The organism is Bradyrhizobium archetypum, assembly GCF_013114835.1.
GTDB lineage: Bacteria > Pseudomonadota > Alphaproteobacteria > Rhizobiales > Xanthobacteraceae > Bradyrhizobium > Bradyrhizobium archetypum.
Map to the genome: position 1 here is coordinate 566,424 of NZ_JAAVLW010000003.1, position 55,788 is coordinate 622,211.

General features: G+C 63.5%; 53 protein-coding genes, 1 other RNA gene and 1 pseudogene (2 of these 55 running past the window's edge). 27 read left to right on the forward strand and 28 right to left on the reverse strand.

The features are described from left to right. Together HCN50_RS11270 and HCN50_RS11275 are read left to right on the forward strand one after the other, a co-directional pair. Positions 1 to 175: the end of a DUF3734 domain-containing protein gene (locus HCN50_RS11270; protein ID WP_171709710.1), read on the forward strand. Its footprint begins 1,001 nt before the window's first position; the window shows 175 of its 1,176 coding nt (coding positions 1,002-1,176); its start codon lies off the left edge, out of view; its stop codon occupies positions 173 to 175. Positions 176 to 180: 5 nt separating this feature from the next. Next, complete coding sequence (locus HCN50_RS11275; protein WP_171709711.1) at positions 181 to 969, forward strand: 3-hydroxybutyrate dehydrogenase; 789 nt, start codon at positions 181 to 183, stop codon at positions 967 to 969. Positions 970 to 993: 24 nt separating this feature from the next. On the opposite strand, the gene HCN50_RS11280 is transcribed toward HCN50_RS11275, so the two are convergent. Then, the gene (locus HCN50_RS11280) at positions 994 to 1,824 is read right to left on the reverse strand and encodes a sulfite exporter TauE/SafE family protein (RefSeq protein ID WP_171709712.1); all 831 of its coding nucleotides are present in this window, start codon (positions 1,822 to 1,824) and stop codon (positions 994 to 996) included. Between the two features lie 258 nt (positions 1,825 to 2,082). Continuing rightward, positions 2,083 to 3,450, reverse strand: coding sequence for an oligosaccharide flippase family protein (locus tag HCN50_RS11285; RefSeq protein WP_171709713.1), 1,368 nt, complete (start codon positions 3,448 to 3,450; stop codon positions 2,083 to 2,085). A gap of 307 nt (positions 3,451 to 3,757) precedes the next feature. Here HCN50_RS11285 and HCN50_RS33070 point away from each other — a divergent pair, with 307 nt between their 5' ends. Together HCN50_RS33070 and HCN50_RS11290 are read left to right on the forward strand one after the other, a co-directional pair. Next, on the forward strand, positions 3,758 to 3,910 hold the full coding sequence (locus tag HCN50_RS33070; RefSeq protein ID WP_210264871.1) for a hypothetical protein: 153 nt from the start codon (positions 3,758 to 3,760) through the stop codon (positions 3,908 to 3,910). Positions 3,911 to 4,012: 102 nt separating this feature from the next. Continuing rightward, entirely contained in the window at positions 4,013 to 4,270 is a 258-nt protein-coding gene (locus tag HCN50_RS11290; protein ID WP_171709714.1) for a hypothetical protein, read from the forward strand. A 131-nt stretch (positions 4,271 to 4,401) separates the two neighbouring features. Here the strand turns inward: HCN50_RS11290 and HCN50_RS11295 are convergent, their stop codons facing one another. Next, positions 4,402 to 5,238 (reverse strand): protein-disulfide reductase DsbD domain-containing protein, encoded by an 837-nt coding sequence (locus HCN50_RS11295; protein ID WP_171709715.1) that lies wholly within the window; start codon positions 5,236 to 5,238, stop codon positions 4,402 to 4,404. Between the two features lie 137 nt (positions 5,239 to 5,375). Here HCN50_RS11295 and HCN50_RS11300 point away from each other — a divergent pair, with 137 nt between their 5' ends. Next, the gene (locus HCN50_RS11300; RefSeq protein WP_171709716.1) at positions 5,376 to 6,026 is read left to right on the forward strand and encodes a YqgE/AlgH family protein; all 651 of its coding nucleotides are present in this window, start codon (positions 5,376 to 5,378) and stop codon (positions 6,024 to 6,026) included. Between the two features lie 109 nt (positions 6,027 to 6,135). Here HCN50_RS11300 and HCN50_RS11305 read toward each other — a convergent pair whose 3' ends face one another. Next, entirely contained in the window at positions 6,136 to 7,023 is an 888-nt protein-coding gene (locus HCN50_RS11305) for a TauD/TfdA dioxygenase family protein (RefSeq protein ID WP_171709717.1), read from the reverse strand. A 204-nt stretch (positions 7,024 to 7,227) separates the two neighbouring features. Further along, positions 7,228 to 8,007, reverse strand: coding sequence for an SDR family NAD(P)-dependent oxidoreductase (locus HCN50_RS11310; protein ID WP_171709718.1), 780 nt, complete (start codon positions 8,005 to 8,007; stop codon positions 7,228 to 7,230). 367 nt (positions 8,008 to 8,374) lie between these two features. Here HCN50_RS11310 and HCN50_RS33595 point away from each other — a divergent pair. The 3 genes and pseudogenes from HCN50_RS33595 to HCN50_RS11325 all read left to right on the forward strand — a co-directional run. Beyond that, a pseudogene (locus HCN50_RS33595) lies at positions 8,375 to 8,527 on the forward strand (GNAT family N-acetyltransferase); the annotation flags it as partial. 123 nt (positions 8,528 to 8,650) lie between these two features. Continuing rightward, positions 8,651 to 9,385 carry an SDR family NAD(P)-dependent oxidoreductase gene (locus HCN50_RS11320; protein ID WP_171709987.1) on the forward strand — a complete coding sequence of 245 codons (735 nt, stop codon included), beginning with the start codon at positions 8,651 to 8,653 and terminating at the stop codon, positions 9,383 to 9,385. Positions 9,386 to 9,477: 92 nt separating this feature from the next. Further along, a complete protein-coding gene (locus HCN50_RS11325; protein WP_171709719.1) occupies positions 9,478 to 9,852 on the forward strand; it encodes a CsbD family protein in 375 nt (124 codons plus the stop codon). 12 nt (positions 9,853 to 9,864) lie between these two features. On the opposite strand, the gene HCN50_RS11330 is transcribed toward HCN50_RS11325, so the two are convergent. Then, positions 9,865 to 11,598 carry an SGNH/GDSL hydrolase family protein gene (locus HCN50_RS11330; protein ID WP_171709720.1) on the reverse strand — a complete coding sequence of 578 codons (1,734 nt, stop codon included), beginning with the start codon at positions 11,596 to 11,598 and terminating at the stop codon, positions 9,865 to 9,867. A 159-nt stretch (positions 11,599 to 11,757) separates the two neighbouring features. Next, the gene (locus tag HCN50_RS11335) at positions 11,758 to 13,137 is read right to left on the reverse strand and encodes a lytic murein transglycosylase (protein ID WP_171709721.1); all 1,380 of its coding nucleotides are present in this window, start codon (positions 13,135 to 13,137) and stop codon (positions 11,758 to 11,760) included. A gap of 240 nt (positions 13,138 to 13,377) precedes the next feature. Between HCN50_RS11335 and galU the strand changes: the two genes are divergently transcribed. Then, on the forward strand, positions 13,378 to 14,256 hold the full coding sequence (gene galU, locus HCN50_RS11340; RefSeq protein WP_171709722.1) for a UTP--glucose-1-phosphate uridylyltransferase GalU: 879 nt from the start codon (positions 13,378 to 13,380) through the stop codon (positions 14,254 to 14,256). 146 nt (positions 14,257 to 14,402) lie between these two features. Here the strand turns inward: galU and HCN50_RS11345 are convergent, their stop codons facing one another. After that, positions 14,403 to 15,905: a sensor domain-containing diguanylate cyclase gene (locus HCN50_RS11345; protein WP_235976889.1), complete on the reverse strand. Its 1,503-nt coding sequence runs from the start codon at positions 15,903 to 15,905 to the stop codon at positions 14,403 to 14,405. 165 nt (positions 15,906 to 16,070) lie between these two features. Between HCN50_RS11345 and HCN50_RS11350 the strand changes: the two genes are divergently transcribed. From HCN50_RS11350 to HCN50_RS11370, 5 genes are all read left to right on the forward strand, one after another. Next, a complete protein-coding gene (locus tag HCN50_RS11350; protein WP_171709724.1) occupies positions 16,071 to 16,328 on the forward strand; it encodes a DUF7662 domain-containing protein in 258 nt (85 codons plus the stop codon). A 246-nt stretch (positions 16,329 to 16,574) separates the two neighbouring features. Continuing rightward, positions 16,575 to 17,078 carry a copper chaperone PCu(A)C gene (locus tag HCN50_RS11355; protein WP_171709725.1) on the forward strand — a complete coding sequence of 168 codons (504 nt, stop codon included), beginning with the start codon at positions 16,575 to 16,577 and terminating at the stop codon, positions 17,076 to 17,078. A 155-nt stretch (positions 17,079 to 17,233) separates the two neighbouring features. After that, complete coding sequence (locus tag HCN50_RS11360; RefSeq protein ID WP_235976890.1) at positions 17,234 to 18,988, forward strand: PQQ-dependent dehydrogenase, methanol/ethanol family; 1,755 nt, start codon at positions 17,234 to 17,236, stop codon at positions 18,986 to 18,988. A 133-nt stretch (positions 18,989 to 19,121) separates the two neighbouring features. Then, a complete protein-coding gene (locus HCN50_RS11365; RefSeq protein ID WP_171709989.1) occupies positions 19,122 to 19,622 on the forward strand; it encodes a c-type cytochrome in 501 nt (166 codons plus the stop codon). Then, positions 19,622 to 20,269 (forward strand): hypothetical protein, encoded by a 648-nt coding sequence (locus tag HCN50_RS11370; RefSeq protein ID WP_235976891.1) that lies wholly within the window; start codon positions 19,622 to 19,624, stop codon positions 20,267 to 20,269. The genes HCN50_RS11365 and HCN50_RS11370 overlap by 1 nt, the downstream gene beginning before the upstream one ends. 29 nt (positions 20,270 to 20,298) lie before the next feature. Here the strand turns inward: HCN50_RS11370 and HCN50_RS11375 are convergent, their stop codons facing one another. Together HCN50_RS11375 and HCN50_RS11380 are read right to left on the reverse strand one after the other, a co-directional pair. Further along, the gene (locus HCN50_RS11375; protein ID WP_171709726.1) at positions 20,299 to 23,175 is read right to left on the reverse strand and encodes an EAL domain-containing protein; all 2,877 of its coding nucleotides are present in this window, start codon (positions 23,173 to 23,175) and stop codon (positions 20,299 to 20,301) included. Positions 23,176 to 23,295: 120 nt separating this feature from the next. Continuing rightward, a complete protein-coding gene (locus tag HCN50_RS11380) occupies positions 23,296 to 24,294 on the reverse strand; it encodes an NAD(P)H-quinone oxidoreductase (RefSeq protein WP_171709727.1) in 999 nt (332 codons plus the stop codon). A gap of 120 nt (positions 24,295 to 24,414) precedes the next feature. Here HCN50_RS11380 and HCN50_RS11385 point away from each other — a divergent pair, with 120 nt between their 5' ends. Beyond that, positions 24,415 to 24,606, forward strand: coding sequence for a DUF1192 domain-containing protein (locus HCN50_RS11385; RefSeq protein ID WP_171709728.1), 192 nt, complete (start codon positions 24,415 to 24,417; stop codon positions 24,604 to 24,606). A 560-nt stretch (positions 24,607 to 25,166) separates the two neighbouring features. Then, positions 25,167 to 25,679, forward strand: coding sequence for a protease adaptor protein RcdA (gene rcdA / locus HCN50_RS11390; protein WP_171709729.1), 513 nt, complete (start codon positions 25,167 to 25,169; stop codon positions 25,677 to 25,679). 199 nt (positions 25,680 to 25,878) lie between these two features. Here rcdA and rpmE read toward each other — a convergent pair whose 3' ends face one another. Next, positions 25,879 to 26,106, reverse strand: coding sequence for a 50S ribosomal protein L31 (rpmE, locus tag HCN50_RS11395; protein WP_057833964.1), 228 nt, complete (start codon positions 26,104 to 26,106; stop codon positions 25,879 to 25,881). Positions 26,107 to 26,286: 180 nt separating this feature from the next. Between rpmE and HCN50_RS11400 the strand changes: the two genes are divergently transcribed. Together HCN50_RS11400 and HCN50_RS11405 are read left to right on the forward strand one after the other, a co-directional pair. Continuing rightward, positions 26,287 to 28,140, forward strand: a complete 1,854-nt coding sequence (locus HCN50_RS11400) for an ABC transporter ATP-binding protein/permease (RefSeq protein WP_171709730.1) — start codon at positions 26,287 to 26,289, stop codon at positions 28,138 to 28,140. Positions 28,141 to 28,219: 79 nt separating this feature from the next. After that, positions 28,220 to 28,420 (forward strand): hypothetical protein, encoded by a 201-nt coding sequence (locus HCN50_RS11405; protein ID WP_171709731.1) that lies wholly within the window; start codon positions 28,220 to 28,222, stop codon positions 28,418 to 28,420. A 27-nt stretch (positions 28,421 to 28,447) separates the two neighbouring features. Here the strand turns inward: HCN50_RS11405 and HCN50_RS11410 are convergent, their stop codons facing one another. Beyond that, a complete protein-coding gene (locus HCN50_RS11410; RefSeq protein ID WP_171709732.1) occupies positions 28,448 to 28,894 on the reverse strand; it encodes a GNAT family N-acetyltransferase in 447 nt (148 codons plus the stop codon). A gap of 103 nt (positions 28,895 to 28,997) precedes the next feature. After that, positions 28,998 to 30,026, reverse strand: a complete 1,029-nt coding sequence (locus HCN50_RS11415) for a peptidoglycan -binding protein (protein ID WP_171709733.1) — start codon at positions 30,024 to 30,026, stop codon at positions 28,998 to 29,000. Between HCN50_RS11415 and HCN50_RS34765 the strand changes: the two genes are divergently transcribed. Then, on the forward strand, positions 29,986 to 30,153 hold the full coding sequence (locus HCN50_RS34765; protein ID WP_171709734.1) for a (2Fe-2S)-binding protein: 168 nt from the start codon (positions 29,986 to 29,988) through the stop codon (positions 30,151 to 30,153). The genes HCN50_RS11415 and HCN50_RS34765 overlap by 41 nt on opposite strands. Before the next feature lie 45 nt (positions 30,154 to 30,198). Here the strand turns inward: HCN50_RS34765 and HCN50_RS11425 are convergent, their stop codons facing one another. Then, entirely contained in the window at positions 30,199 to 31,203 is a 1,005-nt protein-coding gene (locus HCN50_RS11425) for a flagellar motor protein MotA (protein ID WP_171709735.1), read from the reverse strand. 526 nt (positions 31,204 to 31,729) lie between these two features. On the opposite strand from HCN50_RS11425, the gene HCN50_RS11430 reads away from it, so the two are divergent. Then, a complete protein-coding gene (locus HCN50_RS11430) occupies positions 31,730 to 32,932 on the forward strand; it encodes an efflux RND transporter periplasmic adaptor subunit (protein ID WP_171709736.1) in 1,203 nt (400 codons plus the stop codon). Between the two features lie 9 nt (positions 32,933 to 32,941). After that, positions 32,942 to 36,124 (forward strand): multidrug efflux RND transporter permease subunit, encoded by a 3,183-nt coding sequence (locus HCN50_RS11435; protein ID WP_235976892.1) that lies wholly within the window; start codon positions 32,942 to 32,944, stop codon positions 36,122 to 36,124. Between the two features lie 108 nt (positions 36,125 to 36,232). On the opposite strand, the gene HCN50_RS11440 is transcribed toward HCN50_RS11435, so the two are convergent. From HCN50_RS11440 to tkt, 8 genes are all read right to left on the reverse strand, one after another. Further along, a complete protein-coding gene (locus HCN50_RS11440; RefSeq protein ID WP_171709737.1) occupies positions 36,233 to 37,024 on the reverse strand; it encodes an inositol monophosphatase family protein in 792 nt (263 codons plus the stop codon). 90 nt (positions 37,025 to 37,114) lie between these two features. Further along, complete coding sequence (locus HCN50_RS11445; protein ID WP_171709738.1) at positions 37,115 to 38,209, reverse strand: tetratricopeptide repeat protein; 1,095 nt, start codon at positions 38,207 to 38,209, stop codon at positions 37,115 to 37,117. 9 nt (positions 38,210 to 38,218) lie between these two features. After that, positions 38,219 to 38,929 (reverse strand): thiamine phosphate synthase, encoded by a 711-nt coding sequence (locus HCN50_RS11450; protein WP_171709739.1) that lies wholly within the window; start codon positions 38,927 to 38,929, stop codon positions 38,219 to 38,221. 2 nt (positions 38,930 to 38,931) lie between these two features. Next, a complete protein-coding gene (locus HCN50_RS11455) occupies positions 38,932 to 39,957 on the reverse strand; it encodes a class I fructose-bisphosphate aldolase (protein ID WP_171709740.1) in 1,026 nt (341 codons plus the stop codon). A gap of 111 nt (positions 39,958 to 40,068) precedes the next feature. Then, positions 40,069 to 41,136, reverse strand: a complete 1,068-nt coding sequence (fba, locus tag HCN50_RS11460; protein WP_171709741.1) for a class II fructose-bisphosphate aldolase — start codon at positions 41,134 to 41,136, stop codon at positions 40,069 to 40,071. 50 nt (positions 41,137 to 41,186) lie between these two features. Further along, entirely contained in the window at positions 41,187 to 42,383 is a 1,197-nt protein-coding gene (locus HCN50_RS11465; protein ID WP_171709742.1) for a phosphoglycerate kinase, read from the reverse strand. A 133-nt stretch (positions 42,384 to 42,516) separates the two neighbouring features. After that, positions 42,517 to 43,524 (reverse strand): type I glyceraldehyde-3-phosphate dehydrogenase, encoded by a 1,008-nt coding sequence (gene gap, locus HCN50_RS11470; RefSeq protein WP_171709743.1) that lies wholly within the window; start codon positions 43,522 to 43,524, stop codon positions 42,517 to 42,519. A 309-nt stretch (positions 43,525 to 43,833) separates the two neighbouring features. Next, positions 43,834 to 45,816 (reverse strand): transketolase, encoded by a 1,983-nt coding sequence (gene tkt / locus HCN50_RS11475; RefSeq protein ID WP_171709744.1) that lies wholly within the window; start codon positions 45,814 to 45,816, stop codon positions 43,834 to 43,836. Positions 45,817 to 46,101: 285 nt separating this feature from the next. Between tkt and HCN50_RS11480 the strand changes: the two genes are divergently transcribed. Together HCN50_RS11480 and HCN50_RS11485 are read left to right on the forward strand one after the other, a co-directional pair. Beyond that, the gene (locus HCN50_RS11480) at positions 46,102 to 46,428 is read left to right on the forward strand and encodes a DUF4164 domain-containing protein (protein WP_171709745.1); all 327 of its coding nucleotides are present in this window, start codon (positions 46,102 to 46,104) and stop codon (positions 46,426 to 46,428) included. Next, on the forward strand, positions 46,425 to 46,808 hold the full coding sequence (locus tag HCN50_RS11485; RefSeq protein WP_171709746.1) for a cell division protein ZapA: 384 nt from the start codon (positions 46,425 to 46,427) through the stop codon (positions 46,806 to 46,808). Before HCN50_RS11480 ends, HCN50_RS11485 begins: the two co-directional genes overlap by 4 nt. 73 nt (positions 46,809 to 46,881) lie before the next feature. Here the strand turns inward: HCN50_RS11485 and HCN50_RS33600 are convergent, their stop codons facing one another. Together HCN50_RS33600 and HCN50_RS11490 are read right to left on the reverse strand one after the other, a co-directional pair. After that, on the reverse strand, positions 46,882 to 47,004 hold the full coding sequence (locus tag HCN50_RS33600) for a hypothetical protein (RefSeq protein WP_311968039.1): 123 nt from the start codon (positions 47,002 to 47,004) through the stop codon (positions 46,882 to 46,884). Continuing rightward, positions 46,959 to 47,276, reverse strand: coding sequence for an endonuclease domain-containing protein (locus tag HCN50_RS11490; RefSeq protein WP_235976893.1), 318 nt, complete (start codon positions 47,274 to 47,276; stop codon positions 46,959 to 46,961). Before HCN50_RS11490 ends, HCN50_RS33600 begins: the two co-directional genes overlap by 46 nt. Before the next feature lie 239 nt (positions 47,277 to 47,515). Here HCN50_RS11490 and ssrS point away from each other — a divergent pair. The 3 genes from ssrS (at position 47,516) to HCN50_RS11505 (ending at position 49,272) form a co-directional block, all read left to right on the forward strand. Next, positions 47,516 to 47,676, forward strand: a non-coding RNA gene (ssrS, locus tag HCN50_RS11495) — 6S RNA. A 195-nt stretch (positions 47,677 to 47,871) separates the two neighbouring features. Beyond that, entirely contained in the window at positions 47,872 to 48,447 is a 576-nt protein-coding gene (locus HCN50_RS11500; protein ID WP_171709747.1) for a 5-formyltetrahydrofolate cyclo-ligase, read from the forward strand. Positions 48,448 to 48,450: 3 nt separating this feature from the next. Beyond that, on the forward strand, positions 48,451 to 49,272 hold the full coding sequence (locus tag HCN50_RS11505) for a TIGR00282 family metallophosphoesterase (protein ID WP_171709748.1): 822 nt from the start codon (positions 48,451 to 48,453) through the stop codon (positions 49,270 to 49,272). A 34-nt stretch (positions 49,273 to 49,306) separates the two neighbouring features. Here the strand turns inward: HCN50_RS11505 and HCN50_RS11510 are convergent, their stop codons facing one another. The 4 genes from HCN50_RS11510 to HCN50_RS11525 form a co-directional block, all read right to left on the reverse strand. Next, complete coding sequence (locus tag HCN50_RS11510; RefSeq protein WP_171709991.1) at positions 49,307 to 51,514, reverse strand: xanthine dehydrogenase family protein molybdopterin-binding subunit; 2,208 nt, start codon at positions 51,512 to 51,514, stop codon at positions 49,307 to 49,309. A gap of 5 nt (positions 51,515 to 51,519) precedes the next feature. Next, positions 51,520 to 52,536 carry an FAD binding domain-containing protein gene (locus tag HCN50_RS11515; protein ID WP_171709749.1) on the reverse strand — a complete coding sequence of 339 codons (1,017 nt, stop codon included), beginning with the start codon at positions 52,534 to 52,536 and terminating at the stop codon, positions 51,520 to 51,522. Next, a complete protein-coding gene (locus tag HCN50_RS11520) occupies positions 52,533 to 53,048 on the reverse strand; it encodes a (2Fe-2S)-binding protein (RefSeq protein ID WP_171709750.1) in 516 nt (171 codons plus the stop codon). Before HCN50_RS11520 ends, HCN50_RS11515 begins: the two co-directional genes overlap by 4 nt. A gap of 302 nt (positions 53,049 to 53,350) precedes the next feature. Next, a complete protein-coding gene (locus HCN50_RS11525) occupies positions 53,351 to 55,105 on the reverse strand; it encodes a methyl-accepting chemotaxis protein (protein WP_171709751.1) in 1,755 nt (584 codons plus the stop codon). A gap of 198 nt (positions 55,106 to 55,303) precedes the next feature. Between HCN50_RS11525 and HCN50_RS11530 the strand changes: the two genes are divergently transcribed. Continuing rightward, positions 55,304 to 55,788, forward strand: partial view of a YebC/PmpR family DNA-binding transcriptional regulator gene (locus HCN50_RS11530; RefSeq protein ID WP_171709752.1) — the 5' portion only. 262 nt of this gene lie beyond the right edge of the window; 485 of the gene's 747 nt are visible here — the first part of the coding sequence; the start codon lies at positions 55,304 to 55,306; its stop codon lies off the right edge, out of view.

Here is a 55,788-nt window from a genome sequence, read left to right on the forward strand (position 1 = left end):
GGATTACGACTTTTCGCATGTCGCCATGGTGGAGCACTGGAACGCGGGGGTCCGCGACGTTCACCTGTCGATGCGTCACAAGGATGTGCTGGAGCGTCCGCAGCCTGGCGAGACCATGATGGCCTACGATATGACCGGGGATGTTTCAAAACCCCCCGCAGGCAAGCAGGAGTGAATGGAATGGGTACCTTAAAAGGCAAGACCGCTGTTGTGACCGGCTCGACCAGCGGCATCGGATTGGCCTATGCGCGCGCCTTTGCCGCCGCCGGCGCCAATGTCGTTCTCAACGGCATGGGCGTGCCGGCCGATATCGAGCGCGAGCGTTCCGGCATCGAGACCGACTTCAAGGTTCGCGCCGTGCATTCGCCCGCCGACATGACGAAACCCGCCGAAATCGCCGAAATGATCGCACTCGGCGAGAAGACGTTTGGTTCGGTCGATATTCTTGTCAACAATGCCGGCATCCAGTTCGTGTCTCCGATCGAGGATTTTCCGCCGGAGAAGTGGGAAGCCATCATCGCCATCAACCTGTCGTCGGCGTTCTACGGCATCCGCGCCGCGGTGCCCGGCATGAAGAAGCGCGGTTGGGGCCGCATCATCAACACGGCTTCCGCGCATTCGCTGGTCGCTTCGCCGTTCAAGGCGGCCTACGTCTCGGCCAAGCACGGCATTGCCGGCCTCACCAAGACGGTGGCGCTGGAGCTTGCGACCTTCAAGATCACCTGCAACTGCATTAGTCCCGGTTACGTCTGGACGCCTTTGGTGGAGAAGCAAATTCCCGACACGATGAAGGCGCGCAACCTGACCAAGGAGCAGGTCATCAATGACGTGCTGCTGCAGGCGCAACCGACCAAGGAATTCGTCACCTCGGAACAGGTCGCGGCGCTGGCGCTGTTCCTGTGCAGCGACGATGCCGCCCAGATCACCGGCGCCAATCTGTCGATCGACGGCGGTTGGACCGCGGCATAGCAACTGCGAACAGCACCGGAAGCGCTAGTGGGCGACGCTTCCGGTGACCGCTGCGACACTCGCTTGCGAAAAGTGCAGCTCATTGAAGCCGAGCTTGCCGGCGACCACAATCAGAACTGAGGCCAGCACCAGCCTCAGCACCGTCTCCGGCACGCGAACCGCGCAGTAGCTGCCGATCACGATGCCGGGCAAGGATCCGATCAACAACACGCCCATCAGCGGCCAATCCACCGAACCCAGCGCCCAGTGGCCGATGCCGGCGACTAGCGTCAGCGGTACGGCGTGCGCGATGTCGGAGCCGACGATATTCGCCATCGGCAGGCGCGGATAGAGCAGCAGGAGCGCGGTGACGCCAACCGCGCCGGCGCCCACGGAGGAAATCGAGACCAGCACACCGAGCGCCACACCGACGACCACGGTCGCGCGGCCGGTCGTCGCAGCATCGAACCCTTCCATGCGCCGGCGGTATCGTTCCATGATCGCTCGGCGGAAGATCAACGAAGTCGAAGTGAGGATGAGCGCAAAGCACAGCACCAGATTGACCAGGCTGCGCGCGGCATCTCCCTTGAGCTCGAGTTGCCACAGCACGAGCAAGGTAACGACGCTCGCGGGGATGCTGCCGCTGGCAAGGCGTATCACCGCCGGCCAGTGAATGCTGCGTGCAAAGCCATGCACCAGGCTGCCGCCCGTCTTGGTCGCCGCGGCGTAAAGAAGGTCAGTACCGACGGCGGTCGTGGGGTGGATACCGAATAGCAGGATCAGCAACGGCGTCATCAGCGACCCGCCACCGACGCCCGTCATCCCCACCAGTAGGCCGACGCCAAATCCCGAAGCAACGTAAAGTGGATCGATCATCCCGGAATCAAATCGTAGTTTAGCACTGTATTATATAACAGGCCGGCACCCGACGTCCCGTCTCGGCTGCGACCGGGACGAAATAAGAATGTTTCATGCGTGCAGGAGAACTGGACGGACATATTCCCCTACGACGTCAGCGATCAGTGGTGGCGACCTCTTGTCCCCTCTTCAAATGAGGCGGCAGCGTGGCATGTTGAAACCGAGAGGAGCATGGGGGCTTGGAACTATTCGCCTTAAGCTGCTCGATGAAGCAAGTCAGCCTTTACCGAACGCCAGCACGTGGAGGCCGAGCCGCCGGCGCACGATCCAGAACAGCAGTACCGTCTCGAACGCCAGCGAGATCGAGGTCGCGGCCGCCGCACCGTGACCGCCGAAGGGCGGCACCAGGATTACGCAGAGCACGACGTTCATGACGAAGGCAAGCGCGTAGGCCAGCGCGCAGATATGCTGGTGGCCGAGCATGTTGAGCAACCGTTCGACCGGGCCGATCGCGGAACGCACCAACAGTCCGGCAGCGGCTATGAACATGATGTCATAGCCAACCACGAACTGCGGTCCGAACAGCCGCAACAGCGGTTTGCCGAGCGCGAGCAGCAGAATGGTCGCGGCCAGCGATGGCCAGAATGTCCACTGGATCGCATGCGCCACATAGGCCGACAGCCGCGGCTTGTCACCCTGGGCATGAAACTCGGCAAAGCGATGCGCCGTCGTCGCCGCCATCGCGTAGTGAATGAAGGACACCAGCGCCAGCGTCTTCACGACGGCGAAATAGATGCCGACCTCTTCTGAAGAGCGGAACTGCTGCAGCACCAGCACGTCCGTGTAGGACAGCAGCAAATAGAAGCCCTCGACCATCAAGATCGGCAGCGAGACGGCGAGCCAGCCACGGAAATCATAGGCCGTGGGACCGGGCTCGACATGGCTGCCGAGTTTGCGGTTGAGCACGATCATTTGGCCGATCATCGCGATCCACACCGCCGCGGCGCTGGCCCACATCGCGGCGGTGGCGCCGAGATTGAAGCCGAGCGCAAAGGCGCCGGCGGTAAAGCCGATGATCAGCGACTGCCGCACGATGAATTGCGGCATCAGGCCGAGCCGCATCCAGTCATGCGAACGGGCGATGCCGTCCTGGGTGTTGGCGACGACAAACGCCGGCAGCGTCAGGCAGCCGATATAGAGCGGAGTGATCGCATTGGCGTCCATCCACGGCGACAATCCCTTCACTGTGCCGACCAGCAGCAGCGAGACGATGGAGGAGACGGCGAACGTGATCCAGCGGCTGCCGGAAAGGAAGCCGCGCAGCAGGGCATGCTCGCCGCGGGTTCGATACTCCGGAATGATCTTCTGCGCGGATGCCGAAATACCGAAATCCATCATGCTGCCGAGCAGCAGCACCCAGGTCCAGACATAGACATAGACGCCGTAATCCGACCCGCCCATCCAGCGCGCCAGCAGGATCTGCGATAAATAGGCGAGCGCGGCACTGAGCACGCGGATGATGAAGATCGTGCCGGCGAGCCGTCGCGTAACGGAGGCTTCATGCGATCCGCCCAGCAGCGCGCGCAGCCGCGCGATCGCGCCGGCAGGCGAAGCGGTTGCGGATTGCGTATCCATCACGGCCACGAGGGTACATCCCCGAACTACGCCGCGAGGCTGCGGCGATGGTCGGATGTATCAACCATTCGTTAAGATTCGGTTGGGTGGACCCCTGTCCGGCGTCGCTTACGGGGTCATATGTGATCCGCAGGAACAAAGTCGCCGAGCCGTCGTTTGATGCCGCGGAGCCATCGCCCGCCGTTCAGAACGGCGCATGTCGCGGATAGCCAAAGGTCTGAAGGACCCGCCGTTATTCATTACAGGCGCTCGCGCGGATAGCCAAAGGCGATGGCTGCCCCTCACCCCGAAATAGCCCGCGTGTCCGGGCCGCGAGATGGATGATCCGAACGATTTGGTACTGGCCATGTTAGGATTGGCGATAGCTGCCATCATGCTGGTGGCCGGCGCGCTCTATCTCATCATGACGCCAGATCCCGTACCGAGCCGCCCGGCGCCGCCAGCCGCACAGATATCCCCGGTTTCGTGATTTGTCGCTTTCGCGTCGATCTAGGCCCGGGGTTGGCGGGAACTTTTTTGGTTTGTCGCAATTTTGAGCCTTGGCTGCATTGTGCGGCCGGGGAGGAAAAATATGAAACTGCTTGTCACCGCTGTAGCGATCACCACCGCGCTGGCCGTTTGCCCGGCTTTTGCCCAGAAGAAGACGTCCTGCACGAGCGAAAACATGGCCAAGCTCGTCACGTCCAGCAACGCCATGCCTGATAGTCCTCGCAAAATGGCGATGATGAAAGAGATGGGCGCGGCAAATGCCGCAATGGCGAAGGGCGATATGCGGGCGGCTTGCAAGAGCTATATGCGCGCCCAGCAAATGAGCGGTCAGAACAGTTAGTTAAGTATACAACATTGCTGAAGAGGAGAGCCGCCAAGCGTCGGCACTCCTCGCACTTCGCTGCAGCGGGACGGAAGGACGTCGCGCCATCGCGGCGAGATTGCGCATCTTCGCAGGGACGGCAGGTCGCATCAGTCCAAATTGACGTTGAACTCATAGGCTCGGTCACCGCCGACCAGCGTCAGCTTGAGCGCGGCGCCTTCGGCTTTGGCGCCGGGCGGCAGGCCGTCGAGTTCGAATGAAAAGCGCTTGACGCCGGGGGGGCCTTGCTTGACGAGGGTCGGGACCGGCAGTGCCCAGTCGGGCGTCGGGCCCTCGACGAACAGGCTGACCTCCTTGGCCTCGGGCGCGGCCACGTCGACCAGCACGCTGCTCTTTCCTTCGCGCTTGATGTCGCGGATGGTCAGCGGATTGGGGTCGCCGATATTGGCGGGCTTCGGCACCGCATTGAGCGCTTCGGACAGCGTGCCGTCCTCGGTGCTTGCCACGCTGGCAAAGGCGAGCTCAGCATGGGCTTCGACGGGGATGCAGATCTTCTCGCAAACCGCGTAGCTGATATTGGCCCGCAGCGTCACCGGCTTGTCGGCGTTCTTGGCCACGATCCGCAACGGCAGCACGACCTGCTGCTTGTAACCCAGCGCGGTGCCGCCGGCGCCGTCGTCGAATTTGCTTGGCGCCGGCCACAGCACGGTCACAGCGTCGACGTTGTCCGATTTGGAGAAGTCAAAGCGGGGCGGAACGCCGGAATCGCCGGGCGTCCGCCAATAGGTCTTCCATCCTGGCTGCAACTGGATGGCGATGCCGCCGAGCAGCACCGCGCCGCTCCGCGATCCCGCCAGCAGCCGGAGCGCGGAATGCACGTCGCGTTGCCACGGCGAAGCATCCTCGGCGCGAACCTCCGACGTCGCACACGCGACGCATAGTGCGGCGACGCCGAGCACGGCGCGCAGGGGAACCATCAGGGCCATGGCACGTCTTTACAGGCAAGTTTCGGTGCAAACCATTGAATTGCGTGTGATCGGCGGGGCGAGTGCCGCCCGAAGTTTAATTGACAGAAACCGTACCCGATATCAGGATATGAGACTAGCAAGAGAGGCACTTGCGGATGAGCTCTGAAGGCAAGACACCAAAGCCCGTTCGCCGCAAAGCTGCCGGCCTTGGCGACAATTCGTCCGGCGAAGGATACCTGGACGGCCGGCTGCTGATCGCCATGCCGGTGATGGGCGATCCTCGTTTCGAGCGCTCCGTCATCTACATGTGCGCCCATTCGTCGGAAGGGGCGATGGGCATCATCGTCAACCGTCCGGCCGGCAGCATCGATTTTCCCGGCCTGCTGGTCCAGCTCGACATCATCCAGAAAGCCGACCAGATCAAGTTGCCGGAAAACGCCGAGACCATGCAGGTCTTGAAGGGTGGCCCGGTCGATACCGGCCGCGGCTTCGTGCTGCATTCGAGCGATTTCTTCATCAAGGACGCGACGCTGAATATCGACGACGGCATCTGCCTGACGGCGACGGTGGACATTCTCAAGGCGATAGCCCAGGGCACCGGACCCAAACACGCGATCCTGGCACTGGGCTATGCCGGCTGGGCGCCGGGCCAGCTCGAGAACGAGATCCAGCACAATGGCTGGCTGCATTGCGACGCCGATCCGGATTTGATTTTCGGCGATGATGTCGAGGAAAAGTACCAGCGCGCGCTGCGCAAGATCGGCATCGATCCCGGCATGCTGTCGAACGAGGCCGGGCACGCCTGACTTCGTCATTGCCGGGCTCGACCCGGCGATCCATCCAAAGAGATGCTTTTTGCGCGGTAATGGATGCGCGGGTCAAGCCCGCGCATGACGGGTGGGTGCGTGCTAGGCGTTACTCCGCCGCCTGTTGGGCTACCGTCGGCTCGGTGCCGGCAATGGTTGCGCGGCGCATGTCGCGGGGCTGCGACTGGTCGTAGCGGCGCACGCGGTGCATGGTCTGGCGATTGTCCCACATCACGAGGTCATGCACGGCCCATTTATGGATGTAGACGAATTCCGGCTTTGTCGCGTGCTCAGTGAGATCGCGCAGCAACAGCCGCGCCTCGGGCATGCTCATGCCTTTGATGGCGCCCGCATGCGACGACAGATACAGCGACTTGCGGCCGTGCACCGGATGGGTCCGCACCAGCCGCTGCAACACCGGCTTGAACATCTCTTTCTCTTCATCGGTATAGTCAAGGAAGCCGAGCGAGCCGCGCGAATACATCAGCGAATGCTCGCAGATCAGGTCTTCGATCTCGGCCTTGGTCTCATCGTCGAGCGCGTCATAGGCCGCGCGCATATCGGCGAATTCGGTGTTGCCGCCCTTGGGGTTCACCACCCGCGCCGACAGCAATGAGAATTTGGCCGGGATCGGGCGGAACGAGCTGTCGGAATGCCACAGGCAATTGCCGAGATTGAATAGATGCGCGCGGCTGTCGCGCGGCAATGGCTTGCCGTCCTTGCCGAGGTTGGAAACGTCGTTGAGACCGGTCGAGAGGCGTGAATCCTGAGGCTTGACGATATTGCCGCCGCGCGCGTCTTCGCGCTTGCCGAAATTCAGCGCGAAGGCGAGCTGCTGTTCGTCGGTGATGTCCTGGTCGTGGAAGATGAGCACGGCATATTTGTCCATCGCCGCCTCGACCTCGATCGCTTCCTGCTTTGTCAGGGACTTTCGCAAATCAAGCCCGGAAACTTCGCCGACAAAATGCCGATGCAACTGCCGGATCGCGATCGTCATGGCGTCTCTCCCGAAAGCGGCGGGCGGTTTTGCCCGCTCTGTTTGAGAGAAAAGCTACTCGCTGACATTGCGATGTCAACGCGATAGGGGCTGTGCTGCGCACACACCTGTCATGCCCGGACTTGATCCGGGCATCCATCGACCTTCACAAGAGGCTTTTCAAAGCGGATGGGTTGCCGGGTCAGGCCCTGCAATGATAAGTGCTCACGCGTTCCGCGCCATCAACCCACCATCGACCGGGATCACGGCGCCAGTCAGGAAGGAAGCGGCCGGCAGGCACAGGCTGAGCGTCATGTGCGCCACCTCCTCAGGGTCGCCGTAGCGGCCGAGCGCGGTGCGGCGCTTGGCGTAGATCGTCTTGTGTTCTTCGGAAATCCGCTCGGTGATCGCGGTGCGGATCGGGCCGGGGCAGATGCAGTTCACCGTGATGCCCTCGCGGCCGAGTTCAACGGCGAGCGAGCGGGTGAGGCTGGTGACTCCGCCTTTCGCGGCGGAGTAAGGGCTGTGCAGCGCGGTCGCGCCGAGCGCCTCGGTCGATGCGATATTGACGATTCGCGGGCTCTTCGACTGGCGCAGATGCGGCAGCGCGGCGCGGATGATGCGCGGGTGCGCCGTCAGCATCACGGCCAGCGCCTTGTCCCAGGCGGCTTCATAGCCTTCGTCATCAATCGCCACGCGCACGGAGATGCCGGCATTGTTGATGACGATGTCGAGGGAGCCGAAATGCGCGGCCACGTCGTTGACCACTTTGATGATGTCGTCGGGCTCGGCGACGTCGAGTGTCCAAGCTTTTGCCGAGCCGCCTCTCGCCGTGATCTCGCTGGCGACCGCCTGGGTAGGCTCAGCATTCAGATCGGTCACAGCAACATTGGCGCCTTCGTCCGCGAACACGAGCGCCGTGGCGCGGCCCATGCCGCTGGCAGCACCGGTGACGAGAACGGTCAGGTCTTTGACCGAGCGGCTGAGCTTTTTGAAATCTGGCATGACAGGACCCGGACGAAGATGCGAGGTGCGCGTTGCAGGATTGACAAGGCTGGCACCGATCCGCAGACAGGTCAAACGACTTGCAGCGAGGTGCCAAAGTGACCGATATTCGCGGCCTGCAGATTAGTCGACTGGAGCCTTCCGACGCTGCGCTCTTCCGAGAGATACGGCTGGAGCGCCTGAAGACGAATCCAGAAGCGTTTGGCAGTACGTTCGAGGAAGAAAGTGCGCAGCCGTTGTCGTGGTTCGAAGCTGTCCTTGGTCGCAACGATGTTTTCGGCGCTTTCCTCGATGGGGCGCTCTCTGGTATCGCAGCCTATGCTGCGCAGGCAGGTTTAAAGCACCGCACAAGGCGAGGCTTTGGGGCATGTATGTTCGAAGCACTGCAAGAAATTCCGGCCTTGGCAAGAAGCTTGTTGCGGCCGTTCTCAACCACGCACGCGGACGTGTGGAAATGGTTCAACTGACCGTCGTGAGCGCGAATGATGGCGCGCGCTGGCTCTACCGCGCCATGGGTTTCGTCGAATACGGTTATGAAAAGCGAGCCCTCAAGCAGAACGGGCGATATTATGACGAGCTTCTGATGGTCAAATTCCTCGACGAAAGGCTTGAACCAAGATCACGACAAAAGAGGATCACAGGGATGAACGAACTGGATTTCAGCGGCAGTCAGGTGCTGGTGGTCGGCGGCTCCAGCGGCATCGGCAACGGTATCGCGCAGGCGTTCCGCGCCAGGGGAGCGCGCGTCGCAGCCTGCGGCACCCGCGCCGCCGCCGCCGACTATTCGCCCGACGAAGGATCGCATCTTGAAGGGCTCGACTATTTCCAACTCGACGTCAGTAACGCGCGAGCCATCGAATCCTTCAAGCCGTCCTTCACGCAACTCGACGTGCTGGTTCTCGCGCAAGGCGCGGTGATCTACCGCCGCGGCGAATTCGAGATGGAGGGCTTCCGCAAGGTGGTGGAGGTCAACCTGATGAGCCTGATGGCGTGCGCAACCAAATTCAAGGCGATGCTGAGCGCCAGCCGGGGCTCGCTGATCATCGTCAGTTCGACCGCCGCCTATCACTCCACCATGGGCAACCCGGCCTATAACGCCTCGAAGACCGGCGCGGTCGGCCTGACGCGCACGCTCGGCGAGGCGTGGGCCGGGAACGGCATCCGCGTCAACGGCATCGCACCCGGCCTGGTCGACACCAAGATGACCAAGGCGACGACGGCCAATCCGAAGCGGCTCGAAAGCGCGCTGGAGCGGATTCCGCTAAAGCGGCTCGGCACGCCGGCCGATATGGCCGGCGTGGCGTTGTTCCTGGCTTCGCCGCTTGCGTCCTACATCGTCGGCCAGACCATCGTGGTCGACGGCGGGCTGATTCTGTAAGCCCGACACCTTGCGGAGCGGCGCGTTTCGCGCGCGGCAGGAACCCGAACCGGTCTTGCCGGTTACACCTCCTGAAAACAGGAGTGATCGCGATGGACAAGGATCGGATAGCCGGTTCGGCGAAGGATTTTGCAGGCAAGGTCGAAGGCACTGTCGGCGATATGGCTGGCGACGCGAAGACGCAGGCTGAAGGCCGCGTGCGGGAAGCAGCAGGCACGGTGCAGAACCTGTATGGCCAGGCCAAGGATGCCGCCCGCGAGGCGACCGACACCGCCGTCAACTATGCCAAGGATGCCTATGACCACCGTGGCGACGCCGTTCGCAGCGGCCAGCAAGCGGTGGCGAAGACCGTGCAGGAAAATCCGCTCGGCGCGCTGTTGGTGGCCGCCGGAATTGGATTTGCGTTGGCGCTGCTGATGACGCGCCCGCCGCGCCGCCCGCCGCCGCGCTGGCGTTATTACGGCTGAGCCGGGCTGAAATCACCGCGTGAAAGCGCCCGGCGGGACTTCGGCCGATCGTCCGACATTACCCGGCGGACGCGGCGCGCCCGGAGCAACCGGTCCACGCGGCGGTGCAGCCGTCGGCGGCGCGGGCGGCCGGGGCGCTGTGCCGAAACCGCCGCCGAAGCCGCCGAAGAAATCACGCAATGACGGCCCGTTGTTTTGCGGCGGACGGATCTGCATCGGCATCGACGGCTGTCTCTTCTGTTGCTGCAGCGTTTGCTGCGGCGGCGGCAGCAAAAGCTGTTTTTGCGTGGGCGCTGGCGCCGTTCCGCTCGGTGAGGCGGCTGCAACCGGCGTATCGCCCTTGGCCGGCTCGCGGCCGATTTCACGGCGAGGCCACACGTAGTCGTCGGCGCGGCCGGCCGGCGCCGCCAGCGCTTCACCCTTCACCAGCGTGCGCGCGGCGAGCGCATCGACGGCGGCCGGACGCGAGCCGGGACCGCCGAGCAACTGATCAGTGCCGACCGAAGAAGCCACCAGCGGCATGACCGGTCCGGCCAGCGGACGCGGCGCCGGCTGGCCGGGCGCGACATTGGCCTCCGGCGTTGCCGGCTCGATCGGCACGGCGATCGGTCCGGAGCGCGCGGCCAAGAGGCGCGTCACCTCGCGCTCGACATAGTGGGCGAGCTTGCGCGCGCCCGGCTTGGTGAAGAAAACGCCGTCGGGGGTGCGGAGCTGGCGGATCTGGCCTTCGAAGTCGGGACCCTTTTGCAGAAAACGGCCGGCCTCGTCGACAAAGCCATCCCAGATATCGACATAGGTAATGCCGGCCTTGCCCGCGCCGTCGCGATACAGCGCATCGAGGAACAGCATGTCCGACGTTCCCTTTTGCCCACGGATCGCCGGCAGTCCGACCCACAGCACCGGCACGCCCTTGGATTTGAGAATGCCGATCAGCTCTTCGATCTTCTTGGCGTAGAGCTCGACCCAGCGCTCGTCGCGGAATTCGTAAAGTCCGCCGCCCGCTCTCGCGGGCGCAGCGGTTTGCGGTGTGTCGTTGTCGGCCGCGTCGTCAGGCGATAATTCGGCGTCGACCGGCTTGTCGTCGCGCTTTGCCGTGTCAGCCGAACCTTCCGGCTTCTTGGCATCCGCAGGCTTGGCGTCCGCAGACTTGGCGTCCGGCCTGCCGCGTGCGTCCTTCTTCTCTTCCTTCTTGTCGGCCTTCTTCTCGGTGACCGCCTCGCGGATGGCCTGGCGGTCGTTGAGGCCGAGCATGACGACGATCGCGTCGGGCTTTTCGGTGGCGAGGATGCCCTTGGCCGCCGCGGCCCAATCGGCGGGCTCGCCGCGCGGCTGATACTTGATCAGGCCGGAGACGGTCTTGTGCTTGCGGATCACGCCCATGTCGGGCTGTTCGGCATAGGCGTCTTCCAGACCATAGGCGAGCCAGTCGGCCATGGCGTCGCCAAGCACCAGCACGTTACGTTCAGCCACCGTGTCGCGCTTGGCGGGCGCGGGCGCGCGGGAGAAATCCTGGCGCGGCGCCTGCTGCTGGGGTGTTTGCTGGAAGGGTGCAAAGAAATCGCCGCCGAACCAGCCGCCGCCACGTTGTGGCGCTTGCCGCTGCGGCGGGCCGCCGAAGCCGCCGAAATTGAAAAACTGCGCGGAGGCCGGTCCCCCGATCCCGACCAGGAGCGCGATCGCAACCGCCAGCACCACCAGCGGGCCGGTGTCGGTGAACACGCGCAAGAAGGACGTTGGCTTTCGCATCCGGCTCGGTCGCAAAATGGATCGTGAAGCGTCAAGTATAGTAGCGGAATCGGGCCGCAAGCGGGCAGATTTTCCCCATAAACCGGGGTTCCGGGGCGGCCGTCAAGGCTTCAGCCGAATCGTGGTTTTCACGGCAATTTTCGCGGTCGAAAGCCGCGTTCAGCGCCCTCTCAGCCGCTCCAGCACGTCCGCTGAGGCAAATCCGTCCGCCGGCGCCCCGATCGAGGCCTGGAAGCTGCGGAGTGCCTCCCGGGTCTGGCCGCCGAACTGGCCGTCCGGCGTGCCGCGGTAGAAGCCGCGCTGGGCCAGGAGCTGCTGCAGTTCCAGCCGTTCGGCGCGCGACAGCACCCGTTCCTGCCGCGGCCAGGGCTGCACGAATGGCGCGCCGCCGCGCAGCCGGTCGGCAAAATGGCCGATCGCCAGCGCATAGGCCTCGGCCGGGTTATATTTCATGATGACCCGGAAATTCTGCAGCATCAGAAAGCCGGGCCCCTGCATGCCGGCAGGCGCCAGCAGATAGGCCTTCTCGTTCGTATCAGGGAATGGCTTGCCGTCGGCCCGCTTCAATCCTTGGCCCTGCCACTGCGCGATTGTCATCGCCTTGGACTTGTCCGCCAGCATGAAATTGAAGCCTTCCGGCAGCACCACCTCGTAGCCCCAGCTCCGGCCGGTCTGCCAGCCGTCCTTCTTGAGGTTGTTGGCCGTGGAGGCGATCAGGTCGGCGGCGTTGTCGACGACGTCACGGCGGCCGTCGCCATCACCATCGACGGCGTAACGCTTGAAAGCAGTTGGCATGAATTGCGTCGGCCCGAACGCGCCGGCCCAGGAGCCGCGCATCTGTTCGGGCCGCAAATCGCCGCGGTTGAGGATTTCGAGCGCCGTGAGGAACTCGTCCTTGAAATAGGCCTGGCGGCGGCCGATGCAGGCCAGCGTCGCCGTCGACTGCACCACGTTGCGGTCGCCGATCTGCGTCGAGTAGTTGGATTCGATGCCCCAGATCGAGGCGATGATGTAGCGGTCGACGCCGTAGGCTTTCTCCACCGTGTCGAATTGCGGCTTGTATTTCGCGAGGACCTCGCGCCCCTTGGCGAGGCGGTTGTCGTTCACGAGAATGTCGAGATAGTCCCAGATCGCCTTGGTGAATTCGGGCTGCGAATCCATCAGGTCCATGATACGCAAATCAGGCTCGAGCCCGGCGGTGAAGCGCTCGAAATTCTCCTGGCTGATGTTGCGCCGTGCGGCATCAGGCCACATCGAGGCCACGCAGTTCTGAAAATTCGCCGCCGCCTGCCGGATCGCGCTTGCGGTCATCAGCGGATGACCGGAGGCGCCGTCCTCGCCGCTCCAGGGTGGCGCACCGTTTGTGCCGGGCGCGGTCTGCGGCGTGGGACTGGCCTTGGGACCTGAGAAGATGTTGTCCAAAAAGTTGGAAATCCCGTCACCACCGGCCGATTGGGCATGGGACGGGCTGACCAGCGCTGCCTCAAAGGAACACAACAGCGTGGCGGCGATTAAGATCGCACCGGTTCGATTGCCCATCGTTCGTTCCATCAGACCCATGCCGTACCCGTCCGTCGCAACCAGCCCCCGTGCCAGAAGGCCCTGCCACGGTTTCCAATAGCTTAACAGAGGGCATTTTGTTGTCGCGCCGCCCGCGCGCAAGGGCAGATGCAACGGGAGGCGGGCGGTCACCATACATCCGCCTTTGTTCAGGGCTGCAAACCGGCTATCAACGTGCATTCAAAGCACTTTCCTCATTTTCAAGGCGCCCGACATCCCATGAAAATCCGTAAAGCCGTTTTCCCGGTAGCCGGTCTCGGCACCCGTGTCCTGCCAGCCACCAAGGCCATGCCGAAGGAAATGCTGACCATCGTTGACAAGCCGCTGATCCAGTATGTGGTGGATGAGGCCAAGGAAGCCGGCATCGAGCACTTCGTCTTCGTCACCGGGCGCAACAAGGGCGTGATCGAGGATCATTTCGACCGGATGTTCGAACTCGACACCACGCTGGCCGAGCGCGGCAAAAAGGCCGAGCAGGAGATCCTGGCGCGCGACCAGCCGGAAGCCGGTGCCATGAGCTTCACCAGACAGCAGGCGCCGCTTGGCCTGGGACACGCCGTCTGGTGCGCGCGCGACATCGTCGGCGACGAGCCGTTCGCAGTGGTATTGCCGGATGAGCTGGTGCTGAACACGCCCGGCTGCCTGAAGCAGATGATCGAGGCTGCGGCACAACTCGGGCCCAAATCCAATCTGCTCGCGGTGGAGGCGGTGCCCGACGATCTCACCCACCAATATGGCATTTGCGGTGTCGGCAAGCGCCTGGCCGACAACATGTTCGAGGTTGACGGCATGGTGGAGAAGCCGCCGAAAGGGACTGCGCCGTCAAACCTTTCGATCACCGGGCGCTACATTCTGCAGCCGGAAATCTTTGCTATCCTCAAGACCCAGGAGCGCGGCGCGGGCAACGAGATCCAGCTCACCGATGCGATGAAAGCCCTCGCCAAGACGCAGAAGTTCTATGGTGTCGAGTTCGAGGGCGAGCGGCACGATTGCGGTTCGAAATCCGGCTTCCTGCGCGCCAACCTCGCCTACGGCATGGCGCGCGCAGAGCTGCGCGACGGCCTGCGCGCGGAGATGAAGAATTATCTCGAGAAGTGACGAGAGGGGCGCATTCCGCGTTCCTGCGCTGTCATCATCCGCGAAAAGCGAAAGCGGATGATCCAGTACTCCGCGGCGTTGGTGATCGATCCGAAGTGCCGCGGCGTACTGGATGCCCGCCTTCGCGGGCATGACGATACTGTGTGCTAGGCCACCAGCGCGAGCTGCGGAACTGCGGCGACCACCGACTGGTTGCGGCCGTTGGCCTTGGCCGCGTAGAGCGCCCTGTCGGCCGCTTCGACCAGATAGGCCCAATCGATCGCCGCCGTGGGCGTCATGCTCGCCACGCCGACGCTGACGGTCGTGACGTTGGGATCTTCCGACCATTGCTCGACCTTCAGGCGGATGGTCTCGGCGACCGCGAACGCTTCCACCGCCGAAAGACCCGGCAAAAGCACCGCGAATTCCTCGCCGCCGTATCGCGCCGGACAATCGCCCGCCCGCCGCACCGAGTCGGAAATGCAGATCGCAATGCCGACCAGCACCTGGTCGCCGGCCTGGTGGCCGTAGGTGTCGTTGTAGGCCTTGAAATAGTCCGCATCGATCATCAAAACCGCGACAGGGGTTTGGTTGCGCGCCGCGCGCCGCCATTCCGCGTCGATCTCGATATCGAATTTGCGCCGGTTTTTCAGGCCGGTGAGCGCATCGGTCGTTGCCAGCTCTTCCAGCCTGTCCTCGGCTTCCGCGCGGCGGCCGATCTCGCGCGCGAGGAACAGCGTGGTGCCGACCACGACGATGATCAGCACCAACATGATCGCCCCGATGCGGATCACTTCCCGGTGCCAAAGACTGAGGATGCTCGCCAACGGCTTTCCGACCACGACAAAGAACAGGCTCGTTTGAGCGCTTCGAACGTAAAGTCGCGGTGTCGGGTCTACCGGTCCGACGCCGGCGTAGGCTCCGCCTTCCTTCAGATTGGTCGGGTTCCAGTTTTTCCGCTCCGCCAAGTTCCTGCCGATGACGTCGAGGTCGAACGGCGTCCGCATGATGATCGTGCGGTCGCGGCGCAGCACGGTGATCGTATCGCCGGGGTTGAGGGTCAGGCGGCCGAACAGTTCATGGAAATAGCTGAAACGGATTGAGCCTACCACAACGCCAAGGAAGCCGCCGTCGGAATCATTGATGCGCCGGCTCAATACGACCGAATAGGCGCTGCGGCGTAGCATCGGGCGGCTCATGTAGAGGCCAACGTTGGGATTAGCGCGATGAACCTGGAAATACTCCTCGTCGCTGCGGTCCTCCGGCGCCGGGTCGAGGCTTGCCGCATCATGCGTCAGCTTGCCGTCTGCATCGAACACCTGGATCACGCCGAAATGTCTGGCGGTGGCGGCATGATCGAACAGGATCAGGTGCTGGATCTCCTTGCTGACGTCCTTGATCTCGGGCATCACCAGATTGCTGGCGACGGCGCGCAGCGACAGGTCGTAGAGCTCGATATTCCGGGCGATATCGGCATCGATGCCGGCTGCGAGATTTTCCAGGGTCTGGCGCGCGAGCTCTTCCTCGCCGCGGCGCATGTCGAGCATCACGCTGGTGCAAATCGCGGAGAAACCGATGACGGTTGCGATCGACGAGGCGATCAACAGTTTCGCCGACAGGCGCCAGGGCCGGTGGCCGGAGTCCTTCCTGAACCAACCCTTTCCGGCCAAGTCTCGTCTGTCGCTTTGCCGTCCGAATAGCATCATCCACTCCAGGCCATCCGGTATGTGCCGGATAAATTGTTGCGGCCTTAAGCAGCGACGGCGATATGATAAAGAGTTAACGCCCGGTTGCCGGCGCCGACGGTTTTATGCAAACCACCCTTGAGGACACACGTGAACGTTTACGATCCGTTGCGAGACTATCTGAAGGCGCAGACGCGCTCCGAAGTCGTGCTGAGCTTCGAACAGATCGAGGAAATCATCGACGCCGCGCTGCCGCGCGCCGCCCAGCGCGCCTCCTGGTGGGACAGCCTGCGCAGCCCGCAGGAGAAGATGCCGCAGCGCGAGGCTTGTCTTAAGGCGGGCTACATCGCTACTCGCCAGGCGGATGGGAAAAGTGTGAAGTTCAAGCGGATGCCGGCGAGGCGGTGAGGGTGTGCCGGTTCGTCCGTCATCACCGGCGCATGCAGCGCCGCATGTCCGCTATGAAATACGCTGGGCGAGTCTCCTGTTGGCGTCACTTCCTAGGCGCCGGCCCTACCGTCGCCTCAATTTGGGAAGCAACTCAAAAGACAAGAGCAAAAAATCGATCGTGGGAGGATGGCGCCGATGAGTCGGACGACATGGTCGTTTGGGCGTCCCACGCCTGTGAATCTTGGGCGGTCGCGGCGATAGCCGATGACTGCCATAGCGACATCGAGTCTTGATGGGGCTCTTGATCGGGCAGGGTGGATTGCGCTGTCCGGCAAATCCCGACTTCTAGCGCTCGGACTGCTTACTGGACTTGGGCTGACGCCCGGCTTCGCTGCTGCAGGCGACGAATTGCAGGTGACGAGCGCCCGCGTACCTGCATCCGACGAGATTGGTATCGATCTCCCGCTGGTGATGACAATCAGAAACGATGCGGCCGAAGCCGACGCGATACTGCGCGTCCGCTGTCCGTTTGCGAATTTCTCCGTGAGACACACCGTCGATCGCGGCGAAGGGGCGCCCGCCATGCGCGAGGTCAAGTCGATTCCGGTTCCAGGAAGCAAGACAATCGAACTCACTCGGGACGGATATCACGTCATGCTGCTGCAGACGCGGCAGAAGCTCGTCGATGGCGAGAAGTTCACATGCGCCGTCGTTTTCCAGAAAGCCGGAACCAAAGAAACGGAGGTGCAGATTTCACGAACGCCTTGATCGCGAAAGCGGACTGGTGAAGCCCGCTGAATAGGGCCGTCAGCGACGCGCCCGGATATGCCGGACGCTCAATCCAACATGAACTGCCGACAAGAACTTTGGCAACAAGGAGGGCATTACTCATGCAGCGATCTTCAGGTCACACAAGAATGTTGATGCGAGGCTGTCTGCTTGCCGCGGCAACTGCTGCCGCAAGCGCGATGGGCGCACTGCCCGTCTCCGCCGCGGACATAGTGAGTCAGGAGCGGCTGCTCAACGTCGACAAGGAACCGGGCAACTGGCTTCATCATCATCAGAATTACTCCGCCCACCGGTTCTCCACTCTGAAGGAGATCAACCGAGATAACGTGAAGAACCTGAAGGTCGCCTGGACTATGCACCTCGGCGGCATCGAAGGCGGCGGCATCTGGAGCCATGGCGGGCTGGAAGGCACTCCGATTGCAGAGAATGGTTTCCTCTACGTCACCGATGGATGGGGTTCGGTCTACAAGATCGATGCGCATGGCGGCCGCGGGGTGCTGGTCTGGAAGATGGATCCCAAGACGGACCGCGACTGGGCTGGCGCCGTGGCATGCTGTGGCGTCGATAACCGCGGCGTCGCGCTGTGGGGTGATCTCGTCATTTCGCATACGCTTGATGGCCGGCTGATCGCGACCAACAAGGAAACCGGCCAGGTTGCCTGGCAGCGCACTGTCGCCGATCCGGACAAGGGCGAGGTGCTCACCGGCGCGCCATTGATCGTCAAGAACATGGCGATTACGGGTGTCGCCGGCGCGGAGTACGGCATCCGAGGCTGGATCGCCGCCACCGATCTCACGACCCAGAAGGAGGTCTGGCGCACCTATACAATCCCGGGCAAGGGCGAACCCGGCAGCGAAACCTGGAAAGACAGTAACAACTCGGCGGCCGCCGGCGGCGGTTCGACCTGGGTGACAGGTACCTACGATCCCGCAACCGACACCATCATCTGGGGCATCGGAAACCCAGGACCGGACTGGGATAACGCCTATCGGCCAGGCGACAACCTTTACACCGACAGTTCGCTGGCCCTTGACGCCACGACCGGCAAGATCAAGTGGCACTATCAGCACACGCCAAACGACCCCTACGACTATGACAGCGTGGCGGAAAACGTGCTGGTCGATATCCCCGGGCCGAATGGTCCGCGGAAGCTCGCGCTCGAAGCGGATCGCAACGGCTTCGCCTATGCGATCGATCGCACCAACGGCAAGTTTGTCTGGGGCCTTCCTTTCGTCAAGAAGGTCACATGGACCAAGGGGCTCGACGCAGAGACCGGCAAGCCGATCGAGTACGATCCCAACAAGGCCGTGCAAGCCTATATCGCGTCGGTGACGCCAAGCCGCACCAACTTGGAAACCGACATCTGCCCCGGCAACATGGGCGGCAAGAACTGGCCGCCGACGGCTTACAATCCGGACCTGAAGCTCTGGTACATTCCGGTGATCGAGAGCTGCAATCGCATCAAGGTTGAGGTGATGACGCCGGACAAACTGAAACCGCGCGAGTTCTGGACCGGCGGTGGCCCGAGCCAGCCATTCAGGATCACCGGCAGCGTGACGGCGATCGATGTGACTACCGGCAAGATCGCCGGAAAAATGGAAACGCCGTTCCCCAATTTGGGTGGCATCCTTGCAACTCCCGACCTCGTCTTCACCGGCCAGCCATCCGGCGAAGTGATGGCGCTTGACGCCAAGTCATTGCAGAAGCTCTGGGAGTTCAACACCGGCGGTGGCGTTAACGCACCGCCGATGACCTTTACGGTCGATGGCAAACAGTACATCGCCATCCTGGTCGGCCTGGGCGGCGCCTGGGACAAGTGGTTCATCGACTCGACGCCCGAACTGAAGAAGATACAGCCGGGATCGATGCTCTACGTATTCGCACTCTGACATCCTCGAAACCGGAGGGGCCGTCAATGCGGACCCTCCGGCTTCTTCGACAAGAGCCGCAATGATGATCTGCAACATATTCCAGGCGGCGGCAGGCGTGCTGATAGCGAGCGTCGTCGCCCTCAATTTCTCGATGCTGGCCGCTGCGTATGGTCAATCGACGCAGGCGCCGGCCTCGGATCCGACCAATGCCGGCAAGGCGGTGTTCAGTCGCGCAAATTGCGTGGGTTGCCACAAGTGGCACGGCAATGGCGGCGGCGGCTACGGCGGTGATGCGCTGTCGCTGCGCAAGACCGAGCTGACGCGGGATCAGATTATAGAAACCGTCGGCTGCGGACGGCCGGGCACGGGGATGCCGTTCTTCATGCGCGGCGCATACGATGAGGTGAAATGCCACGGCATGAACCGCCAGGAAGCGGGAGCACAGATGCCGCCCGAGGGCGGAGTGTTTCTGCGGCCCAAGGATATCGAAGCTGTCGCCGACTACGTGATCGCCCACATCAAGGGAGCCGGTGAACCGACTTACGCGGAATGCGTCGCCTTCTTTTCGAACACGTCGCGGGTATGTGACGTCTACAAGACGCAGGCGCAGAAGTCCGATGATGCGACCGCCAGTACGGGGAAGGATCAGTGATGCGCAGACTGATGCTGCCGGGAATTTTTGCTGCGGGCCTGCTTACCTGGCAGGCGATGGCGCTTGCGATCACTCCGGCACGGACGGAAGAATTCAGCGGCAACGATCTGCGCGACATTCGCCTCGGAATGGCCGCGACCGAATTGGCGGAGTCCGGTTACGCCGACTTCCACTGTGCGGCGGATCCGAAGCGCGCATTGGCTGGCTGGAAGGATTGGCGTGACTGTCCGGCCGCTGCGGATGGGACGCGCGCGATCCGCTTTGGTTACGATCCAGCGACCAGCCGCGAGGGCACGATGGTGGCCGGTCATCCTGCGATCCTGACCTTGCTGATCGACAATACCGGCCACGTTGCCGGCTTGCAGATCGAGACCGATCCGAAGGCGCGTCTCTATATCCGGAAGAAGGCGTTTCTGCTGGGGCTACAGGCCAAATCGCGCTACGGCGCGGATGGCTGGGCATGCACCGAGGGCCAGCCGAGTGCGGGAGACCAGCCAGTGGGCGGCATCTACCTCAAGGAACGCTGTACCAAGATGATCAGTGGCCGTTCGCTCATTGTCGAACGCAACCTGTTCCGTCGATCCGATCAGGACATCAAGAGTTTCGTCGATGAAACGCGGATCAGCATATTGCGAGCGAAGGATTAGCCGGTGATCGATGATGCTGGCTGCCTGAATCAACTCGCCGCTTCCAGCCGCTCTTCGGTCAGTAGCCGCATCGCGGCGTCGGCATCCATCGGCTCGCCGAAGGCAAAGCCCTGCGCGTATTCGCAGCCAAGTTGATAGAGCTCGACCGCGTCCGAATCCGTCTCGGCGCCTTCCGCGACTACGTCCATGCCGAGGTCGTGCGCCAGCGCGATGATTGATTTCAGGATCACCGGGCGCGTGCCGCGGCTGGTGGTGCGCACGAACGACTGGTCGATCTTGATGGTATCGAAGGGGAAGCGCTGCAGATAGGCGAGCGATGAATGGCCGGTGCCGAAATCGTCGAGCGACAGCCCGGTGCCGAGCTCGCGGATGCGCGTCAGCATCTGCGAGGCGTGCTCGGGGTTCTCCATGACGAGCGATTCCGTCAATTCCAGTTTGAGCGTGCCGCGGGCGACCGACGAACGCGACAGCACGGTGCGGATGTCGTGGATCAGATCATGGCGCAGCAACTGCCGCGAGGAGACGTTGACGGAGGCGAAGATCGGCTCGCGCGAGCGCATCGCGCGCTGCCACACCGAGAGCTGCCGTGCCGTCTGGTCAAGCACGAACATGCCGAGATCGACGATCAGGCCGATCTCCTCGGCAATCGAGATGAATTCGGAAGGCGACATTCGGCCGAGCTTGGGATGATCCCAGCGCGCCAGCGCCTCGAAGCCGGCGATCGAGCGATCTTCCAGCCGCACGATCGGCTGGTACAGGATGGTGATTTCCTGCCGCTCGATGGCGCGGCGCAGTTCGCTTTCCAGCGTCAGGCGGTCGGTCTTGCGCGCGCGCATCGCCGGCTTGTAGACGTCGATGCGGTCGCCGCCGATGCGCTTGGAATGATACATCGCAAGCTCGGCATCCTTGATGATCTCGTCGCTAAGCTGCGCCTGCGGATCGGAGAGCGCAAGCCCGATCGAGGCGGTCAGGAAAATCTCGCGGTCGTTGAACGCGATCGGCGCGCGGATCGTCTTGCGGATCGTTTCGGCGAAATTGGTGATGCGCGCCGGATCCTGCTCGGACAACAGGATCAGGCCGAACTGGTCGCCGGCCAGCCGCGCCAGCGTGTCCTGCGGCTTCAGGATGCGCGTCAGCCGCCGCGCCAGCGTCAGCAGAATGGAGTCGCCGACCGCAATCCCGACGGAATCGTTGACCTGCTTGAAGCGGTCGAGATCGATCACCATCAGCGTCGGCCGCAACGTCGGCACGCTCTTGGCGAAATTGGCCACCGCCCCGAGGCGGTCCATGAACAATTTGCGGTTCGGCAGGCCGGTGAGGTTGTCATGCACCGAGTCATGGAGCATGCGCTCTTCGGCATTCTTGAATTCGGTGACGTCGGTGAGCGTTCCGACCACGCGCGACACCTCGCCATCGGAGCCGACCACCGGGCGCGCCTTCAGCGCGAACCACATGAAATGGCCGTCGGGCGTCCGCAGGCGGAAATCCTGCACCAGGCGGCCGCGGCGCTGGTCGAGCACGCTGTCGAGCGCGGCGCGGAATCGGTCCTGGTCGAGCGGATGCAGCACCTCGAGCCATTTCGCGGCGGGACCTTCCAGCGTGCCGCGTTTCAGGCCGAGCAGGCTTTCGGTCTCCGGGCTGGTAAAGACCTTGTCGGCCGAAACGTCCCAATCCCAGATCAGGTCGCCGGAGCCCGTCAGCGCCAGCGCGCGGCGCTCGACATCGGAGACGATGCCGGTGGTCGCGCCGCCACCGGCGAAGGCGTGCTGCATCACCGTAAATCCGATCAGCATCACGATCAGCACAAGGCCGCCGAGTAGCGCCGGGCCGACGATATCGTTGGTGACGCTTCCCGCCACCGTCATGCCGGCCGCCATCACCCAAACCACCAGCAGGAACCAGGTCGGGATCAGCAGCACGGCGCGGTCGAAGCCATGCGTCGAGAGATAGACGATCAGCGCAAAGCCGGCGAAGGCGATCAGCACCAGCGAGATGCGCGCTATGCCGGAAGCAACCGCGGGATCGAACAGCGCCAGCGCCACCAGCGAGCCGAGGAAGAAAAGCCAACCGACGGTGATGTGGGAGTAACGCACATGCCAGCGGCTGAGATTGAGATAGGCGAACAGGAATACCAACAGCGTCGCCGCAAGGATCGCTTCGCCCGCCGCGCGCCAGACGCGCTCGGCGTTGTTCGACATGTCGAGCACCTTGCCCCAGAAACCGAAATCGACGCCGATATAGACCAGCACCGCCCAGGCCAGCGCGGCGGCGGCCGGGAACATGATGCTGCCCTTCACCACGAACAGGATCGTCAGCACCAACGCGAGCAGGCCGGAAATGCCGATCACGATGCCCTGGTAGAGCGTGAACGAGTTGACCTTGTCCTTGTAGGCGTCCGGTTCCCAGAGATAGAGCTGCGGCAGCTTGTCGGTACGCAGTTCCGCCACGAAGGTGATGACGGCGCCGGGATCGAGCGTGATGCGGAAGATGTCGGCGGTCGCGCTTTCCTGCCGTTCGGGGCGGTCACCGGTCGACGGCGTAATCGTTGCGATGCGCGACAGGCCAAGGTCGGGCCACAACAGACCTGATGACACGATGCGATAGTGCGGAGCGACGATCAGGCGGTCGAGCTGATCGTCGGTGTTGTTGGCCAGGGCGAACACCACCCAGTTCTGTCCGCCCTCGCGGGCGCGGACCTCGATGCGGCGGACGATGCCGTCCGTTCCCGGCGCCGTCGAAACCTGGATGCGGTCGGACTCGCTGCGCTGATGGTCGAGCACCGCGGTGAGATCGATGGCAGGCGCGTCACTGCGGACGCTGACCGCGTCAATGGCATGCGCCGCAGGCGCAGCCGCAACAATCATGAAGCCCAGCGCAAACTGCGCAAGGCACCTGATCAGACGCAATGTCAGTACTCCGCGACCAACGAATGTCCCGGCCCAGCGAACGGGGTCGGCCCTGTCGCGATAAATGACATGAAAGCGAAGTAAATCAAAGGGTTTCCGCCTTCGCTCCGCCCTCGATCGTTAAACCTCCAACACAATTTTGCCAATATGTGCGGAGGTCTCCATTCGCCGGTGCGCGTCAGCGGCTTTTTCTAGCGGGAATAAGCTGTCCATCAGCGGTTTTACACGTCCTTCGCGCAAGAGCGGCATGACCTTGGCCTCGATTGCGGCGACCATCGCCGCCTTATCCGCATTAGTACGGGGGCGCAGCGTGGAGCCGGTATGGGTCAGACGCTTCACCATTACCTTGGCAATGTTGACGCTGACCTTGGCGCCGTTGAGGGTTGCGATCTGCACGATGCGGCCGTCGACCGCCGCAGCGTCATAGTTGCGATCGACATAGTCGCCGGCAACCATGTCGAGGATCAGGTTGACGCCGACATTGTTGGTCTCCGCCTTGACCACGGCGACGAAGTCCTCGGTCTTGTAGTTGATGGCGCGATCGGCGCCGAGCTTGAGGCAGGCGTCGATCTTGTCCTGCGAGCCGACGGTCACGATCACCTTGGAACCGAATGCCTTGGCGAGCTGGATCGCCATCGTGCCGATGCCGGACGAGCCGCCGTGGATCAGCAGGGTTTCGCCGGCCTTCAGCGCGCCGCGCTCGAACACATTGTGCCAGACGGTCATCAGCGTTTCCGGAATCGCGCCGGCCTCCTGGATCGAGAGCGACGGCGGCACGGCCATCGCCTGCGTATCTTGCGCAATGCAATATTGGGCGTAGCCGCCGCCCGCGACCAGCGACATCACTTTGTCGCCGAGCTTGTGCTTGGTGGCGCCTTCACCGAGCGCGACCACTTCGCCCGCGATTTCGAGGCCGGGCAGGTCGCTGGCGCCGGGCGGGGGCGGGTAGGCGCCGGAGCGCTGCGCCACGTCGGGACGGTTGACGCCGGCTGCCATCACCTTGACCAGGATTTCACCCGGACCAGGCGTTGGAACGCTGCGGGTTTCGGGCAGCAGCACTTCGGGACCACCGGGCTTGCTGATACCGATGACGGTCATTTGCGCGGGCAGCTTTTCCATGATTTGTCCTTGCGGAAGGCGGAGAATTTGAAGGCGGCACCTGATTAGCCAGCCAGGCCTCGGCTGGCAACCGCGTGAAGGATCATCAAGCCGTTACGCACCGGCGGAAGGAGGAAGCGCATGGCGATCGAAGACGACGACAAGCCGCGGAAGAAAATCAGCCATGAGATCGGCCAGGACGTGTCGCTGCTATCGGTCGAGGAATTGACCGAGCGCATCGCGCTTCTGAATTCGGAAATCGCGCGGCTGCAAGAGGCGGTCAGCAAGAAGCGCGCATCGAAGGATGCTGCGAACAGTTTTTTCAAGTCGTAGAATTCAAAGCCGCGACTTCTCTCCTCCGTCGTTCCCGGACAAGCGAGCCAACGGGTCCAGCCCATCGGCCGGCCCGATGACAGGCTCCGCGAACGCGATCCATACGCCGCGGCCCATCTTGTGGCAGGCCGCTGGCCGACTTTCCTTACCAATAACCACCGGTGGTGATGGGTCCCTGCGTTCGCATGCGTCCGCAGGGACGACACCGTTTGGAGTGAACATCAAACTCGGCCAATGGCCGACATGGCAAACAAAGTCTAAAAAAAATCGCTCGTTTACGAACAATTAAGCTTTCTCGATTATGACTGTCACTGTCCTCGTTTGGACACCGAGTGGCTCCTGTCCACTCTGTTTGACGCCTCCCTGTTATCAACTTCAAAAGCCGCCGGAAACGGCGGCTCTTTTTTGTGCTTAGCACGGCTATTTTGTGCCCCCACGAGCTGGAAACCATAAATTTGGTTGCCGCTGGACTCTCGACTGGCCCCGAGCAATGATTTGTTCATCATAAAGCCGGTGGTTCACAGCCGGTTGGGGCAAATAGTGGCGTGAGGGCGTTAACCATGGCGGAGCGTTCGCAAAGCGAATCCGCGCTCGTGTTGTTTAGCGAGCGACTGACTAATTCGGCGGCGTTCGGAACTCTCTTCAGAGAAGGCATGGATCTGGTCGAGGAAACCGCGGCCTATCTCGACGGCGACGGCCGCACCGAAGCCAAGGCGCTGGAACGTTCCGTCAGTCTCACTTACGCAACCGAAAGCATGCGCCTCACTACCCGCTTGATGCAGCTTGCATCCTGGCTGCTGCTGCATCGCGCGGTCAAGGAGGGCGAGATGACGCTGACCCAGGCCAACCGGGAAAAGACCAAGGTCAAGCTCACGGCCGCCGATCCCGGGCCGGAGGACATGATCGCCAAGCTGCCGCAGCAACTACAGGACCTGATTGCGCGCTCGATGAGCCTGCAGGCGCGGGTGCGCCGGCTCGACATGACGATCCACGCGCCATCAGCCGAACGGGCGCCGATCGGCAACCCGCTGGTGCCGCAGCTCAACCGCCTGAAGGCGGCGTTCGAGCAGTAAGCGTTAGATAATTCTCACGATCGTCATTCCGGGGCGCGAAGCGAACTATGGTGCGCAATTGCGCACCTGAGAATCTCGAGATTCCGGGTTCGATGCTTCGCATCGCCCCGGAATGACGGCGGTGAACAGCCAAACAAAACGCCCCGGCGTGACCGGGGCGTTTTGTATTTCAGGGCAGAACGGGCGGGTCCGAGACCCCTCAATCCTTCTTGAGGAAGCCCGAAAACTTCTTCTGGAAGCGCGAGACGCGGCCGCCGCGGTCAAGGATCTGCTGCGAGCCGCCGGTCCAGGCCGGGTGCGACTTGGGGTCGATATCGAGGTTCAGCTTGTCGCCTTCCTTGCCCCAGGTGGAGCGGGTCTGATACTCGGTCCCGTCGGTCATCACGACCGTAATCGTATGATAATTCGGATGAATTTCGGCTTTCATGGCATATCCTTCGGCGCGCCGGCGCCCATCTTAAATGTCAGGGGATACGGGATTTGGCGGCTCTATAGCTCAGGAAGCCTGTCGAAACAAGCTACGTATATGTCCTGATTGGGAGTCGACCGGATTTGCCAGAGGGGGGCGTGGAGGCCTATCTGGGGGTGGAAAAACGGGTCGGATTTCATGAGCGCTGTGGAACAGATTGAAGCCCCCCGCGGCACGCCGCCGCGCGACGCCCTGCTCGAGGAAGAGGCCTTCATCGAGACGCAGTTGACACAGTCCCCGGCCAAGACGCGGGCAAGGCTGCGGCCGCTGTTGGCATTGGCGCCCTACGTCGCCCGCTATCGCGGGCGCGCGGCTCTTGCCTTCATCTCGCTGACGGTCGCTGCGATCACCACGCTGGTCGTGCCGGTCGCGGTCCGGCGCATGATCGATTTCGGCTTCAGTCCGGAAGGCATCGTCCTGATCAACAGCTATTTCAGCGTCATGATCGCGGTCGTCGCCGTGCTCGCGGCCGCCAGCGCCTCGCGCTACTATCTCGTGATGACGATCGGCGAGCGCATCGTCGCCGATATCAGGCGCGACGTGTTCGCGCATCTGATCTCGCTGTCGCCCGCGTTCTTCGATTCCGCGCGCTCGGGCGAACTGGTATCGCGGTTGACCGCCGACACCACCCAGATCAAGTCCGCTGTCGGCGCCTCGGTGTCGATCGCCCTGCGCAACATGATGCTGTTCATCGGCGCCGCCACCATGATGGTGATCACGAGCCCGAAACTGTCGGGCTTCGTGCTGCTGGCAATCCCTGTGATCGTGATTCCGCTGGTCGCGTTCGGGCGTTGGGTGCGGAGGCTCTCGCGCAATGCGCAGGATACGCTGGCGGACGCCAGCGCCTATGCGTCCGAACTGGTCGGCGCAATCAGGACCGTGCAGGCCTATACCAGCGAGCGGCTGGCGACGGCCCGCTTCGGCGGCGAGGTCGAACAGGCCTATATGGCGGCCCGCAGTTCGACGCGGGCGCGCGCGATGCTGACGCTGATCATCATCTTCATCGTGTTCTCCAGCGTCGTCGCGATCCTATGGGTCGGCTCGCACGACGTGCTGACGGGGCAGATCACGCCGGGCCGGCTCGGCCAGTTCGTGCTGTATGCGGCTTTCGCGGCAACCGGCCTTGGCCAGCTCAGCGAGGTCTGGGGCGAAGTCTCGGCCGCGTCGGGTGCGGCGGAACGGCTGTTCGAGATTCTGCGCGTCAAATCGCAGATCACGGCGCCGCCGCAGCCGGTGGCGCTGCCGGTGCCTGCGCGCGGCGATGTCGGGTTCGAGAATGTCAGCTTCGCCTATCCGGCGCGGCCGGATGTGCTCGCCATCGACAACGTTTCGCTCTCGGTCAAGGCCGGCGAAAAGGTCGCGATCGTCGGTCCGTCGGGAGCGGGCAAGAGCACGCTGTTTCATCTCTTGCTGCGCTTCTACGATCCCGCGCGCGGCACGATTTCGCTCGACGGCGTGCCGGTCAGGTCGGCCGATCCGGTCGATGTGCGCTCGCGGATAGCGCTGGTGCCGCAGGATTCGGTGGTGTTCGCGGCCACGGCGCGCGAAAACATCCGCTTCGGACGGCCCGATGCCACCGATGCCGAGGTCGAGCGCGCCGCCGATCTCGCGCATGCGACCGAATTCCTGCGCCGTCTGCCCGGCGGCTTCGAGGCGCAACTCGGCGAGCGCGGCGTGACGCTGTCCGGCGGCCAGCGTCAGCGTATCGCGATTGCGCGTGCGATCCTGCGCGATGCGCCGCTACTGTTGCTCGACGAGGCGACGTCGGCGCTTGATGCCGAGAGCGAGACGCTGGTGCAAACCGCGCTGGAAGAATTGATGCGCCATCGCACCACGCTGGTGATCGCCCATCGCCTCGCGACCGTCTTGTCCTGCGACCGCATCATGGTGATGGACCAGGGCAGAATCGTCGAACAGGGCACGCATGCGGAGCTGGTTGCGGCGAACGGGCTCTACGCGCGATTGGCGCGACTGCAGTTTGAGGGCGTGTAGCCGATCGGCGGGAACCTAAGGCGTCGCCTTGTTGTTGTAGGCCGTGCTCCTTGCCGGGCCAGCTCAACAGGAGACGGTTATGCCCTTTCGCCGCGGTGGTTTTGCCCTGACGCCTCCCTCGGTCGCTATCTTCCTGATTTCGCTCATCCTCGCGGTATGCGCGCTGCTCGTTCGCTACGCCCATATCTCGATACCCATCATCACCCCATCGCGCGCGTTCGACGTGCTGGCCATCGCCTATGTCGTGTTGACGGCGGGAGTGCTTATTCGCGGCGTGTAGCGATTGGCGTTCTCCAATCGCCCGAATTCATCCCCAGCGCATCTTCAGCACCGGCCGGCCCGAGGTCGGGTTTATGTCCTCGCCGGCATGCGCAAAGCCGTTGCGCTCATAGAAGCGGATGGCGCGGGCATTGTCCTTGTTGACAAGGAGCGTGACGCCACCAGGCGACAGACGCTTGGCTTCGTCGACCAGTGCCGTGGCAATTGCCGAGCCCCAATGGTCCGGGCTGACCACGAGCTGGTCGAGATAGCCCTTGCCATCGATGGTAACGAACCCGACCAGCGCATCCGGGTCCTCAGCGACGATGATCGCGGCGTTCGGAACCAGCTCGTTGCGCCAGCGTTCGCGCCACCACGCCACGCGCGCGTTGAAATCGATCGAAGGGTAAGCCTGCTGCCAGGTCAGCCGCCACAGCTCGATCGCCGCGTCTTCGTCCTCGGCACGATAGGGGCGGAGATTGAAGGAGGTGCTCATACCTACACACTCGTCATGCCCGGACTTGATCCGGGCATCCATCTACCAGAGAAATCTCTCTCTTGATGGATTGCCGGGTCAAGCTCCGCAATGACGGGCTCAATCACCGCTCCGTCAGCTTCAGTTCGATGCGGCGGTTGCGCTTGTAGGCATCTTCGTTGGGCGCGTTGTCGAGCGGTTGGAATTCGGCAAAGCCGGCGGCGACCAGCCGCTGCGCGGGAACGCCGAGGAAGACCAGGTACTGCACCACGGAGATGGCGCGCGCCGCCGACAATTCCCAGTTCGACTTGAACAGCGGCGAATTGATCGGCCGCATGTCGGTATGGCCGTCGACCCGCAGCACCCAGCCGATCTCGCTTGGAATCTGCTTGTCCAGATCGATCAGCGCCGTTGCAAGTTTATCCAGCTCGGCGCGGCCCTCGGGCAGCAGCAGGGCCTGACCGGTATCGAAAAATACTTCCGACTGGAATACGAAACGGTCGCCGACGATTCGGATGTCGGGGCGATTGCCCAGAATGGCGCGCAGGCGGCCGAAGAATTCCGAGCGATAGCGCGACAATTCCTGCACGCGCTGCGCCAGCGCGACGTTCAGGCGCTGGCCGAGATCGGCAATCCGTCCCTGCGATTCCTTGTCGCGCTTCTCGGAGGCTTCCAGCGCTTCCTCGAGCGCCGCGAGCTGGCGGCGCAACGCGCTGATCTGCTGGTTCAGGACCTCGATCTGGGCGAGCGCCCGCGAGCTCACCGACTTTTCGGATTCGAGCGCCTTGGTGAGCTCGTTGGCGCGGCCCTGCGCGTCGCCGCCGGCGCCGGCCAGCCCTTCGTAAAGCCCCTTGAGGCGGTCGCGTTCGCCTTCCGCGGCGGCGAGGCCGGCGCGCAATTGCGCGACCTGATCGTCGAGCGAGATTTTGCCGAGTTTTTCCAGCGAGAGCAGGTCGTTGAGCTGCGCGATCTTGGCGTTGAGCTGCTCCAGCGCCTTGTCCTTGCCGGTGACCTCCTGCGACAGGAAGAACTGCACCACCAGGAACACCGACAGCAGGAAAACGATTGACAGCACCAGCGTCGACAGTGCGTCGACGAAACCCGGCCAGTAGTTGAAACCGGATTCACTGCGGCGGGCGCGAGCGAGGGCCATTTGTTGTCTCCACTATCGTGTCCCGGACGCGGTGCAGCGTGTAACGCAGCGATGCAGAGCCGGGACCTACTTGCGATGCGTCCCGGCTCTGCGTCGCATCACCATAGCGTGTCGAAGACGCGCGTAAACGCGCTTTTGCGTGCTGCGCCGCGTCCGGGACGAACATTCCAGTTCAGCTCTTCTCGGGCTGCTTGGCGGGCTGCTTGGCAATCCGCTCCAGCAGCTTCTTGATCTCGCGGTTTTGCTCGCCCTGGCCATCGGCCCATTCGCGGATCATCTGCTGCTCGGTGCGCATATGGGCGACCAGGCCCTGGATGGCTTCGGCGAGGTTGGCCATCGCCGCCGTGGTGTTGCGGCTGCCGCCGCTCTCTTCGACCACCGCGCGGATCCGCTCCATCGCATGCTGTATTTCGCCGCCCATGCCGGACCCGTCACCATATTCGCGCACGGTGGAGGCGAGCCAATCCTCGAGGTCGGTATAGAATCGGTTCTGCGCCTGGCTCGACTGCAGGTCGAGGAAGCCCAGGATCAGGGAGCCGGCGAGACCGAACAGTGAGGACGAGAACGAAATGCCCATGCCGCCGAGCGGCGCCGCCAGCCCCTCTTTCAGGGTGTCGAACACGGAGCCGGCATCGCCGCCGACCTTCAAGCCATCGATCACCTTGCCGACGGAACCTACTGTTTCGATCAGGCCCCAGAAGGTGCCGAGCAGGCCGAGAAAGACCAGCAAGCCGGTCATGTAGCGGGAAATATCGCGCGCTTCGTCGAGCCGCGTCGCGATCGAATCCAGAAGGTGCCGCATGGTCTGCTGCGAGATGGTCATCCGCCCAGAGCGCTCGCCGCCGAGAATAGCTGCCATCGGCGCCAGCAGGGTCGGACGCCGGTCGAGCGCGAGCCCCGGATCGGCGATGCGAAAACTGTTGACCCAGGCCACTTCGGGATAGAGCCGAATCACCTGCCGGAACGACAGGATGACGCCGATCAGAAGCACCCCGCCGATCAAAGCATTGAGGCCGGGATTGGCAAAGAACGCGATGATGATCTGCTTGTAGAGCACGACCATGACCAGCGCGCATAGCACCAGGAACACCAGCATCCGCACCAGGAAAATCCGGGGCGAGGACAATTTGTTCAGTTCGATCTCCATTTCGGAGCGGGAGGAGGGGCCTGCGGGCATTTGCGGGGTGTCATCCGTTACAAAAAGCGGCGCTGGCGGCCAATATGGCACAGCGGGCTGGAGAAAAAAGCTGGCAAGCCGCGATTTCGGGCAGACGTAGTGGAACTCTTCCCGGAACGCGGCTTTGAAATCAACGTATTTTGGAACGGTTCGAGGCCCCGACCGGGATTTTCATCCGCTGGCGCCATCCACCAGCTCTGCTCGCGCCTGTTCGGTTACGCCGCTGCCAGCGAAGGGGCGTCAGCCACTAGCTCAAGGCGACGAATCTATCGTAGCCCGAGTGAAGCACGCTCCATCCGGGCTGCGCAGCGGGATGGAATCCGGCTCACAATCGAGTGAGTCCGGGGAAACCCGCAATAATTCAGGGCGATAGCGTCATGTGACATTGGGCCGCCGCGCGGACTATTGCGTCGCAGCAGGCTGTCCCTATCCTATCTGCTATCAATCGTGAGTTCCCAAGATCCTTACGACAACGTCGCGAATGCTCAATTCGCGCTCTCCAACCTGAACTGGGGCAATGCTTTCGATGTCCGGACTACGAACGCAATCGGCATGCATCGTTGTGATGTTGACTGCGATGGCGCCGCTTTTGGCTGGCTGCAAGGAGCCGACAGCGGTCGCAGCTCCCGCACCAGCCGAACCCGAAGTAGGCACGTTCACGGTCACCTCCCAGGCTCGCGCCATCATCCGCGAACTGCCCGGCCGGATCGCGCCAACCCGGGTCTCGGAGGTGCGTGCGCGCGTCTCCGGTATCGTCGTCGAGCGCTTGTTCCAGCAGGGAACCGAGGTGAAAGCGGGCGATCCCCTATACCGGATAGATCCCAAGCCGTTCGAGGTCGAAGTGAAGGCGAGCGAGGCCGCGCTCGACAAGGCGATTGCCGCGCTCGATCTGGCGAGCCAGCATGCGCGGCGCATTGCGACGCTGACCAGCCAGCGCGCCGCCCCCGAGGCGGAGAACGAAAAGGCGGTCGCGGCGCAGCGCCAGGCTGAGGCCGAGGTTAGCAGCCGCAAGGCAGAACTCGCGCGCGCCCGGCTCAATCTTGATTATGCCACGATCCGTGCGCCGATCAGCGGCGTCGTTGGTGCTGCGCTGGTGAGCGAAGGCGCGCTGGTGATCCAGAACGATACGACCAGTCTCGCCACGATCCAGCAACTGGACCCGATCTATGCCGACTTTACCCAGTCGGTTTCGGAGATGCACAAGTTGCGCCGTGCGTTCGACAAAGGCGATCTCGAACGCATTGCGCCGGACGCGGCCAAGGTGCGCCTCGTGCTCGACGATGGAACGGTTTATCCGATCCCGGGCAAGCTGCTTTTTTCCGACGCCAAAGTCGATGCCTATACCGGACAGGTGACGCTGCGCGGAGAGTTCGGCAACCCGAATCGCGAATTGCTGCCGGGCATGTATGTCCGCGTCCTGATCGAGCAGGGCATCGATTCCGACGCCATCGCCGTGCCGCAGCAGGCGATCCAGCGCGACGCCGGCGGCGGCAGCGAAGTCTTCGTGGTCAAGGAGGACGGCCGTGTCGCGACGCAGCCGGTGCGCACCGGTGCGGTGCAGGACGGCCTGTGGCTGGTCAGCGAGGGCCTGAAGGACGGCGACCGCATCATCGTGGACGGCTTCCAGAAATTCGTGCCTGGCGACAAGGTCAAGCCGAAAGCCTGGATCGACGCGGATGCCTCGGTTGGTACGATACCGGGAGCACCGGCGCCGCGAACATCCCGCTGAGACCGGGATATGCCTAGTTTTTTCATCGACAGGCCGATCTTCGCCTGGGTGGTCGCGCTTTTCATCTGCCTGGTCGGCGCGATTTCGATCCCGCTATTGGCGGTCGCGCAATATCCGATCATCGCGCCGCCTTCGATCTCGATCTCGACCAGCTATCCCGGCGCGTCGCCGGAAAATCTCTACAACAGCGTCACGCGGCTGATCGAGGAGGAGCTCAACGGCGCCTCCGGCATCCTCAATTTCGAATCCACCTCTGACTCGCTGGGACAGGTCGAAATCATCGCTAACTTCGTGCCCGGCACCGAGACCGGCGCGGCGTCTGTGGAGGTGCAGAACCGCATCAAGCGCGTCGAGGCGCGGCTGCCGCGCGCAGTGCTGCAGCAGGGCATCCTGATCGAGGAAGCCTCCTCCGCCGTGCTGCAGATCATTACGCTGAATTCGACCGACGGCTCGCTCGACGAAATCGGCCTAGGCGATTTCATGATCCGCAACGTGCTCGGCGAGATCAGGCGCATTCCCGGCGTCGGCCGCGCCACGCTTTATTCCACCGAACGTTCGTTGCGGATCTGGGTTGATCCGGCAAAGCTCGTCGGCTACGGCCTCACCGCCGACGACGTCAACAAGGCGATCACGGCGCAGAACGCGCAGGTGGCTTCGGGCAGTGTCGGCGCCGAACCGAGCACGCCGGAGCAGAAGATTTCCGCGCTGGTGCTGGTGAAGGGCCAGCTCTCCTCGCCGGATGAATTCGGCGCGATCACGCTGCGCGCTAACCCGGACGGCTCGACCGTGCGGCTGCGCGACGTCGCCCGTATCGAGATCGGCGGCTTGAGCTATCAGTTCAACACCCGGCTCAATGGCAAGCCGACCGCCGGCCTTTCCGTGCTGCTGTCGCCGACCGGCAACGCGCTCGCGACCGCCAGCGCCGTCGAAGCCAAGATGCAGGAACTGTCGAAGTTCTTTCCGGCCAATATCGGCTACGAAATCCCCTACAACATCACGCCCGTCGTCAAGGCCTCGATCAACAAGGTGCTGATGACGCTGGTGGAAGCGGTGGTGCTGGTCTTCATTGTGATGTTCCTGTTCCTGCAGAACATCCGCTACACCATCATTCCGACCATCGTGGTGCCGGTAGCGCTGCTCGGCACCTGCGCGATGCTGATGGCGGCCGGCTATTCCATCAACATGCTGACGATGTTCGGCATGGTGCTGGCGGTCGGCATTCTCGTCGACGATGCCATCGTCGTGGTCGAGAACGTCGAGCGCATCATGGCGGAGGAGGGCCTGCCGCCGAAGGAAGCCACCCGCAAGGCAATGTCGCAGATCACCGGCGCCATTATCGGCATCACGCTGGTGCTGATGGCGGTGTTCGTGCCGATGGCGTTCTTCCCGGGATCGGTCGGCATCATTTACCGCCAGTTCTCGGTCACCATGGTTTCCGCCATCGCCTTCTCCGCGCTGATGGCGCTGTCGCTGACGCCGGCTTTGTGCGCGACGCTGTTGAAGCCGGTCGAAGCCGGCCACGGCCATGCCCGCAGCGGCGTGTTCGGCTGGTTCAACCGCGTGCTCGAGCGCAGCCGCGGCGGCTATTCGCGCACCGTGAAGGGGTCGCTGAAGCGCACCGGACGGCTGATGCTGATCTATGCCGTGCTGCTGATTGGGCTCGGTTACGGCTTCGTGCGGCTGCCCGGCGGCTTCCTGCCGGTCGACGACCAGGGCTTCATCACCACAGACGTGCAGACGCCGTCCGACTCCTCCTATGCCCGCACCGAGGCCGCGGTCGAGGCCGTGGAGAAGTATCTACTCAATCGCGCCGGCGTCGAGGACGTGACCTTCCTGACCGGCTTCAGCTTTCTCGGCCAGGGCATGAACACCGCGCAGGCCTTCATCACGCTGAAGGACTGGTCGGAGCGTGGCAAAAAGGATTCCGCCGCCGCGATCGTAGCCGACATCAACCGCGACCTCACTTCGATCCGCGACGCCAAAATCTCGGCGCTGCAGCCGCCGCCGATCGACAATCTCGGCAATTCCTCGGGCTTCTCATTCCGCCTGCAGGACCGCGGGCAGAAAGGCTATCCGGCACTGGTCGCCGCGGCCGACCGGCTGATCACTGAGGCCAATGCCAGCCGCGTCCTGCAGAAGGTCTATGTCGAGGGCCTGCCGCCGGCGCCGCAGGTCAATCTGATGATCGACCGCGAGAAGGCCGGTGCCTTCGGCGTCACCTTCGAGGACATCAACCAGACGATCTCGACCAATCTCGGCTCGAACTACATCAACGACTTCCCGAATCGCGGACGGATGCAGCGCGTGATCGTGCAGGCCGACCGCGCCAGCCGCATGAACGCGGACGACATCCTCAATTACAACGTCAAGAACAGCCGCGGGCAGCTGGTGCCGTTCTCCGCCTTTGCCACCGTGCAGTGGCAGAAGGGGCCGACGCAGATCGCCGGCTTCAACTACTATCCCGCCGTGCGCATCTCGGGCGAGGCCAAGCCCGGCTTCACCTCAGGCGATGCCATCGCGGAAATGGAACGGCTCGCGGGCAAGCTGCCGCGCGGCTTCGGTTACGAATGGACCGGCCAATCGCTGCAGGAAAAACTCTCCGGCTCGCAGGCGCCGTTTCTGCTCGGTCTCTCGGTGCTGGTGGTGTTTTTGCTGCTCGCCGCGCTCTATGAAAGCTGGACCATTCCGCTCGCGGTGCTGCTGACGGTGCCGCTCGGCGTCTGCGGTGCGGTGATCGCGGCGACGATGCGCGGGCTGCCGAACGATGTCTATTTCACCGTCGGCCTGATCACCATCATTGGTCTTGCGGCCAAGGACGCGATCCTGATCATCGAGTTCGCCAAGGACCTGCGCGCGCAGGGCAAGCCGCTGGTCGAGGCCACGATTGAAGCCTGCAGCTTGCGCTTCCGGCCGATCCTGATGACGGGCTTGGCCTTCGTCTGCGGCGTGCTGCCGATGGCGATCGCGACAGGCGCCGGCGGCGCCAGCCAGCAAGCGCTCGGCACCAGCGTGATGGGCGGCATGATCGCGGTGGTGATCCTGGCGCTGTTGATGGTGCCGGTGTTCTTCGTCAGCGTGCAGCGCGTGCTGGCGGGGGATCGGGAGAAGGTAGAGGAGGCGGTCGCTGTGAGTGAGCCGCATGGGCCGCATGGGCCTCATCATACCGCTGTCGTCACCCGCGAAGGCGGGTGACCCAGTATTCCAGCGGCGCGCTGGTATTGAATCGAAAGGCCGCGGGTGTACTGGATCATCCGCTTTCGCGGATGATGACACTGAAATGATGGCGCGAGCAGCGCGGTATTACCCCAGCGGCCCCAATATCTTCACCAATTCCCCGTGCACGAACTCGTTGCCGCACACCACGTGGCCGGTCTTCAGTGCGTCGTCCCTGCCGCCGATATCCGAGATCGTGCCGCCGGCTTCCCGCACCATAATCTGTCCCGCTGCGATATCCCACGGCGACAAATTGCGTTCCCAGTAGCCGTCGATCCGTCCCGCGGCGACGAAGGCCAGGTCGAGCGAGGCGGCGCCGAAGCGGCGGAAGCCCGCGACCTTGTTCTGCAGCGCCGCCATTTCCTTCAGCGCCAACTGATGGTCGCCGCGGCCGATATGCGGCAGGCCGCAGGCGACAACGCATTCATCGAGCCTGCGGCGGCCGGCGACGCGCAGCCGCTGATCGTTGAGGAACGCCCCCTTGCCGCGCTCGGCGATGTAGAGCTCGTCATTGGCGGGATTGTAGATCACACCGGCGATGACGGTGCCCTCGCGGGCGAGACCGATCGAGATCGCAAATTGCGGAATGCCGTGCAGGAAGTTGGTGGTGCCGTCCAAGGGATCGACGATCCAGGCATGGGTCTTGTCGGCGCCCTCGCGCGTTCCGCCCTCCTCGCCGATGAAACCGTAGCCCGGCCGCGCCTTGGCGAGGTCCTCATAGAGCATTTCCTCAGCGCGCTTGTCGGCCTTGCTGACGAAGTTCGCCGGCCCCTTGAGCGATACCTGCAAATGCTCGATCTCGCCGAGGTCGCGCTTGAGGTTGCGGCCGGCGCGGCGCGCGGCTTTCACCATGACGTTGATGAGGGCTGAATAGAGCATGATGGGAGCGCTTAGCGTGTGAGACGGAACGGCGCAATGCCGTCAGGGTTGAGGGACTGGGTGCCCTGCTGATGTGCCGCCGTCAAGGCGTCATTTGCCGATGGTGCCGGTCCATTTGCGCGCCGCCGCCTCAACCTTGGCGCGGTCTTCGGGACTGAGTTCCGAGAGGCGCTCGTCGAGCTCGGGATCGCCCTTGCCGGCGGTCTTGGCGACAAGATGCCACTTCAGGCCTTCGATCTTGTCCACCGGCACCCCCAGTCCGCTCACGAGCACGCGGGCGAGGCGGTTCTGCGCGATCGGCGAATTCTGCCGCGCCGCCTTGCGCAGCAGCGCGATCGCCGCAGCCTGATTTCTCGGCGTGCCGGTACCGTTGAACAGCGCGATGGCATATTCGACTTCGGCATCGACATTGTCGGCCAATGACGCCGCCTGCAGCAGCCGCACCGCCTTGTCGATGTCCTTCGGCACGCCGGTGCCTTCCTTGTAGAAGGTCGCCAGCGCGTATTGCGCCTCCGGATTGCCTGCGTCGGCTGCGGCGCGCAGCAGTTCGGCGGCGCGCTTGACGTCCTGTGGCAACGTGTTGCCGTCGAGATAGAGCAGCGCCAGATTGTAGGCCGCCTTCGGATTGCCGAGCTTGGCCGAGGAGGCCAACAGCTTGACGGCCTGCTCGCGATTGGTGTTTCCGCCGCGGCCAGACAGCCGCATCATGGCGAGCGCGAACATGCCCTCGCGGTCGCCGGCATCGGCTGCGCGCTGATACCAGTCGGCGGCCTTTGCATAGTCGCGCTTGACGCCGAGTCCGTTGGCATAGAGCTCGCCCAACATCGTCATCGCCTTGGGGTCGCCGTTATATTGTGCGCGGGTCGTCGCGAGATCGAACGCGGTCTTGTACATGCCGCGCTGATAGGCGCCGTAGACGAGGTCGACGTTCGGATCTTCGAACGCGGCGGTCGGCGACGGAGAAGGCGTCGGCGTCGCCACAGGCTTCGGCGTTGCGGCCGCCTTCGGCGCTGCGGCTGGCTGCTTCGCTGCAGGCGGAGCCTTTGGTTTGGGCGCTTCCTTTTTCGCCGCCGGAGGGCTCGCCGGTGGCTGCGCCGCAGGCGGCGTCAGCGAAACCTGCGCGGTGGCGCCGGCCATCGTCATCAAGAGGCTCGCAAGCAGCGATATGGAACGCAGGAATTTCATGGTCCGGCGTTATCCGTGCCCGGCCTTGTCCGTGCCGGCTTTGTCCGTAGCAGCGTTGGCTTCTCCGAACGCTGCCTCGTACGCTTGCGCAATCGCCTGCGCGGCATCGATCAGCGCTGCCTTTGCGCCGCGCGGGTCGGCCCAGATGAAATCGCCAACCAGGATGAAATCGGCGCCGGCAGCCGCAAAGTCGCACGCCTCCTCGCGCGAGGCGGCAAAGCCGACGCAGGGCGGTTCAAACAATTCGTCCCACCACTGCAGCCGCTCGGCGATCGCTTCCACCGAAGGCCGCTGCCCCCCGGCATCCGGCTCGCCGAACAGCACGTAGTCTGCGCCTGTTTCGCCCGCGGCCATCGAATCGTGCCGCGTAGCAAGGCCGCCGACGCCGGCAATGCGGTCCGGCTTCAGCGACGGCAGGGCATCTTCCAGCGCGGCGAGGCCGGATAGATGCGCGCCATCGGCGCCTGAGCGCGCCACCAGCTCGACATGGCCGTCGAGCAGGAGCGCCGCGCCGGCATTTTGGATCGCAGGCGCCAGCGCTTTCGCGCGCGCAATCATGGTGCGCTGATCGGTTTGCTTCAGCCGCACCAGCACCGCCGCGACATCGGCCGCTGCTAACAGTTCCGGAAGCTGGCTTGTGAGCTGCGACGGATCGTCCACCTCGGGCGTCGCGAGATAGAGCCGCGGCGCCGGGCGCGGCGGAACGGGTTTGTTGGCCAACTCTAGGCGACCTTCTTTTCCAGGCCGGTTTCCCACTCGCCCTTGCTTGCCAGCGCGTTCATCCGCGCACGGTGCGTAAATGCGCGCTGGCCCGCGGCGACGTTCTCGGCCTTGCCGGACCACGCCTTCTGCGGCGCCGCCTGCAGCGCACGGCCATAGGAAAAGGTGAGTTTCCAGGGCAGGCTGCCGATCCGGTTCATGGCGTTCAGATGCGCGGTCGCTTCCTCGTCGGATTGTCCGCCGGAGAGGAAGGCGATGCCCGGCACGGCTGCGGGAACGCAGGCCTTCAACAGTCGCACGGTCTTCTCCGCGACTTCCTCGACGGAAGCCTGCTTCGGGCACTTCTTGCCTGAGATGGCCATGTTGGGCTTCAGCACCATGCCTTCGAGCTCGACGCGCTGCACCCGCAATTCCTGGAACGTCTTGTTGAGCACGCGTTGGGTCACGTCGTAGCAGCGGTCGATGTCGTGATCGCCGTCCATCAGCACTTCCGGCTCGACGATGGGCACGATCTGCGCCGCCTGGCACAGCGCCGCATAGCGCGCCAGCGCATGCGCGTTGACGTTGATCGCGGTCATGCTGGGGATACCAGTGCCGATATCGATCACCGCGCGCCATTTGGCGAAGCGCGCGCCGCGCTCGTAATATTTCTTCAGCCGCTCGGCGAGCTTGTCGAGGCCGACGGTAACCAGTTCGCCCGGACATTGCGGCAAGGCCTGCGTGCCTTCGTCGACCTTGATGCCGGGGATGCTGCCTGCCTGCTCGATCAGCTTGATCAGCGGCGTGCCGTCCTTGGCATTCTGCCAGATGGTCTCGTCGTAGAGGATCACCCCCGAGACGTACTTGCTCATCGCCTCGGTGGAGCGGAACAGCATCTCGCGATAATCGCGGCGGTTCTCCTCGGTCGATTCGACGTTGATCGCGTCGAAGCGCTTCTTGATCGTGCCTGAGGATTCGTCGGCGGCGAGAATGCCCTTGCCTGGGGTGACCATGGCGAGGGCAACCTTGTTGAGGTCAGCAAGATTCATGGGAACGTTCTCCGAAAACATCATGCCCTTGCGCACCAAAATAGGCGGTTCTCGGGCAATTGCCTAGAAAACGTTCGTCGCACCTTGGGTGATTGCGAGGCGGGCGCCGGGTCAGGCGACCCGCGGATCTAGCTCACCCTTGGCATACCGCTTGGCCATTTCGGCGGTGGTCAGCACCTTCTTGATCTTGCTGGCTTGCCCTGCGGTATTGAATTCCTGCAGCCGCTGCTTGCACAGCTTGGCCATGGCTTCCATCGCAGGCTTCAAGTATTTGCGCGGATCGAACTCTTCCGGATTGTCCTTCAGCACTTTCCGGATTTGCCCGGTCATCGCCATGCGGTTGTCGGTGTCGATGTTGATCTTGCGCACGCCGTTCTTGATGCCGCGCTGAATTTCGGAAACCGGCACGCCCCAGGTCGGCTTCATCTTGCCGCCGTTCGCGTTGATGATCTCCTGCAGATCCTGCGGCACCGAGGACGACCCGTGCATCACGAGGTGCGTGTTCGGCAGCTTGCGATGGATCTCCTCGATCACGTTCATGGCGAGGATGTCGCCGTCCGGCTTGCGGGTGAACTTGTAGGCGCCGTGCGAGGTGCCCATCGCGATCGCCAGCGCGTCGACCTTTGTCTCCTTGACGAACTTCACGGCTTCATCGGGGTTGGTGAGCAACTGGTCGTGCGAGAGCTTGCCTTCGGCGCCGTGGCCGTCCTCCTTGTCGCCCATGCCGGTCTCCAGCGAGCCGAGCACGCCGAGCTCGCCTTCCACCGATATGCCGCCGAGATGGGCCATGTCAGTGACGGTCCTGGTCACGCCGACATTGTAGTCCCAATCGCCGGGAGTCTTGCCGTCGGCCTTCAGCGAGCCGTCCATCATGACGGAGGTGAAGCCGGCCTGGATCGCGGTCATGCAGGTGGCGGGCTCGTTGCCGTGATCGAGATGCACGCAGACCGGAATCTGCGGATAGATTTCCGTGACGGCATCCATCATGTGCCTGAGCATGACGTCATTGGCATAGGAGCGCGCGCCGCGCGAGGCCTGGATGATGACCGGCGCGTCAACCGCGGAAGCCGCCTCCATGATGGCGAGCGCCTGCTCCATGTTGTTGATGTTGAACGCCGGCACACCGTAATCGTGCTCTGCCGCATGATCGAGCAGTTGACGCAGGGTAATGCGAGCCATTCAAATTCTCCTGTATTTTTCGTGGCTTTGGCGCTTCGTTAGGTCCGGGTCTAACCCACTTTGAGAACTTCGACGCCGGGTAGCGGCTTGCCTTCCATCCATTCGAGGAACGCGCCGCCGGCCGTCGAGACATAGGAAAAATCGTCGGCCACGCCGGCCTGGTTGAGCGCCGCGACGGTGTCGCCGCCGCCGGCGACCGAAATCAGTTTCTTCGCCTTGGTCCGCTCCGCCGCATGTTTGGCGGCAACGACGGTGCCGCGGTCGAACGGGGTCATTTCGAATGCACCCAGCGGGCCGTTCCAGACCAGCGTCGCGGCGTCGTCGATCGCGGCATGAATCCGCGCGGTCGATTGCGGGCCGACGTCGAGAATCATGCCATCGGCCGGAATGGCGTCGAGGCCGTAAGCATGCGAAGGCGAGTTGGCCGCGAAATGATAGGCGACCACGGCATCGACAGGCAGGATGATGGCGCAGTTCGCGGCGGTGGCTTTTTCCAGGATACGCAGCGCGGTCGCGGCGAGGTCCTTCTCCGCCAGCGACTTGCCGACGGCAACGCCCTGCGCATGCAGGAAGGTATTGGCCATGCCGCCGCCGATCACCAGCGCGTCGACTTTCGTAACCAGGTTTTCGAGCAGATCGATCTTGGTGGACACCTTGGCGCCGCCGATGATCGCGATAACCGGTTTGGTCGGCGCTTCCAGCGCCTTGGAAAGCGCGTCGAGCTCGGCCTGCATGGTGCGGCCGGCATAGGCGGGCAGCTTGCGGCCGAGGCCTTCGGTAGAAGCGTGCGCGCGGTGCGCCGCCGAGAACGCGTCGTTGACCCAGATATCGCCGAGCTTGGCCAGCTCGGCGACGAAGGCCGGATCGTTCTTCTCTTCCTCCTTGTGGAAGCGGGTGTTCTCCAGGCAGAGAATGTCGCCGTCCTTCATGGCGCCGACCGCCTTGGCGGCGGCCTCGCCGATGCAGTCGTCGGCGAACGCGACCGGCTTCTTGATGACCTGCGCCAGCGCCGCTGCGACCGGTTTGAGCGAGTCCTTGGCGTCGCGTCCCTTCGGCCGGCCGAAATGGGCGAGCAGGATGACCTTGCCGCCCTTGTCGGAAATTTCGCTGATGGTCGGCGCGACGCGCTCGAGCCTGGTCGCGTCGGTGACGCGGCCGTTTTCCATAGGAACATTAAGGTCGACGCGCAGCAGCACGCGCTTGCCCTTCACGTCGACGTCATCGAGGGTGCGGAATGTTTTCGGCATGGGCGGGTCTCTTGTCCCGGGCGCACGGCGGCGCGAAGTGCCGCTGTGCTGAACCGGGACCTACGTTGCATGGGTCCCGGCTCTGCGCCGCGTCACTTCGTGCCGCGGCGCATCCGGGACACGAGACTAGAACTTACAGCAGCTTCCCCATCGCAACGGCCGTGTCGGCCATCCGGTTGGAGAAACCCCATTCATTGTCGTACCAGGACATCACGCGCACCAGCGTGCCGTTCTGCACCTTGGTCTGGTCCTCATGGAACGTCGACGAATGGGGGTCGTGGTTGAAGTCGATCGAGACGTTCGGCGCTGATGTGTAGCCGAGAATGCCCTTGAGCTGCTGCTCGGAGGCGCGCTTCATCGCCGCGTTGATTTCCTTGGCATCGGTGGCGCGCTTGGCGACGATCTTGAGGTCGACCACCGAGACGTTCGGGGTCGGCACGCGGATCGCGACGCCGTCGAGCTTGCCCTTCAGCTCGGGCAGCACCAGGCCGATCGCCTTCGCGGCACCGGTCGAGGTCGGGATCATCGACATCGCCGCCGCGCGGCCGCGATAGAGATCCTTGTGCAGGGTGTCGAGCGTAGGCTGGTCGCCGGTGTAAGCGTGGATCGTGGTCATGAAGCCGGTCTCGATGCCGACGGTATCGTTCAAGACCTTGGCGACTGGCGCCAGGCAGTTGGTGGTGCAGGAGCCGTTGGAGACGACCAGGTGATCCTTGGTCAGGGTGTCATGGTTGACGCCGTAGACGATGGTGGCGTCGGCGTTGTCGGCGGGTGCCGAGACCAGCACGCGCTTGGCGCCGGCGGTCAGGTGCGCGGAGGCCTTGTCCTTGGCGGTGAAGATGCCGGTGCATTCCAGCGCGATGTCGACGCCGAGCGCCTTCCACGGCAGCTTCGAGGGATCGCGCTCGGCGGAAACCTTGATCTTGCCGTTGCCGAGGCTGATCGAGTCGCCGTCGACGGTCACCGTGCCGGGGAAGCGGCCATGCACGGAATCGAAGCGCAGCAGGTGGGCGTTGGTCTCGACCGGGCCGAGATCGTTGATGCCGACCACCTCGATATCCGTGCGGCCAGATTCCGCAATCGCCCGCAACACGTTGCGGCCAATGCGGCCAAATCCGTTGATCGCGACGCGGACTGCCATGCTGTTTCTCCCTTGATAGCTGATGCCATCCCCGCGGAGCTGTTCCACGGAGGTGCTGACGGCGGAACGCCCGGTTCGGCCGGGCGGGAACGGTCAAGATAGGGGTCTAGGTAGTCCTTTTTGCCCTAGACCTCAACCGTTAGCAGGAGCGCCGCCGATTTGAAGTTCCTGCTATGGTTGCCGCGAGCACCGTCAGGAACTTCAAATCGATAAGCGGCGCTCCCAACGTTAATAATCGTCTCGTGCCCATTCATTTCCGAAGTTCGCATCAGAAGCGCCGCGAAAGCGTGCAAACTTCGGAAACGGGCACTAGACGCGCTTCAGGACAGCGTTAACCGCGGCCTCGGCGGTAATTCCGAAGTGCTTGAAAAGGTCCTTGGCCGGCGCGCTGGCACCGAAACCGTGCATGCCGACGAATTCGCCATCCTGACCGATCACGGCGTCCCAGCCCCAGCGCACTCCGGCCTCGATGGCCAGTTTGACCGGCGCATTGCCGATAATGGCTGTCTTTCGGTCCGCCGGCTGCGCCAGCAACAGGTCGAGCGAGGGCACCGAGACCACCCGCGACGCGATGCCACGTTCCGCCAGTTGCTTCTGGGCGGCCACCGCGATCTCGACCTCGGACCCCGAGGCGAACAGCGACACTTTGGCCTCGCCCTCGGCCGCGACCAGCTCATAAGCGCCATGCCCGCAAGGGTTATCGTTCGGCGCATGGGTGCGGAGTTGCGGCAGGTTCTGGCGGGTCAGTGCCAGCACCGTCGGGCCATCGACACGGTTGAGCGCGAGCTCCCAGCATTCCGCGACCTCGACCGCGTCGCAGGGCCGGAACACGCGCATGTTGGGCATGGCGCGCAAGGCCGCGAGATGCTCGACCGGCTGGTGCGTCGGTCCGTCCTCGCCGAGCCCGATCGAATCATGGGTCATCACATAGACCACGCCGGTACCCATCAGCGCGGCCAGTCGCATCGCCGGACGCGCGTAGTCGGTGAATACCAGAAACGTCGCGCCGTTCGGTGCGAAGCCGCCATGCAGGAAGATGCCGTTGAGAGCCGCGGCCATGCCGTGCTCGCGGATGCCGTAGTGGATGAAGCGGCCCTTCGGCGTCTTGGCGGAGAACGCGACCGCCGATTTCGCCTTGTTGTTGTTGGAGCCGGTGAGGTCGGCGGAGCCCGCGACGAATTCCATCGGCATCGCAGCCGCGATCGCCTCGATCGCCGCTTCCGAGGATTTCCGCGTCGCGACATTCAGCGGCGCCTCCAATAGCGCCTTCTTGTGCGCCCGCAGCGCCTTCGCAAGCGCGGCCGGCCGCTCGTGCCGCATCCGTCGCTCGAACTCGGCGCGCTTGCGGGGACCGAGCTCGGCGAAAACCGCTTCCCATTCCTCCCGCGCGGCAGCGCCGCGGCTGCCGGCCGCGCGCCACGCCTGCAGTACGTCGTCGGGCACCGAGAAGGCTTCGAGCGAGATGCCGAGCTTTTCCTTGGCGCCCTTGAGCTCGTCGGCGCCGAGCGCCTCGCCATGGGCCTTGGCGGTGCCGGCCCGCGTCGGCGCGCCGTAACCGATCGTGGTCTTGCAGGCGATCAGCGACGGCTTGTTGGATTTCTGTGCGCGGGTGATCGCCGCTGCGATCGCCTTCGGATCCTGGCCGTCGATCAATTCCGCCGCCCAGCCGGCCGACTTGAAGCGCTTCACCTGGTCGACCGAATCGGCGAGCGAGGTCGGGCCGTCGATCGAGATACCGTTGTCGTCATACAGCACGATCAGCTTATTCAGCTTCCAATGTCCGGCCATCGCGATCGCTTCCTGCGACACGCCTTCCATCAAATCGCCGTCGGAGGCGAGCACGTAGGTGTGATGGCTGACCACCTTCTTGCCGAACTCGGCGGCAAGCATCTTTTCCGCCAGCGCCATGCCGACCGAGGTCGCGATGCCCTGCCCGAGCGGGCCGGTCGTGGTCTCGACGCCGCTGGTCTCGAAGTTTTCCGGATGCCCCGGCGTCTTGGAGCCGAGCTGCCGGAAATTCCGGATCTGGTCGAGCGTCATGTCCTTGTTGCCGGTCAGGTACAGAAGCGCATAGAGCAGCATCGAGCCGTGGCCGGCCGAGAGCACGAAGCGGTCGCGGTCCGGCCAGTTCGGATCCGCCGCGTCGAATTTGAGGAACTGGGTGAACAGCACGGTCGCGATGTCGGCGGCACCCATCGGCAAGCCGGGATGGCCGGATTTCGCCTTTTCGACGGCATCCATGGCAAGGCCGCGAATCGCATTGGCCATACGGGTATGATCGACCTGCGTCATGATGAAAATCCGCCTGAAATGAGGTGCTTGGTTGTAGGTAACGTACCGGGCGAAGCCGCAATACGGGGGTGGGTAAGGGGAGCCGGGGCTGGATAGCACCTCAAACCCCCGAGTCCAAGGCGGGGAAACGCGCCTGCCGTGCGAAAAGTTGCTTAGCAGTGCATAGCTTCGCGCGGGCGTTGCGCTCGGCTCGCTTGCCACGTAAATTTCGTGCTCTAACCGCTTGCCGAACCGCGGATTTTGCTGCCGTGCGGCGAGCTCACGCGAAGGTGCGCGCTGTCTCTCATGAGCGATCGTTACACCAACGGTGCCGGCAATGCCGAGCCGGTCCAGGTCGACATCGAGGTCGCCACGCGGCGCCTGATGCTGGCGCTCGATGCGCTCGAGGCGGCGGCCGAGCGCCGGCGCGACGCCGACCGCGACGAGAATGAATTGGCGAGCCGGATCCAGGCGCTCGGGGCCGACCGCTCGCGGCTTGCCGACGAACTCGACGGCTCGCTGGTGAAGACGCGGCGGCTGGAGCGTGCCAACCGCGAGATCGCCGAAAGGCTGGACGCTGCGATCGGCACCATCCGTGCGGTGCTCGATGCCGACGCGGGAGAGAGTGAATGAGTCACATCAACGTCACCATCAACGGCCGGCAGTACCGCATGGCCTGCGAGGAAGGGCAGGAAGTGCGGCTCTTGAAGCTCGCCGAGAGCCTGGAATCACGGGTCGGCGAGTTGCGCGGCAAGTTCGGCGAAATCGGCGATGCGCGCCTGACCGTGATGGCCGCGCTGACCGTGTGCGACGAACTGGTCGACGCCAATGCGCGCATCCGCGCGCTGGAGGGTGAGCTCGAAACTCTGCGCAATGTTCGCACGGCCGCCGCCGATCGCGCCAAGGCGACGCAAATCGCCGTCGCCAACGCACTCAACGCCGCCGCCGACCGCATCGAAAAAACCACGCAAGTCCTCAACCGCACCATCGGCAGCGGCGTCGCCATCGGGTGACAGGCGGCGCTCGTCTCTTAACCCTCCCCTGGAGTGGGAGGGTCGCCGCGAAGCGGCGGGGCGGGGTGACAGACTATCGTCGTCGGAGGTGCTTGAGTGGTAACGCTTCCGCTTCACGCGATCCATACACCTCCACGCAGATCTTCTCCATCACCGCGCTGAGATCGCCGGCGACATCCGAATTCCAGAAGCGGATAACGCGATATCCTTCCTGCTCAAGACAAGCCTGCCGTTCACTGTCGCGCGTGGCCGTCGCGCCTCATTATGATGCCCGCCATCGAGCTCAATAATGGGACGCTTGGCCGGACAGAAGAAGTCCACGACATAAGGTCCGATCGGCGCCTGACGCCGGAAATGCGTGCCCGATATCGGCAGTTCTTTCAGTGCACGCCAGAGGATGCGCTCATGCGGCGTGGTATTGGCCCGCAGGTTCTTCGCAGCGGCGCGGCGGATAGCCGTTGAAATCATTTCTACCTCGCTCGCGGATAGATCGCCCCATCCCGCTTACATCGACGCTGCTGCGCATCATCGATGTAAGTGACACTCCCCCTCCAGGGGAGCGTGAATTGGAGCGCAATCTTAACGAGAGTGCAATTGGCCATTTCAAAAGTTGTCTTCATGTCGAGAGGCCCATCTTCGGCGTTAGGGACACGAAAGCCTACCGCTAACCGCTGGCGGATTCGCCTGGTAACCCCTACATTGTGTCCGCGAAGCTGCGTCGTGCGTCAGGAGCCATATATCCCCGGGGCCTTATCGATCCTTTAGGGAACTGTCCCTGGCCGGGTCCGTGGATCCGGACATATGGTGCCCACCTACTTTCGTAGGGAACTCCGGGATCGAGTGCTTCAACGGCGTTCGCGGCCTCGCACGCTTGTTTGTTGGTTGCCTGCGATTTTTCTCTACCCGCACGTTCCGTCGTACCCCGCGCATGCGGGGTATCCAGTACGCCGCGGCGTCTCGGTTGAATCACTGAAGTCTCTGAATACTGGATCACCCGCTTTCCGTCTTCGCTCGTTGAGCTTCGGCGGACAGGTCGCGGGTGATGACAGCGGAAAGAAACCGCATGACGGCAACCTTGTCCAAAGCCGACCTCCGCGCCACGGCGCTCGCCAGGCGCGATGCGTTGAGCGACGAGCAGCGCGCCGCGGCGGCGCAGGCGATGGCGAAGCGCGGCCTGCCATTCGAGATCGAGCCGGGCCTTGTCGTATCAGGCTATTCGCCGATCCGCAGCGAGATCGATCCTGCGCCCCTGATGCGCAAGCTCGCCGGGCGGGGCGCCAAGCTGGCGCTGCCGGCGGTGCTGTCACGCGGCAAATCGCTGGCGTTTCGCGCATGGTCGCCCGACGACCGGCTGATGCTGGGACCGCTCGGCATTCTCGAACCATCGCCGGCGGCGGAAGAGCTCGTTCCCGATATCATGCTGGTGCCGCTGGCGGCGTTCGATCGCGCCGGCCACCGCATCGGCTATGGCGCCGGACATTACGACTTCACGCTCGCCCATTTGCGCAAGGCGAAGGCCATCATGGCGGTTGGCATAGCCTTTTCCGTGCAGGAAATAAAAGCCGTTCCCGCGTTGCCGCACGACGTAGCGCTGGATTATGTGCTAACGGAAAAGAAAGTGTTCGATTTCCGGAGCTGAATTTTGCGTATTCTCTTTGTCGGCGACGTGGTCGGCCGGGCAGGCCGCACCGCGGTCGCGGAACATCTGCCCGGCATGATCAGAGACTGGGCGCTCGATCTCGTCGTCGTCAATGGCGAGAATTCCGCCGGCGGTTTCGGCATCACCGAGGCGATCTATCAGGAACTGCTCGACTCCGGTGCCGATGCCATCACGCTCGGCAACCACGCCTGGGACCAGCGCGAGGCGCTGGTGTTCATCGAACGCGCGCCGAAGCTGATCCGGCCCGCAAACTATCCAAAGGGCACGCCAGGCCGCGGAGCTGCGCTTGTCGATACCAAGAACGCCAAGCGCGCATTGATTGTCAACGCCATCGGCCGCGTCTTCATGACGCCGTTCGATGATCCGTTTCAGGTTCTCAATCGCGAACTCGATGCCTGTCCGCTGCGCGAGGCCGCGGACGCGATCGTGATCGATTTCCACGGCGAGGCGACGAGCGAAAAGCAAGCCATCGGCTATTTCTGCGACGGCCGCGCCAGCCTCGTCGTCGGTACCCACACCCATGTGCCGACCGCCGATCATCAGATCCTGGCCGGCGGCACCGCTTACATGACCGATGCAGGGATGACCGGCGATTATGATTCCGTCATCGGCATGCAGAAGGAGGAGCCGCTGCGGCGCTTTACGACGGGTATCCCGTCAGCCCGCTTCGAGCCGGCCGCGGGGCTAGCGACACTCAGCGGCATTGCGGTCGAGACCGACGATTCCACCGGCCTCGCGCTGCGTGTTGCGCCGGTGCGGGCCGGTGGCAGGCTCGAGCCGGCCTTGCCCGCCTTTTGGGCGTGAGAAGGATTGAGACGCCATCGAGCGTTGATGCGCTTCAATTGAACTGAACCACCTTGTCGAGCGTGATCGGCAGATCGCGCACGCGCTTTCCCGTCGCATGATAGACCGCGTTGGCGATCGCTGCGGCCACGCCGACAATGCCGATCTCGCCGAGGCCCTTGATGCCGAGCGGATTGACGATCTCATCCGGCTCGTCGACGAAAATCACCTCGATGTCGTGTATGTCGGCATTCACGGGCACATGGTATTCGGCGATGTTGGCGTTCATGACGCGCCCGAACTGGTGATCGAACAGCGTTTCCTCGTGCAGCGCCATGCCGATCCCCCACACCACGCCACCCATGACCTGGCTGTGCGCGGTCTTGAGGTTGAGGATGCGGCCCGCGGCGACGGCATTGACCACGCGAGTCACACGGATGACACCAAGCTGTTCGTCTACCTTGACCTCCGCGAAGATGGCGGAGTGGACGTTGCGCGCGTGAGACTTGTCTTCAGCGACCGTGTTGGCCTCCTCGCGCGTGATGCGATCGGCGGTGCCGGACTGCATCGCACTGGCAATCGGGACCGCGCGGGTCGCATCCTGCTTGCTGACGATCTTGCCGTCGATCAATGCGACATCGTCCACGCCGGCGCCTGCCAGCGGCGAATCCTTCATTTCGTTGGCGAGGTTCAACAGGTCGCCGCGAACCGCGCGGGCCGTATTCGCGATGGCGTTGCACACCGATGACGCGATCCAGGAGCCGCCCTCCAGCGGACATTGCGGCAGGGTCGAATCGCCGAGCTTGACGCTGATATTGTCGATCGGCAGGCCGAGCATGTCGGCCGCAACCTGCGCCATGATCGTGTAGGTTCCGGTGCCGATATCGGAGGCCGCGGTCGCCACTTCCGCGTGGCCGTTGGCCGTCAGCACGATGCGGACCGTAGCCGGCATCTGCAGCGCTTCCCACACGCCGGACGCCATGCCCCAACCGACCAGTTCGCTGCCGTCGCGCATCGAGCGCGGCTCCGCATTGCGCTTGTCCCAGCCGAACGCCGCCGCGCCCTGCCGATAGCACTCACGCAATTGCTTGCTGGTATAGGGAAGGTCCTCGCCCTGATGGCGGTCGGAATAGCACTGCAGCCGCAATTGCACCGGATCAGTCTTGAGCGCGACGGCGAGCTCGTCCATCGCGCATTCCAGCGCATAGACGCCGGTCGCAGCTCCCGGCGCGCGCATATCGCAGGACGTCGGCAGGTCGAGCTTCACCAGTCTGTGCTCGAATTTCGCGTTGGGGCTTTTGTAAAGCAGGTTGCCCCAGCCGGTATCGTTGCGCGCGAATTCCTCGAACTGCGAGGTTACCGCGATGGCTTCATGTTGCATTGATTCGAGTGTGCCGCCGCTGCTCGCACCAAGCGCTAGCCGTTCGATGCTCGCCGGCCGGTAGCCGAGCGCATACATCTGCGCCCTCGTCAGCATGACGCGAACCGGGCGTTTGAGTGCCTGCGCTCCCAGCACTGCCAGTACGACCTGGTATTGTGGACGCAGCCCCGCGCCGAAGCCGCCGCCCATGTAGGGCGACATGACGCGAACCGCGTCGGGCTGCAGCTCGAACACCTTGCAAAGATATTGCTGGACATTCTGCACGCCTTGCGTCTTGTCATAGACGGTGAGCTGGCCGTCTTGCCAGATCGCAGTCGAGGCAAACAACTCCATCGGATTGTGATGCTCGGTCGGAATGAAATATTCTGCCGCGTGGCGCACGGCGGCGGACGCAAACGCCTTTCCGGCATCACCGCGCGACTTCTCCGGACTGTCGACCGCAAAAGCGCGGGCGCGCTCGGCGTGCAGGTCGGTGATGTGCGGCTCCTTCTGGTATTCGATCTTGACCTGCGAGGCGGCCACGCGCGCGGTTTCCCAATCTTCCGCCAGCACCAGCGCGACCGGCTGACCGGTGAAGTGGATCCTGTCGTCGTAGAGCGGGCGGTAGGGTGAACCCTTCTCCGGCGCGACTTCGTCCTTGTAGGCGTCGTCCTTGGCGGCCATCTGGGGCCGATTGCGATAGGTGAGCACGTCGATCACGCCGGCCATGCCCAGTGCGGCGCTGGTATCGATGCGCTCGATCTGCCCCTTCGGGATCGTCGAGTCGACGACATAGCCATGGACAAGGCCGGGAACGTTGAACTCGCCGGCATACTTGGCTTCGCCGGTGACCTTGGCCCGGCCGTCGACGCGGGATGTCGCTGTTCCGATATAGTTTGGCATGGCGGTCACCGTATTTTCTTGTCGGAGATCGACTGCGGCGTGCCTCGCGCGGCCTGATCGAGCGTTCGCATGATGGCGCGCCGCGCCAGGCCAATCTTGAAGTTGTTGTGTCCGTAGCCTTTGGCGCCGTGAAGCAGCCAATCCGCGGCTTTCGCAAATGCGGTGGCATCGGCGCGTTGCCCGAGCAGGGCCGCTTCAGCCGCAGTACTGCGCCATGGCTTGTGAGCGACGCCGCCGAGCGCCAGCCGCGCCTCCTTGATCGTCTCGCCGTCGAGTTCGAGCGCCGCCGCGACCGATACCAGTGCGAACGCATAGGACAGGCGATCGCGGATTTTCAGATAGGAATAGTTCGCGCTAAATCCCTTTGGCGGCAGTTCGATCGCCGTGATGATCTCGTCGGGTTCGAGATTGGTGTCGCGCTGCGGCGTGTTGCCGGGCAGTCGATGGAAATCCGCAATCGCGATGGTGCGCGCCCCGGCCGGACCTATGACATGCACGACGGCTTCGAGCGCTGCGAGCGCCACGCACATGTCGGAAGGATGGGTCGCGATGCAGGCTTCGCTCGTGCCGAGGATGGCATTGATGCGGTTGACGCCGTCGATCGCCGAACAGCCGCTGCCCGGCTCGCGCTTGTTGCACGGCGTCGCCGTGTCATAGAAATAGAAGCAGCGCGTTCGCTGCAAGAGGTTGCCGCCGGTCGAGGCCATGTTGCGCAATTGCTGCGACGCGCCCGACAGGATCGCGCGCGCGAGCATTGGATAGCGCTCTTCGATCACCGGGTGGTAGGCGAGGTCGGCATTGGGCACCATCGCGCCGATCAGGACGCCGCCGGCGGAAGTTGGCTCGATGCTTCTAAGCGGCAGGTGCGAAATATCGATCAGCCGGCTCGGCCCCTCGACATCGTATTTGATGAGGTCGATCAGGTTGGTGCCGCCCGCAATGAACTTCGCGTAGGGGTCCGTGGCGATCTGCTTGATGGCATCGGCGACGTCGTTGGCGCGCGTATATTGGAACGGGGTCATGATCGCTCCATTGCCTGCTGGATTGCTGCAATGATATTCGGATAGGCGCCGCAGCGGCAGATGTTGCCGCTCATCAGTTCGCGGATTTCGGCGGCCGTTCTTGCCTTGCCCTCGGCGATCAGCCCGGCCGCCGAGCAGATCTGTCCTGACGTGCAATAGCCGCATTGAAAGGCATCGTGATCGATGAAGGCCTGCTGCAGTGGATGCAGCTCACCATCGCGCGAAAGGCCCTCGACGGTGGTGATTTCGGCGCCTTCCTGCATCGCCGCCAACGTCAGGCAGGAATTGATCCGCCGCCCCTCGACCAGAACGGTGCAGGCGCCGCATTGGCCGTGATCGCAGCCCTTCTTGGTGCCGGTTAGATTGAGATGGTCACGTAGCGCATCGAGCAGCGTCGTCCATGGAGCGACTACGAGCTTGGCCGGCTTGTGGTTGACGCTGAGCGTTACCGGAATTTTCTCCGGCACTGCGGCGATTCGCGCTGCGGGCGTTGCTGTCCCAGGATGCGTCATGTTCTTCTCCGCCTGCTTTGGTGCTTGGCATGGCATGTGCACACGTCAACACGATGACGTTCGCCGGGCCGCCGGTCGTGCGTATAAAAGAGGCTTCGGTTCCGAACCTGTCTACAACTGCTTCAAGCAAGGAAGGTTCAGGGCAGGAGCTCGATATGCTCAGCCGTATCCGGCTCGCAGCGTCCCGATACCGGCGCCGGCAATACCAACGAGGGGGTGGCCTACATTATGGCAATCACCGTCGCGCGCTCGCGAAGCGACGCACGCAATTTGATGCAACCGGTGCGGCCAGGCGAATGTGGCTAGAGCTTGTAGGCAGTGCGGAAGCCGCCCCAGTGACGGCCTTTGACGCGGATCGGTACGTCGATCTCGCGCATCATCACGGTGTTGCCGTTGCCCATGTCGCGGGCGTAGCTCTGGATCAGATAGGCACGCTGGTTGCGCCCGGCGGCAAGCCCGGCCGGATCGTTGAAGATGCGGCGGTTGCGGCTGTTGGCGGTGTTCCAGGTAACGTCGCCCGGCCGCTGCGGATGCGAATAGATCTTGTTGTGCACCGGCAGATACCCATTGGTGTCGACCATGGCGCAGAATGCCATCCGCGGATCCCTAGCGAGGAACGCTTCCTGGAACGGCGGCAGCGCGCGATCGGCCCAGTCCAGCATCCTGGTGCGATATTGCACCGGGTTAGTGCCGGGAATCTCGATATAGTCGGTGTCGAACATGTCGTCCATCGAGATGGCGCCGCTGTCGATGGCGTCCTCGAAGATCTTCTTCAGCGCCACGCCGGCTTCCATTGCGCGGGTAACTGCCTCGGTATTGTCGTCCTGGATCGACCACAGTCTGTCTTCGATCTTCTCGGCCAGCGCGGTGCTTGCCCGCTCGAACCGGACCTGAGTGCCGGCCTTGGATCGCTCACTGACGCGAATGCGGCAGGCGCCGACATCCTGCAGTGTTGCCTCGAAGCTCTGGCCCTGTGCCAGCCTTTCGGCGTCCGGCCCGCTGACCAGAATGCCATCCATCGAAATCTCGTAAACCGGTGCCGATATCACGCCGCGCGGCGTCTGGATTTCGATCTTGAGGCTGCAGGGCAGTTTTTGCGGTTCGCGGCGCTCGGTTCGTTCACCTTGGCGCAACAGCACGGCGCAGCGCGCCTTAAGCTTCTGCGCAAACGCGGTGACCGCCCGTCCGGCCTTGGCGACGCTTTCGCCATGGGCCTCGGCTTCCTTGGTCGCGTGGTCGATTTCGGTGGCGCTGTCGCCGACCGAAGCGATGAAGCTGGATGCGGAGGCTGCATTGTCGGCCATTTCGCCGGTGGTTGCGTTCTGCTCGGCGACCGCGCCGTTGACGTTCTCGAACACCGGCCGGATCGCCTCGATCGCCTGGGTGATACGATGCACGGCGTCGACGGAGCCCGCCGCGTCGCGCTGCAGCGTCTCGATCTTCTTGGTGATCTCCTCGGTGGCGTTCTGCGTCTGCACCGCGAGCGCCTTCACTTCGGTGGCGACCACGGCGAAACCGCGCCCGGCCTCGCCCGCACGCGCAGCCTCGATGGTGGAATTGAGCGCCAGCAGCGTGGTCTGCCGCGCGATCTGCGCGATCAAGTTGACGACGTTGCCGATCGCGGCCGATGATTCCCGGAGACGATCGACATTGGCGCTGGCTTCGCGGGCAGCGTCGCTGGCCTGGTCGGCGAGCTTGCCGGCGTCGCGCACCTGGGAGCCGATCCCCTGCGCCGATTGGGTGAACTTGTCGGCGGCGTACGAAAACGTCGTCGCGGTGGCCCGAGCGGCGCTGGTGCGGCTTGTCAGGGCATCGGTGCGCTGGCGGATGGTCGACAGCGTCGCGGCCGCCGCCTCGGCGCCGCCGGCGACCGAATTGGCCGCGCGCTCGAGCTGGCGGATCATCGCGCCGAGTTCGAGCTCCAGAAGCTCGAGGATTGCCTTGGCCGAATCGTCGGCGGAAGCGGCTTCCGCCGTGGCGGCAGCCACGTGCGCCTTGGGCGCCATGGCCGGTAAGGCCGGTTCCGGTACCCGCTTTTTGAACAGACCGAAGGCCATGGGAGCTCTTAAAAGTTGAGGATCGGTGCGAAATCCTCTCATCCGAGCATGAAGTCGTGGTTAACAACTGCCTGATATTTCGGCGGGCGGCACTACCAACATACCCGACCGGGCTGTAAATCTTTGATTTCGGCCGATTACCGGCCTATAAGGCCGCGCTTCACCCGACATACCTGGACGAATCCAAGAGATACCCGCATGGCCGGCCATTCCCAATTCAAGAACATCATGCACCGCAAGGGCCGGCAGGATGCCCAGAAGTCCAAGCTGTTCAGCAAGCTCGCGCGGGAAATCACGGTTGCTGCCAAGCTTGGAACTCCGGACCCGGCCATGAACCCCCGGCTGCGCTCGGCCGTCATCGCCGCGCGCCAGGAAAATATGCCGAAGGACAATATCGAGCGAGCCATCAAGAAGGCGATCGGCGGCGAGAGTGAGAACTACGATGAAATCCGCTACGAGGGCTATGGCCCGGGCGGCGTCGCGGTGATCGTCGAGGCGCTGACGGATAACCGCAACCGCGCCGCTTCCGACATCCGCTCCTATTTCACCAAGTCGGGCGGCAATCTCGGCGAAACCGGCTCGGTCGCCTTCATGTTCGACCGCACCGGCATTATCGAATATGACGCCAGTGTCGCCTCCGACGATGCGATGCTGGAAGCCGCGATCGAGGCCGGCGCCGACGA

Excerpts from the sequence above, each read along its gene's own strand:
- HCN50_RS11275 (WP_171709711.1), top strand. The coding sequence starts at position 181 with ATGGGTACCTTAAAAGGCAAGACCGCTGTTGTGACCGGCTCGACCAGC.
- HCN50_RS11280 (WP_171709712.1), bottom strand. The coding sequence starts at position 1,824 with ATGATCGATCCACTTTACGTTGCTTCGGGATTTGGCGTCGGCCTACTG.
- HCN50_RS33070 (WP_210264871.1), top strand. The coding sequence starts at position 3,758 with ATGGATGATCCGAACGATTTGGTACTGGCCATGTTAGGATTGGCGATA.
- HCN50_RS11290 (WP_171709714.1), top strand. The coding sequence starts at position 4,013 with ATGAAACTGCTTGTCACCGCTGTAGCGATCACCACCGCGCTGGCCGTT.
- HCN50_RS11295 (WP_171709715.1), bottom strand. The coding sequence starts at position 5,238 with ATGGCCCTGATGGTTCCCCTGCGCGCCGTGCTCGGCGTCGCCGCACTA.
- HCN50_RS11300 (WP_171709716.1), top strand. The coding sequence starts at position 5,376 with ATGAGCTCTGAAGGCAAGACACCAAAGCCCGTTCGCCGCAAAGCTGCC.
- HCN50_RS11305 (WP_171709717.1), bottom strand. The coding sequence starts at position 7,023 with ATGACGATCGCGATCCGGCAGTTGCATCGGCATTTTGTCGGCGAAGTT.
- HCN50_RS11310 (WP_171709718.1), bottom strand. The coding sequence starts at position 8,007 with ATGCCAGATTTCAAAAAGCTCAGCCGCTCGGTCAAAGACCTGACCGTT.
- HCN50_RS11320 (WP_171709987.1), top strand. The coding sequence starts at position 8,651 with ATGAACGAACTGGATTTCAGCGGCAGTCAGGTGCTGGTGGTCGGCGGC.
- HCN50_RS11325 (WP_171709719.1), top strand. The coding sequence starts at position 9,478 with ATGGACAAGGATCGGATAGCCGGTTCGGCGAAGGATTTTGCAGGCAAG.
- HCN50_RS11330 (WP_171709720.1), bottom strand. The coding sequence starts at position 11,598 with ATGCGAAAGCCAACGTCCTTCTTGCGCGTGTTCACCGACACCGGCCCG.
- HCN50_RS11335 (WP_171709721.1), bottom strand. The coding sequence starts at position 13,137 with ATGGGCAATCGAACCGGTGCGATCTTAATCGCCGCCACGCTGTTGTGT.
- galU (WP_171709722.1), top strand. The coding sequence starts at position 13,378 with ATGAAAATCCGTAAAGCCGTTTTCCCGGTAGCCGGTCTCGGCACCCGT.
- HCN50_RS11355 (WP_171709725.1), top strand. The coding sequence starts at position 16,575 with ATGACTGCCATAGCGACATCGAGTCTTGATGGGGCTCTTGATCGGGCA.
- HCN50_RS11360 (WP_235976890.1), top strand. The coding sequence starts at position 17,234 with ATGCGAGGCTGTCTGCTTGCCGCGGCAACTGCTGCCGCAAGCGCGATG.
- HCN50_RS11365 (WP_171709989.1), top strand. The coding sequence starts at position 19,122 with ATGCTGGCCGCTGCGTATGGTCAATCGACGCAGGCGCCGGCCTCGGAT.
- HCN50_RS11370 (WP_235976891.1), top strand. The coding sequence starts at position 19,622 with ATGCGCAGACTGATGCTGCCGGGAATTTTTGCTGCGGGCCTGCTTACC.
- HCN50_RS11380 (WP_171709727.1), bottom strand. The coding sequence starts at position 24,294 with ATGGAAAAGCTGCCCGCGCAAATGACCGTCATCGGTATCAGCAAGCCC.
- HCN50_RS11385 (WP_171709728.1), top strand. The coding sequence starts at position 24,415 with ATGGCGATCGAAGACGACGACAAGCCGCGGAAGAAAATCAGCCATGAG.
- rcdA (WP_171709729.1), top strand. The coding sequence starts at position 25,167 with ATGGCGGAGCGTTCGCAAAGCGAATCCGCGCTCGTGTTGTTTAGCGAG.
- rpmE (WP_057833964.1), bottom strand. The coding sequence starts at position 26,106 with ATGAAAGCCGAAATTCATCCGAATTATCATACGATTACGGTCGTGATG.
- HCN50_RS11400 (WP_171709730.1), top strand. The coding sequence starts at position 26,287 with ATGAGCGCTGTGGAACAGATTGAAGCCCCCCGCGGCACGCCGCCGCGC.
- HCN50_RS11405 (WP_171709731.1), top strand. The coding sequence starts at position 28,220 with ATGCCCTTTCGCCGCGGTGGTTTTGCCCTGACGCCTCCCTCGGTCGCT.
- HCN50_RS11410 (WP_171709732.1), bottom strand. The coding sequence starts at position 28,894 with ATGAGCACCTCCTTCAATCTCCGCCCCTATCGTGCCGAGGACGAAGAC.
- HCN50_RS11415 (WP_171709733.1), bottom strand. The coding sequence starts at position 30,026 with ATGGCCCTCGCTCGCGCCCGCCGCAGTGAATCCGGTTTCAACTACTGG.
- HCN50_RS11425 (WP_171709735.1), bottom strand. The coding sequence starts at position 31,203 with ATGCCCGCAGGCCCCTCCTCCCGCTCCGAAATGGAGATCGAACTGAAC.
- HCN50_RS11430 (WP_171709736.1), top strand. The coding sequence starts at position 31,730 with ATGTCCGGACTACGAACGCAATCGGCATGCATCGTTGTGATGTTGACT.
- HCN50_RS11435 (WP_235976892.1), top strand. The coding sequence starts at position 32,942 with ATGCCTAGTTTTTTCATCGACAGGCCGATCTTCGCCTGGGTGGTCGCG.
- HCN50_RS11440 (WP_171709737.1), bottom strand. The coding sequence starts at position 37,024 with ATGCTCTATTCAGCCCTCATCAACGTCATGGTGAAAGCCGCGCGCCGC.
- HCN50_RS11445 (WP_171709738.1), bottom strand. The coding sequence starts at position 38,209 with ATGAAATTCCTGCGTTCCATATCGCTGCTTGCGAGCCTCTTGATGACG.
- HCN50_RS11455 (WP_171709740.1), bottom strand. The coding sequence starts at position 39,957 with ATGAATCTTGCTGACCTCAACAAGGTTGCCCTCGCCATGGTCACCCCA.
- fba (WP_171709741.1), bottom strand. The coding sequence starts at position 41,136 with ATGGCTCGCATTACCCTGCGTCAACTGCTCGATCATGCGGCAGAGCAC.
- HCN50_RS11465 (WP_171709742.1), bottom strand. The coding sequence starts at position 42,383 with ATGCCGAAAACATTCCGCACCCTCGATGACGTCGACGTGAAGGGCAAG.
- gap (WP_171709743.1), bottom strand. The coding sequence starts at position 43,524 with ATGGCAGTCCGCGTCGCGATCAACGGATTTGGCCGCATTGGCCGCAAC.
- tkt (WP_171709744.1), bottom strand. The coding sequence starts at position 45,816 with ATGACGCAGGTCGATCATACCCGTATGGCCAATGCGATTCGCGGCCTT.
- HCN50_RS11480 (WP_171709745.1), top strand. The coding sequence starts at position 46,102 with ATGAGCGATCGTTACACCAACGGTGCCGGCAATGCCGAGCCGGTCCAG.
- HCN50_RS11485 (WP_171709746.1), top strand. The coding sequence starts at position 46,425 with ATGAGTCACATCAACGTCACCATCAACGGCCGGCAGTACCGCATGGCC.
- HCN50_RS11490 (WP_235976893.1), bottom strand. The coding sequence starts at position 47,276 with ATGATTTCAACGGCTATCCGCCGCGCCGCTGCGAAGAACCTGCGGGCC.
- HCN50_RS11500 (WP_171709747.1), top strand. The coding sequence starts at position 47,872 with ATGACGGCAACCTTGTCCAAAGCCGACCTCCGCGCCACGGCGCTCGCC.
- HCN50_RS11510 (WP_171709991.1), bottom strand. The coding sequence starts at position 51,514 with ATGCCAAACTATATCGGAACAGCGACATCCCGCGTCGACGGCCGGGCC.
- HCN50_RS11515 (WP_171709749.1), bottom strand. The coding sequence starts at position 52,536 with ATGACCCCGTTCCAATATACGCGCGCCAACGACGTCGCCGATGCCATC.
- HCN50_RS11520 (WP_171709750.1), bottom strand. The coding sequence starts at position 53,048 with ATGACGCATCCTGGGACAGCAACGCCCGCAGCGCGAATCGCCGCAGTG.
- HCN50_RS11525 (WP_171709751.1), bottom strand. The coding sequence starts at position 55,105 with ATGGCCTTCGGTCTGTTCAAAAAGCGGGTACCGGAACCGGCCTTACCG.